General features: G+C 39.3%; 53 protein-coding genes and 1 pseudogene (2 of these 54 running past the window's edge). 5 read left to right on the top strand and 49 right to left on the bottom strand.

What is annotated here, in order from left to right; translation table 11 throughout:
- The 14 genes from BANA01_RS05810 to hprK all read right to left on the bottom strand — a co-directional run.
- Positions 1–1,071, bottom strand: the 5' portion of a protein-coding gene (locus BANA01_RS05810; RefSeq protein ID WP_063252064.1) for a tetratricopeptide repeat protein. It extends 423 nt beyond the left edge of the window; only the first 1,071 of its 1,494 coding nucleotides appear in the window; it begins with the start codon at positions 1,069–1,071; its stop codon lies off the left edge, out of view.
- A gap of 187 nt (positions 1,072–1,258) precedes the next feature.
- Positions 1,259–1,876 (bottom strand): bifunctional phosphoribosyl-AMP cyclohydrolase/phosphoribosyl-ATP diphosphatase HisIE, encoded by a 618-nt coding sequence (hisIE, locus tag BANA01_RS05805; protein WP_063252062.1) that lies wholly within the window; start codon positions 1,874–1,876, stop codon positions 1,259–1,261.
- The gene (hisF, locus tag BANA01_RS05800; protein ID WP_063252061.1) at positions 1,873–2,634 is read right to left on the bottom strand and encodes an imidazole glycerol phosphate synthase subunit HisF; all 762 of its coding nucleotides are present in this window, start codon (positions 2,632–2,634) and stop codon (positions 1,873–1,875) included. Before hisF ends, hisIE begins: the two co-directional genes overlap by 4 nt.
- Positions 2,631–3,353 carry a 1-(5-phosphoribosyl)-5-[(5-phosphoribosylamino)methylideneamino]imidazole-4-carboxamide isomerase gene (hisA, locus tag BANA01_RS05795; RefSeq protein ID WP_063252059.1) on the bottom strand — a complete coding sequence of 241 codons (723 nt, stop codon included), beginning with the start codon at positions 3,351–3,353 and terminating at the stop codon, positions 2,631–2,633. The genes hisF and hisA overlap by 4 nt, the downstream gene beginning before the upstream one ends.
- A complete protein-coding gene (hisH, locus tag BANA01_RS05790; protein ID WP_063252058.1) occupies positions 3,325–3,975 on the bottom strand; it encodes an imidazole glycerol phosphate synthase subunit HisH in 651 nt (216 codons plus the stop codon). The genes hisA and hisH overlap by 29 nt, the downstream gene beginning before the upstream one ends.
- Positions 3,976–4,563 carry an imidazoleglycerol-phosphate dehydratase HisB gene (gene hisB, locus BANA01_RS05785; RefSeq protein WP_063252057.1) on the bottom strand — a complete coding sequence of 196 codons (588 nt, stop codon included), beginning with the start codon at positions 4,561–4,563 and terminating at the stop codon, positions 3,976–3,978.
- Between the two features lie 22 nt (positions 4,564–4,585).
- Positions 4,586–5,857, bottom strand: coding sequence for a histidinol dehydrogenase (gene hisD / locus BANA01_RS05780; protein ID WP_063252056.1), 1,272 nt, complete (start codon positions 5,855–5,857; stop codon positions 4,586–4,588).
- Complete coding sequence (hisG, locus tag BANA01_RS05775; protein WP_063252055.1) at positions 5,858–6,496, bottom strand: ATP phosphoribosyltransferase; 639 nt, start codon at positions 6,494–6,496, stop codon at positions 5,858–5,860.
- A 1-nt stretch (position 6,497) separates the two neighbouring features.
- Complete coding sequence (locus BANA01_RS05770) at positions 6,498–7,661, bottom strand: ATP phosphoribosyltransferase regulatory subunit (protein WP_063252054.1); 1,164 nt, start codon at positions 7,659–7,661, stop codon at positions 6,498–6,500.
- A 176-nt stretch (positions 7,662–7,837) separates the two neighbouring features.
- The gene (locus BANA01_RS05765; protein ID WP_063252053.1) at positions 7,838–8,371 is read right to left on the bottom strand and encodes an acyltransferase; all 534 of its coding nucleotides are present in this window, start codon (positions 8,369–8,371) and stop codon (positions 7,838–7,840) included.
- 2 nt (positions 8,372–8,373) lie between these two features.
- The gene (gene ppaX / locus BANA01_RS05760) at positions 8,374–9,021 is read right to left on the bottom strand and encodes a pyrophosphatase PpaX (RefSeq protein WP_063252052.1); all 648 of its coding nucleotides are present in this window, start codon (positions 9,019–9,021) and stop codon (positions 8,374–8,376) included.
- The gene (locus BANA01_RS05755; protein ID WP_063252051.1) at positions 9,011–9,964 is read right to left on the bottom strand and encodes a nucleoside recognition domain-containing protein; all 954 of its coding nucleotides are present in this window, start codon (positions 9,962–9,964) and stop codon (positions 9,011–9,013) included. The genes ppaX and BANA01_RS05755 overlap by 11 nt, the downstream gene beginning before the upstream one ends.
- 19 nt (positions 9,965–9,983) lie before the next feature.
- Entirely contained in the window at positions 9,984–10,814 is an 831-nt protein-coding gene (gene lgt / locus BANA01_RS05750; protein ID WP_063252050.1) for a prolipoprotein diacylglyceryl transferase, read from the bottom strand.
- Positions 10,815–10,835: 21 nt separating this feature from the next.
- Complete coding sequence (hprK, locus tag BANA01_RS05745) at positions 10,836–11,768, bottom strand: HPr(Ser) kinase/phosphatase (RefSeq protein WP_063252049.1); 933 nt, start codon at positions 11,766–11,768, stop codon at positions 10,836–10,838.
- A 281-nt stretch (positions 11,769–12,049) separates the two neighbouring features.
- Here hprK and nagA point away from each other — a divergent pair, with 281 nt between their 5' ends.
- The 3 genes from nagA to BANA01_RS05730 are packed head-to-tail and all read left to right on the top strand — an operon-like array spanning position 12,050 to position 14,689.
- Entirely contained in the window at positions 12,050–13,216 is a 1,167-nt protein-coding gene (nagA, locus tag BANA01_RS05740) for an N-acetylglucosamine-6-phosphate deacetylase (RefSeq protein WP_235847070.1), read from the top strand.
- 1 nt (position 13,217) lies between these two features.
- Positions 13,218–13,943 carry a glucosamine-6-phosphate deaminase gene (gene nagB / locus BANA01_RS05735; protein ID WP_063252048.1) on the top strand — a complete coding sequence of 242 codons (726 nt, stop codon included), beginning with the start codon at positions 13,218–13,220 and terminating at the stop codon, positions 13,941–13,943.
- Between the two features lie 23 nt (positions 13,944–13,966).
- Positions 13,967–14,689 (top strand): GntR family transcriptional regulator, encoded by a 723-nt coding sequence (locus BANA01_RS05730; protein WP_063252047.1) that lies wholly within the window; start codon positions 13,967–13,969, stop codon positions 14,687–14,689.
- Positions 14,690–14,719: 30 nt separating this feature from the next.
- Here BANA01_RS05730 and BANA01_RS05725 read toward each other — a convergent pair whose 3' ends face one another.
- The 32 genes from BANA01_RS05725 to BANA01_RS05570 all read right to left on the bottom strand — a co-directional run bounded on the left by BANA01_RS05725 (position 14,720) and on the right by BANA01_RS05570 (position 51,741).
- Positions 14,720–15,079: a phage holin family protein gene (locus tag BANA01_RS05725; protein WP_063252046.1), complete on the bottom strand. Its 360-nt coding sequence runs from the start codon at positions 15,077–15,079 to the stop codon at positions 14,720–14,722.
- Between the two features lie 15 nt (positions 15,080–15,094).
- Positions 15,095–16,210, bottom strand: coding sequence for a DUF4097 family beta strand repeat-containing protein (locus BANA01_RS05720; RefSeq protein ID WP_063252045.1), 1,116 nt, complete (start codon positions 16,208–16,210; stop codon positions 15,095–15,097).
- 35 nt (positions 16,211–16,245) lie between these two features.
- Positions 16,246–16,563: a magnetosome magnetite crystal formation protein family gene (locus BANA01_RS05715; protein ID WP_063252044.1), complete on the bottom strand. Its 318-nt coding sequence runs from the start codon at positions 16,561–16,563 to the stop codon at positions 16,246–16,248.
- Positions 16,564–16,702: 139 nt separating this feature from the next.
- Complete coding sequence (gene uvrA, locus BANA01_RS05710) at positions 16,703–19,579, bottom strand: excinuclease ABC subunit UvrA (RefSeq protein WP_063252043.1); 2,877 nt, start codon at positions 19,577–19,579, stop codon at positions 16,703–16,705.
- Between the two features lie 7 nt (positions 19,580–19,586).
- The gene (gene uvrB, locus BANA01_RS05705; protein WP_063252042.1) at positions 19,587–21,566 is read right to left on the bottom strand and encodes an excinuclease ABC subunit UvrB; all 1,980 of its coding nucleotides are present in this window, start codon (positions 21,564–21,566) and stop codon (positions 19,587–19,589) included.
- Positions 21,567–21,800: 234 nt separating this feature from the next.
- Positions 21,801–22,034, bottom strand: a complete 234-nt coding sequence (locus tag BANA01_RS05700) for a DUF2198 family protein (RefSeq protein ID WP_063252041.1) — start codon at positions 22,032–22,034, stop codon at positions 21,801–21,803.
- A gap of 83 nt (positions 22,035–22,117) precedes the next feature.
- Entirely contained in the window at positions 22,118–23,059 is a 942-nt protein-coding gene (locus BANA01_RS05695) for a cation diffusion facilitator family transporter (protein WP_063252040.1), read from the bottom strand.
- A gap of 72 nt (positions 23,060–23,131) precedes the next feature.
- Positions 23,132–23,500 carry an ArsR/SmtB family transcription factor gene (locus BANA01_RS05690; RefSeq protein WP_063252039.1) on the bottom strand — a complete coding sequence of 123 codons (369 nt, stop codon included), beginning with the start codon at positions 23,498–23,500 and terminating at the stop codon, positions 23,132–23,134.
- A 171-nt stretch (positions 23,501–23,671) separates the two neighbouring features.
- Positions 23,672–24,820, bottom strand: coding sequence for a galactonate dehydratase (gene dgoD / locus BANA01_RS05685; RefSeq protein ID WP_063252038.1), 1,149 nt, complete (start codon positions 24,818–24,820; stop codon positions 23,672–23,674).
- A gap of 41 nt (positions 24,821–24,861) precedes the next feature.
- Positions 24,862–25,935: a 2-dehydro-3-deoxygalactonokinase gene (locus tag BANA01_RS05680; RefSeq protein WP_082799408.1), complete on the bottom strand. Its 1,074-nt coding sequence runs from the start codon at positions 25,933–25,935 to the stop codon at positions 24,862–24,864.
- Positions 25,907–26,551 (bottom strand): bifunctional 4-hydroxy-2-oxoglutarate aldolase/2-dehydro-3-deoxy-phosphogluconate aldolase, encoded by a 645-nt coding sequence (locus tag BANA01_RS05675; RefSeq protein ID WP_063252036.1) that lies wholly within the window; start codon positions 26,549–26,551, stop codon positions 25,907–25,909. The genes BANA01_RS05680 and BANA01_RS05675 overlap by 29 nt, the downstream gene beginning before the upstream one ends.
- A 29-nt stretch (positions 26,552–26,580) precedes the next feature.
- Positions 26,581–27,405 carry a carbohydrate ABC transporter permease gene (locus tag BANA01_RS05670; RefSeq protein WP_063252035.1) on the bottom strand — a complete coding sequence of 275 codons (825 nt, stop codon included), beginning with the start codon at positions 27,403–27,405 and terminating at the stop codon, positions 26,581–26,583.
- Positions 27,402–28,280 carry a carbohydrate ABC transporter permease gene (locus tag BANA01_RS05665; RefSeq protein WP_063252034.1) on the bottom strand — a complete coding sequence of 293 codons (879 nt, stop codon included), beginning with the start codon at positions 28,278–28,280 and terminating at the stop codon, positions 27,402–27,404. The genes BANA01_RS05670 and BANA01_RS05665 overlap by 4 nt, the downstream gene beginning before the upstream one ends.
- A gap of 122 nt (positions 28,281–28,402) precedes the next feature.
- The gene (locus BANA01_RS05660) at positions 28,403–29,728 is read right to left on the bottom strand and encodes an ABC transporter substrate-binding protein (RefSeq protein ID WP_063252033.1); all 1,326 of its coding nucleotides are present in this window, start codon (positions 29,726–29,728) and stop codon (positions 28,403–28,405) included.
- Positions 29,729–30,003: 275 nt separating this feature from the next.
- Positions 30,004–30,759, bottom strand: a complete 756-nt coding sequence (locus BANA01_RS05655) for an IclR family transcriptional regulator (protein ID WP_063252032.1) — start codon at positions 30,757–30,759, stop codon at positions 30,004–30,006.
- Between the two features lie 194 nt (positions 30,760–30,953).
- Positions 30,954–31,535: a putative ABC transporter permease gene (locus BANA01_RS05650; RefSeq protein WP_063252031.1), complete on the bottom strand. Its 582-nt coding sequence runs from the start codon at positions 31,533–31,535 to the stop codon at positions 30,954–30,956.
- Between the two features lie 139 nt (positions 31,536–31,674).
- A complete protein-coding gene (locus tag BANA01_RS05645) occupies positions 31,675–32,868 on the bottom strand; it encodes a PDZ domain-containing protein (protein WP_063252030.1) in 1,194 nt (397 codons plus the stop codon).
- A 275-nt stretch (positions 32,869–33,143) separates the two neighbouring features.
- Positions 33,144–34,598: a S41 family peptidase gene (locus tag BANA01_RS05640; RefSeq protein ID WP_063252029.1), complete on the bottom strand. Its 1,455-nt coding sequence runs from the start codon at positions 34,596–34,598 to the stop codon at positions 33,144–33,146.
- 157 nt (positions 34,599–34,755) lie between these two features.
- Entirely contained in the window at positions 34,756–36,075 is a 1,320-nt protein-coding gene (locus BANA01_RS05635; RefSeq protein WP_063252028.1) for a murein hydrolase activator EnvC family protein, read from the bottom strand.
- 98 nt (positions 36,076–36,173) lie between these two features.
- A complete protein-coding gene (gene ftsX / locus BANA01_RS05630; RefSeq protein ID WP_063252027.1) occupies positions 36,174–37,067 on the bottom strand; it encodes a permease-like cell division protein FtsX in 894 nt (297 codons plus the stop codon).
- Positions 37,057–37,743, bottom strand: a complete 687-nt coding sequence (ftsE, locus tag BANA01_RS05625) for a cell division ATP-binding protein FtsE (protein ID WP_063252026.1) — start codon at positions 37,741–37,743, stop codon at positions 37,057–37,059. Before ftsE ends, ftsX begins: the two co-directional genes overlap by 11 nt.
- 297 nt (positions 37,744–38,040) lie before the next feature.
- Positions 38,041–38,364, bottom strand: coding sequence for a cytochrome c551 (gene cccB / locus BANA01_RS05620; protein ID WP_063252025.1), 324 nt, complete (start codon positions 38,362–38,364; stop codon positions 38,041–38,043).
- Positions 38,365–38,416: 52 nt separating this feature from the next.
- Complete coding sequence (locus BANA01_RS05615; protein WP_063252024.1) at positions 38,417–39,280, bottom strand: YitT family protein; 864 nt, start codon at positions 39,278–39,280, stop codon at positions 38,417–38,419.
- Between the two features lie 218 nt (positions 39,281–39,498).
- Positions 39,499–40,600 (bottom strand): peptide chain release factor 2 gene (prfB, locus tag BANA01_RS05610; protein WP_157411729.1). Its coding sequence is split into 2 segments (ribosomal slippage): positions 39,499–40,527 and positions 40,529–40,600, totalling 1,101 coding nucleotides; the frame shifts between segments, so codons are not numbered across the junction.
- Between the two features lie 350 nt (positions 40,601–40,950).
- Entirely contained in the window at positions 40,951–42,693 is a 1,743-nt protein-coding gene (locus tag BANA01_RS05605; RefSeq protein WP_169803651.1) for a cytochrome c3 family protein, read from the bottom strand.
- Between the two features lie 267 nt (positions 42,694–42,960).
- Entirely contained in the window at positions 42,961–44,151 is a 1,191-nt protein-coding gene (locus BANA01_RS05600; RefSeq protein ID WP_063252021.1) for a cytochrome c3 family protein, read from the bottom strand.
- 314 nt (positions 44,152–44,465) lie between these two features.
- Complete coding sequence (locus BANA01_RS05595; RefSeq protein ID WP_063252020.1) at positions 44,466–45,728, bottom strand: cytochrome c3 family protein; 1,263 nt, start codon at positions 45,726–45,728, stop codon at positions 44,466–44,468.
- A 325-nt stretch (positions 45,729–46,053) separates the two neighbouring features.
- Positions 46,054–47,232 carry a cytochrome c3 family protein gene (locus tag BANA01_RS05590; protein ID WP_063252019.1) on the bottom strand — a complete coding sequence of 393 codons (1,179 nt, stop codon included), beginning with the start codon at positions 47,230–47,232 and terminating at the stop codon, positions 46,054–46,056.
- A gap of 121 nt (positions 47,233–47,353) precedes the next feature.
- Positions 47,354–48,316, bottom strand: coding sequence for a 6-bladed beta-propeller (locus BANA01_RS05585; protein ID WP_063252018.1), 963 nt, complete (start codon positions 48,314–48,316; stop codon positions 47,354–47,356).
- Between the two features lie 16 nt (positions 48,317–48,332).
- Positions 48,333–49,037, bottom strand: a complete 705-nt coding sequence (locus BANA01_RS05580; RefSeq protein ID WP_063252017.1) for a tetratricopeptide repeat protein — start codon at positions 49,035–49,037, stop codon at positions 48,333–48,335.
- 117 nt (positions 49,038–49,154) lie between these two features.
- Positions 49,155–50,318: a NapC/NirT family cytochrome c gene (locus BANA01_RS05575; RefSeq protein WP_063252016.1), complete on the bottom strand. Its 1,164-nt coding sequence runs from the start codon at positions 50,316–50,318 to the stop codon at positions 49,155–49,157.
- 25 nt (positions 50,319–50,343) lie between these two features.
- Positions 50,344–51,741, bottom strand: a complete 1,398-nt coding sequence (locus BANA01_RS05570; RefSeq protein WP_235847069.1) for a cytochrome c3 family protein — start codon at positions 51,739–51,741, stop codon at positions 50,344–50,346.
- 500 nt (positions 51,742–52,241) lie between these two features.
- On the opposite strand from BANA01_RS05570, the gene secA reads away from it, so the two are divergent.
- The gene (secA, locus tag BANA01_RS05565) at positions 52,242–54,755 is read left to right on the top strand and encodes a preprotein translocase subunit SecA (protein ID WP_063252014.1); all 2,514 of its coding nucleotides are present in this window, start codon (positions 52,242–52,244) and stop codon (positions 54,753–54,755) included.
- 39 nt (positions 54,756–54,794) lie between these two features.
- Here secA and BANA01_RS05560 read toward each other — a convergent pair whose 3' ends face one another.
- The 3 genes and pseudogenes from BANA01_RS05560 to hpf all read right to left on the bottom strand — a co-directional run bounded on the left by BANA01_RS05560 (position 54,795) and on the right by hpf (position 57,148).
- Complete coding sequence (locus BANA01_RS05560) at positions 54,795–55,196, bottom strand: cbb3-type cytochrome c oxidase subunit I (protein ID WP_063252013.1); 402 nt, start codon at positions 55,194–55,196, stop codon at positions 54,795–54,797.
- Between the two features lie 412 nt (positions 55,197–55,608).
- Positions 55,609–56,438: pseudogene (locus tag BANA01_RS05555) on the bottom strand (DUF1028 domain-containing protein).
- A 161-nt stretch (positions 56,439–56,599) separates the two neighbouring features.
- On the bottom strand, positions 56,600–57,148 hold the full coding sequence (gene hpf / locus BANA01_RS05550) for a ribosome hibernation-promoting factor, HPF/YfiA family (RefSeq protein ID WP_063252012.1): 549 nt from the start codon (positions 57,146–57,148) through the stop codon (positions 56,600–56,602).
- 252 nt (positions 57,149–57,400) lie between these two features.
- Here hpf and BANA01_RS05545 point away from each other — a divergent pair, with 252 nt between their 5' ends.
- Positions 57,401–57,671, top strand: partial view of a spore coat protein gene (locus tag BANA01_RS05545; RefSeq protein ID WP_063252011.1) — the 5' portion only. Its footprint extends 230 nt past the window's final position; only the first 271 of its 501 coding nucleotides appear in the window; the start codon lies at positions 57,401–57,403; its stop codon lies off the right edge, out of view.

Raw genomic sequence — 57,671 nt, 5'->3', positions numbered from 1 at the left:
TTCCTCCAGATAATCACTTTCTAACTTTTGAAAAATTGACCCTGAGTGATTTTCAAATCCATTTGCAATCGGCTTTTCCAAATTCCACGGTTCAAACCCTTCCTTATCAGGGGTATACTCAAGGACAACTTTCCAAATGTTTCTCGCAAAGTTTTCACGGCCTGTATAATAAGCCGAGTAGGATAGCCAATAATAAAAAGGACCGTCACCATCAAAACCGTTTTTATAAAGCTTTTTTAGCCAAAAGTATGCTGACTCAAACTCACCAATTAACGCAAAGGTTGCCCCAAGCTTAAATTGATGGTCAATGAGCATAGGCTGAATTTTCTTTAGTGAATCCATTAAAGGTGAGACAGCTTTGATTTTACCTTGGTAATGGGCAAACACTAGCCGATTACACAATGCATGCAGATTTCCAGGATTTCTTTCTAACACATCATCAAGAATGGATTCTGCTTTTTTTGTTTTACCTAAATAAAAATATGCAAGAGCTAAGTTATTATAGGCTGACCAGTACTCCGGATATGCTTCCACAACATCATTCAATAGTTCGATGGCTTTCGGAAAATAACCTGATTCCAATAAATCTCGAGCCTGCTCTTGCTTTATGATAAGATCATCCTGTTCATAAAGCTCATCTTCTAATCCCTCCGCCTCGAACGACAGAAGTTCTAGAAGGTCGTGAGTATCTTCATAAAAATCCCCGTTTGGGTCCAATTCTAAATACATATTGGCATGATGATATGCATCTTTAAAGAAACCCATATGGGCATAATTATTTGCTAAAAAATAGTGACATTCTGCCATATCTTCATCAAGATCTTCAAGGATTAAATGCAAGAGTCGATTAGAATTTTCGAACTCACCAAGTTCTGTTGAAACTATAGCAAGCTGACAGGTAATCATCGGTTCACCCGGCTCCAGCTGCATCGCCCGCTCAAGATATTTTTTAGCTTTTTTAAAGTCACGGCGATGGTATGCCTTAATACCCTTCGTGAAATAATATTCTCCAGTCGGAACAAATGACAGGATCTTTCCCTTTTGAATTCTTGCTTTCGAGTCTTTAACCATGGAGACCTCCATCTATACAATAAACTAACTTATGTAGTATACCACAACCAAAGCCCGTACGAGAAGCATTAGAACCGATTCAAACACATTGGAAGATATTCCAAATATACAAAAAACGCTGCATAAACAGCGTTTTTTGTATATTTGGTGACAGGCACCGAAGTGATTTGCACCATTTGTTTATCGTTTATCGGTTGTGTCTTTCTTCTAGGGTTTTTAGTACTTCAGTAAACGGCAAGTCTTGTTCGACCAGTAATACTTGCAGGTGGTAGAGGAGGTCGGCGGCTTCCCATTTGAGTTCTTCTTTGTCGCGGTTTTTCGCGGCGATGATGACTTCTGAGGCCTCTTCACCGACTTTTTTCAGGATCTTATCTACGCCTTTTTCAAATAGATAGGTAGTATAAGCTCCTTCTGGGCGCTCTTTTTCTCGTTCAATAATCAACTTTTCTAATGACTGCAAGATCTGGTAGTCTGCAAGACTAGAGGAAGCCCTTTCTGTAACAACACCCTCAGAGAAGCAGCTGACAGCTCCCGTATGGCAGGCAGGTCCCTTAGGCTGAACGAGCACAAGAACTGCATCCTGGTCACAGTCATATTTGACGCTAACAACAGACTGAGTGTTTCCACTTGTTGCACCTTTATGCCAAAGCTCCTGACGTGAACGGCTGTAAAACCATGTTTCGCCGGTTTCCAGCGTTTTTGTCAGAGATTCCTGATTCATATAAGCTAATGTTAATACCTCTTTTGTTTCTGCATCCTGGACGATGGCAGGTACTAGCCCTTTTTCATCAAAACGAATATTCATCGCACCGACACTCCTCTCTCTTGCAAATAACTTTTTACTTCATGAACGGAAGTTTCTTTATAGTGAAAAATGGAAGCTGCAAGCGCCGCATCGGCTTTTCCATTTACCAATGCTTCCTCAAAATGACTGGCGTTTCCTGCACCGCCTGAAGCAATTACCGGAATCGTCACGGCTTCACTTACCGCTGCAGTCAGCTTTAAATCAAAGCCATTTTTTTCGCCGTCGCTATCCATACTTGTCAGCAAAATTTCACCTGCTCCTAACTCAGCTGCTTCTTTTGCCCACTCAATTACCTTACGATCCGTTGGCGTTCTGCCGCCATGCGTATAAACACGCCATGTTCCTAGCTCTTCGTCATACTTCGCATCAATCGCGACTACGATGCATTGTGTTCCAAAAAAACCTGCTCCCTCAGAAATAAGTTCAGGATTCAATACTGCTGCTGTATTTAATGATACCTTGTCGGCTCCAGCACGGAGAATTCGTTTCATATCCTCTAAAGAATTAATCCCGCCGCCAACCGTAAAAGGAATGGCGAGCTCCGAAGCAACAGACTTAACCACTTCAACCATGGTTTTTCGTCCTTCAACAGACGCAGAAATATCAAGGAAGACGAGCTCATCCGCTCCTTGTTCGTCATAAAAACGAGCCAATTCTACAGGGTCTCCCGCATCCCGAAGTTGAACAAACTGAATTCCTTTTACGACTCTTCCTTCTTTTACGTCAAGACAAGGGATGATTCGTTTCGTCAGGGTCATTTTTTCACCTCATCTAGCGCTTCCTTCAAAGTAAAACGGTTTTCATAAAGAGCTTTTCCTACAATAGCTCCTCTAACCCCTTCTGCATTGAGAGCACGCAAATCAGCTAAGCTGCTAACTCCACCAGAGGCAATAACATTTTTTCCTGTTACCCGTGACATTTCACAAACAGCAGCTATATTTGGTCCAGATAATGTACCATCGGTAGCAATATCGGTAAAAATAAACGTCTCCGCACCGGCGTCAGCAAAGCGTTTGCTCAGTTCCACTGCTTTTACCTCTGAAGTATTCAGCCAGCCATGGGTAGCTACATAGCCATTTTTCGCATCAATCCCCACAACAATTTGCTTGCCATACTTCTGAATCATCTCAATCGCAAACTCAGGATTTGAAACAGCGATACTACCGATAATCACGCGTGTAATGCCATTTTCTAAATAATGAAGGATGTCAGCCTCAGAACGAATCCCGCCGCCAATTTGGACATTTACATTTAGCTGCTTAGCTGCTTCTATTACAAAGCGATCATTGACCCGTTTGCCATCCTTTGCCCCGTCCAGATCTACCATATGAATCCATTCTGCGCCATCTGCCGCAAAAGTTTTGGCCATATCAAAAGGTGAATCGCCATAAATCGTTTCCTTATCATAATCCCCTTGGAGGAGGCGTACGCAATTCCCGCCGCGCATATCAATCGCTGGATAAAGTGTCAGTGTCATCGTACCGTATCCTCTCTTCAACCAATTTCAAAAAATTATTCAACAGTGCCATTCCCAGCTTGCTGCTTTTTTCAGGATGAAATTGCATCCCAAATATATTATCTTTACCAACTACAGCAGAAACCCCTTCATAATAATTGGCTTTTGCCAGCAGTACTTCTGATTTTTCTGCACTTACATAGTAAGAATGAACAAAATAAACATAATCTTCTTCTAACCCTTTTATCAAAGGAGAAGTTTTTACAAATTCAAGTTTATTCCATCCCATATGAGGAACCTTATATGTCTCTCCAGCAGCATTCGAACCAGAAAAACGTCGTACATGACCGGGCAGTAAGCCGAGCCCTTTCGTAAAACCATTTTCATCACTATCTTCAAACAATAGCTGCATACCCAGGCATATCCCAAGGAGGGGTTTCCCGCTGGCCGCAAATTCTTTTATCGTATCAACCTGTAATACTTCCATTGCATCGCGAAAAGAGCCGACACCCGGAAGCAATAAGGCATCTGCACCCAGAAGCTCCTCTTTATCACCTGATATAAAATAATCTGCATTCAATCGTTCAAGGGCTTTACTGACGCTAAACAAATTGCCCATACCATAATCGACAATACCAATCATCTATAACATCCCTTTCGTTGACGGAACTCCTTTTATGCGAGGGTCTATGGTTGTAGCTTCGTCAAGCGCACGGCCAAGTGCTTTAAAAACAGCCTCAATCATATGATGCGTATTGTGTCCATAATGAACAATGACATGAAGATTCATGCGCGCCTCAAGGGCAAGCTTCCATAAAAATTCATGAACGAGCTCCGTATCAAACGTACCCACCTTAGCATTCGGGAACTCTGCCCTCATTTCAAGATGCGGCCGATTACTTAAGTCGACAACTACTTGTGCTAAAGCTTCGTCCATCGGAACAAAGGCATTTCCATAGCGTTTAATTCCTCTTTTATCACCAAGAGCTTCACGCAATGCCTGTCCTAAAACAATTCCGATATCCTCAGTAGTATGATGATCGTCTACCTCAATATCCCCTTTTGCATCCACGGTAAGGTTAAATTGTCCATGTTTCGTGAATAAGTCAAGCATGTGGCTCATGAATGGAACCCCTGTTTCGAGTTCAGACTTTCCTTCGCCATCAATATCTAGTGATAAACTGATTTGCGTTTCATTTGTTTTTCGTTCAATACTTGCGTATCTTTCCATGGAAGGGCCCCCTAGCAAATAATTATTGATTTTTTAGCCTTAATTCAACTGCACGCGCATGGGCTTCAAGACCTTCCATACGGGCAAATTTAGCGATCTTTTCTCCATTCTCTTTTAAAGCTTTTTCACTGTAGATAATCACACTTGATTTCTTTTGAAAATCATCTACATTTAAGGGACTTGAAAATCGAGCAGTCCCATTGGTTGGCAGGACATGATTAGGTCCGGCAAAATAATCACCTACTGGCTCTGAACTATAACGACCAATAAAAATAGCACCAGCGTGTCGAATTTTCCCAAGCAGCTCGATACCATTCTCGATCAAGATTTCAAGGTGTTCAGGCGCTAGCTGATTTACCGTTTCTACCGCTTCCTCAATAGAAGAAGTCACATAAATCACACCAAAATCAGCAATCGACCGGGAGGCAATTTCTTTTCGCGGCAATAAAGCCAGTTGTTTTTCAACTTCGACAGCCACCTCTTCTGCTAATGTGACCGAAGGAGTAACAAGGACACTGCAAGCACGCGGGTCGTGTTCTGCCTGTGATAACAAGTCTGCAGCGACTTCATCCGCCCTGGCAGTGTCATCGGCAATAATGGCTATTTCACTTGGTCCTGCTATCATATCGATATCAACATCGCCAAACACCTCTCGCTTAGCTAATGCCACAAAGATATTGCCTGGTCCAGTAATTTTATCAACAGCTGCGATTGACTCTGTTCCATAGGCTAAGGCACCAATCGCCTGTGCTCCGCCTACTTTATAAATTTCCTTCACTCCAGCTTCTCTTGCAGCAACTAGTACTGCAGCGGGAAGTTTCCCCTCGGTGTTTGGTGGTGAGACCATCACAATTCTGTTAACTCCAGCCACTTTTGCTGGGATGACATTCATAAGTACGGAAGAGGGATAGGCTGCTGTTCCTCCAGGGACATAAACGCCTACAGAATCAAGCGGTGTAATTTTTTGGCCGAGCATACTGCCATTTTCTTCTGTGGTCATCCATGAAGGACGCAATTGTTTTTCATGAAAACTTCTAATATTCTCAGCCGCTTCTCGAACAATAGAAATAAACTCAGAATCCACTTTCCCATATGCTTCGTTTATTTCATCTTCAGTAACTACAAATGAATTTAACTTAACTCGGTCGAATTCTTCCGTATAATCGCGTAGCGCTTTGTCGCCTGAGGACCGAATGTCCGAAATAATATTTTTAACTACCTCTAACTGTTCCGTTGTCCCCGATTCAATAGAACGTTTGATCGATACAAGGTCGTTTACTTTTACAATTTTCATCTACTTTACCTCCAAGGAGACAACAGTGCTTAACCTAGTCACTAATTCGTTTATACGTTCGTCTTTAATCCGGTAACTAACAGGATTAACGATGAGCCTGGATGTAACATCTTTAATTCTTTCATATTCAACAAGCCCATTTTCAACCAGCGTTCTCCCGGTAGAAACAATGTCAACGATTCTATCCGCTAATCCAATTAGAGGTGCAAGCTCGATTGAACCATTTAATTTAATGATCTCAACCTGCTCACCTTGTTCGCGGAAATAAGCTGCAGCGACATTAGGATATTTTGTTGCCACTTTTGGCGCCACATCGTTCATCGCTGTTCCAGGCAGGCCGGCAACTGCCAAATAGCAGGCACTGATTTGTAAATCAAGCAATTCGTATACATCTCGTTCTTCTTCCAGTAATACGTCCTTACCAGCAATACCGACATCTGCCACACCATGCTCCACGTATGTAGCCACATCCATAGGCTTTGCCAGGATGAAACGCATGTCTTCTGCCTCAACATCGAGGATTAATTTTCGCGAATCATCGAATTCAGGTGGCAGTGTATAACCTGCTTTACGTAGTAACTCTAAAGCTTCTTCAAAAATTCTTCCTTTTGGCATTGCAATGGTTAATTTTGCATTCATATTAAGCACCCCCAATTAAAAAGGTGGTATTTGCAAACTTCTTTGTAAAAGCGTCTAGATTCTTCACGCCATTAATGTCTTGCAGAACGGTTTGCTTTCCTTCTGCCTTCATGGTTTCAGCCAATTGAAAGGCTTCCTTTCGACGTTCCTGGCTGAAAAGGATACACTCTACCGTATTGCTGATCTCTTGTGAGCCCATAGCCTCTAAAAGTTTATCGAGTCTAACGGCAAAACCAGTGGCACTGGCTTTTTTTCCAAACTTCTCGATCAAACCGTAACGGCCGCCGTTTCCAATCGGAAATCCGACATTGCCAGCATAGGCCTCAAATAAAATCCCCGAATAATAGCTCATATGGCTGACAATCGTAAAATCAAATTTCACGTAGTCCTCAAGACCATAATCCTTGATCACATCCCACAGTTCCTTGAGCTGGATAAGCGATTCTTTTCCATAGCCATCTTCAACTATATCAAGAGCTTTTCCAATTATCTCCTCGCCGCCTCTTAATTCCAGCAGCTGCAGCAGTCTTTTTTTATCAATGGAGGAAAGTGAATATGAGTTTACTTGTTCACGATAACCTACAAAGTTCTTTTCATATAAAAAGCGTCTGAGCGCATTGGCACGTCCATTCGTTCCTAAGATTTGTTTAAATAATTCTTGTGCAAAGCCAATATGCCCTACTGAAACTTGAAATTGATTCAACCCTGCTTTTTTTAACGAGGAGACGAGCAAAGCGATTACCTCGCCATCGCTTGAAACAGTATCATCATTTATATATTCCACACCAATTTGTTCAAACTCGGCGGGTCTGCCGCCTTCTCGCTGCTGCGCACGGTACACATTTCCGGCATAAGCTAAACGAAGAGGAAGATCATTTTCTAACAGTCGTGAAGCTGCTACCCGAGCAATCGGCGATGTCATATCGGGCCTTAGTACGAGGGTATGCCCGTCTTTATCAAGTAATTTGAAAAGCTCCGAGTCAAGGATCGCGGAGGCTGTTCCAACGGTTTCATAGTATTCTAAAGTAGGTGTGTCAATAAATTGATATCCCCACTGTTTGATGGCGTCTTCCATCAAAGTACGTACACGGTGCTTTTTTTCATAGAGTTCGGGAAGCGTATCTCTCATGCCTAAAGGCTTTTCAAACATAAATAAACGGCTCATTTCAATCATCCTTTATTTTCAGAATCCTTTAGTTCGCTAATATGCTAATAAATTAAAGTTTACCCTTTTGGGAAATTCTCGTCAACTGAAAACTGATAATTCCGAGGTTTTTGTCATGATTCCCCTTTAGTATGTAAAAAAAAGCCAGGTACAACAACCCAGCTTCTATTATTTCCTTATTTATTTTTACTATAAATTGGGTCTTCGGCCCAACGTTTTTCAAGCTCTTCTTTTGAATAGATGACCCGCATAGGATTCCCCCCGACAAATGCACCAGCTGGAACATCTTTATGAACGAGTGTTCCAGCTGAAACGATGGCTCCGTCACCAATCGTTACCCCAGGAAGAATGGTTGAATTCGCACCTATCATCACTTCACTGCCAATATCAACAGGACCAAGACGATATTCTTTAATCAAATATTCATGAGCCAGAATCGTTGTGTTATAGCCAATGACTGTGTTCCGTCCGACACTGATTTTTTCAGGAAACATTACATCGAGCATGACCATTAACGCGAAGGATGTTTGCTCACCGACCTTAAGTCCCAAAAAGGTACGGTAAAGCCAATTTTTCATTCCTAAAAATGGAGTATAACGCGCCAATTGGATGACAATGAAATTCTTGACCACCTTCCAGAAAGGAACGGTTTTATAAACATGCCACAAGGAGTTAGCCCCTTCAACAGGGTAGCGGGTCGTATTCCTCATTTTTAATCCTCGCCAAGAATCGTTAATAAATCCGTCATGTTCTCTAACATGTAATCTGGTTCAAATTTTGCCAGGTAATCTCTTCCCTTAATTGTCCAAGAAACACCTGCTGTTTTCGTACCTGCATTTTTCCCGGCAAGCACATCGTGAAAATTATCCCCTACCATTAAAGTTTCTTCTGGCTTTGAATCTAACTTTTCAAGTGCCAAAAAGATTGGTTCGGGGTCTGGCTTCACTTTTTTCACATGATCATAAGCAATCATGACATCAAAAAACGAATCAAGTTTCATCAAGCGAAGCCCTTTAAATGCTACATCCTCACGTTTCGTTGTCACGATGGCCAGTTTATACCCTTTTTTCTTTAATGTCTCAATGGTTTCCATCACACCGACAAATTCTTTTACAAGTAAATCATGATTAGCTAAATTGTAAGTGCGGTATTCTAAGATCATTTCCTCAACACGCTCAGGGTCCATATTCTCAAAAACCTCATGAAGGGTTGGACCTAAAAATGGGAGGACATCTTCTCGCTGATATTTACCTGGATAATATTTTTCAAGTGTGTGTAAATAAGTAGAAATAATTAGCTCATTGGTATCGATTAACGTTCCATCTAAATCAAATAAAATGGTAGTAATATTATTTTTCATATGTTGGTTCTGCTCCCTTTCTGCTCATGATGCCTGACCGTTTCCATATGAATCCAACGATCAAAGTTAAGATAATGGCTACACCCAGCCGGATTAAAAAGAGCGGCCAGACCGGAATACCCAGCGGAATAAAGATAAGCGTATCCTCCACTACCGCGTGGCAGGACATCAGAAAAAGAAATGCGAGTGTTATATCCTTTTTACTCACTCCATCTTCCTCCACTGCCTGGATGACAACTCCTGCACCATAGGCAAGTCCAAACAATAAGCCTGCCGCCATAGTAGTAGAAGTATTTTCATGCATTCCAAGACTCCTAGTAATCGGTGACATTCCTTGCGAAAATTTCTTCAGCCATTGCAAATCCTTTAAGATCTGAATGACCATCATTAACGGGATAACAATCAATGCCAACTGCAGAATCCCAAGTCCCGCTTTTTCAATCGCTGCCAGTATGATTGCACCAATCCCTGAAACATGTTCCTCACTGTTTGCTTGGATAAGACCGTATTGAGCTGTCTCACTACCTCCGTGCCAAACCAGGTTAATGACGATTGCAGAGGTAAATGCAAGTCCCAGCCGCGTAACCAGGACAAGCCAAAGCTTTATACCCACCTTCAGGGCAACGCCTGATTCAACTATTAAATTATGAGAAAAAGAGAGCATAACAGCTAAAATAAAAACTTCCTTCACCGTTAAATCAAGTGTTAAAATCGCACCAATAGCAGCATAGAGGTTTAGGAAATTCCCCAAAACTAGTGGAATTGCCGCATCCCCTGACAATCCTAACAGCTTCATCATCGGCTCAATTAATTTAATCACCCATGGTAAGATAGGTGTATACTGCAGCACTGCTACAATAAGGGTTACTGGAAAAATAATTTTCCCCAGGGTCCATGTTGTCTTAATCCCCACCCGAAATCCCTTTTTTATCGAGTTAATCATTTCTCCAAAATCTCCTTCTTTAATGCGTTAATGCTTGATTATTTTTGTCTAAGTATCTGTCTTCGGCTAGATTCTTTTTTCTGCGGTAAATCAGGATGAGCACGGCAGCCAGAATCAATGCGATAGAAATGGTTTGTGCCATTCGAAGACCTCCAAGCATTAAACTATCTGTTCGTAAGCCTTCTATAAAGAAACGCCCAATAGAATACCAAATCACATAAGAAAGGAATAGCTCACCGCGGCGCAGGTTCACACGTCGGAGTAATAGTAAAAGAATAAAGCCTGCAATATTCCAAATGGATTCATATAAAAATGTTGGATGATAGTAAGCGCCATTTATATACATTTGATTAATAATAAACTCAGGCAGCTGGAGGTTTTCGAGGAAAGTTCTAGTCACTTCGCCTCCGTGCGCTTCCTGATTCATAAAGTTCCCCCACCGGCCGATGGCTTGACCTAAAATAATACTAGGTGCTGCAATATCGGCAATTTTCCAAAAAGAAATTCCGCGTTTTTTAGCAAAAACATACGTTGTTAAGACGGAGCCAATTAACGCTCCATGGATCGCAATTCCGCCATTCCAAATTTGGATGATTTGACTTGGGTGCTGAGAATAATAGCCCCATTCAAAAATAACGTAATATATTCGTGCAGAAAGGATGGCAATTGGGATCGCCCAAAGCATTAAATCGGCAAACGTATCTTTTGGGAGACCTCTCTTATCTCCTTCCCGGATTGCTAGAAACAGTGCCAATGCAAGGCCGCAACCTATAATAAGGCCATACCAATGCACTTGAATCGGTCCTAAGCTGAATGCAATCGGATCGAGCGGCTGAATAGTTGATTCCATACGATTTCTCCTTTTTGTAAATTATTCCTCGTGGTCTCCGTCTTCAATGACATCGGATAAACGTTCTGTAAATTGCTGAGCTGCATTGACTCCCATTCTTTTTAGGCGATAATTCATTGCAGCTACTTCGATAATGACAGCCAGGTTTCGCCCTGGACGAACGGGAACGGTGATTTTCGTAATTTCTGTATCAATAATTTTCATCTTTTCTTCATCTAAGCCAAGGCGGTCATATTGCTTAGCTGCTTCCCAGATTTCAAGGTTAATGACTAGTGTAATACGTTTATTGCTGCGTACAGCACCCGCGCCAAAAAGAGTCATGACATTAATAATCCCTAGTCCGCGAATTTCTAATAAATGCTCAATTAAATCTGGTGAGGTACCAACTAGCGTATCTTGGTCTTCTTGACGAATTTCAACACAATCATCCGCCACAAGCCGGTGCCCGCGTTTAACAAGCTCCAATGCAGTTTCACTTTTACCAACTCCGCTTTTTCCAGTAATTAAGACACCAATTCCATAGATATCGACTAACACTCCATGAACGGCTGTTGTTGGTGCGAGTTTACTTTCTAAAAAGTTCGTAAGACGACTTGAAAAGCGAGTCGTTTTCATGTTTGAACGCAGTACTGGAACAGATTCACGCTCAGAGGCTTCAATGAGTTCTTGGGGTATATCCAAACCTCTAGTAACGATAATCGCAGGTGTGATGTCTGTACATAAACGCTCCATCCTTGAGATACGTTCATTTTCTGGCAGTTCTGCAAAGAAGGAAAGCTCTGTTTTTCCTATTAGTTGAATTCGTTCTGCGGGGTAATATTCAAAGTACCCTGCTATTTCAATTCCAGGTCTCGAAATATCACTTGTCGTAATCGGACGATTAATTCCCTCTTCACCGCTAATCAATTCCAGTTGGAATCTTTCATAAATATCCTTTGTACGTACCTTTGGCAAAAGTTTTCCTCCTTATCCGAAAAGCTAAAATCACGCTTGGCGCAACAGCTTTACAGTTAACATGATAAAAATTTAATATAATTTCTTCTTATTTTAGCACTATTTAATTTATTTTCATAACCAAATAGAAGGCGATTCATTTTCATATATTCTTTTTTTATCGGAAAAATAAATAATAGTACGTTACACAACTGGTATAGACAACTATTCCACTTGGAGCTATAATAACCCCATAGAGGTCATACTTTGAAATGGAGATGAAGATGTTGAGCCTACTATTAATGGTTCATGGTAAAGCAGTACTAGAAAATGAAGTGGCAGAATCTATCTATGTTTTTATAGAAGATGGAAAAATTCAAGAGATCGGTCCTATTAACTCACTTCCCTCACATCTAAAAAAAGTTGAGAAAATAGAAGTACCTGAGGACAAAAGTGTGGTTCCAGGCTTTATAGACGTGCATATTCATGGTGCTGCAGGTGCAGACACGATGGATGCGACAATCGAGGCTTTACAAACAATGGCTAAAGCACTCCCTGCTGAAGGCACCACCAGCTTTTTAGCGACCACTATTACCCAAAAACATGAAAATATCGAAAACGCCTTAAAAAATGCAGCACACTATCGAAAAGGTCATAATCACTCAGGTATCGCGGATGTCCTTGGTGTTCATTTAGAGGGACCATTTATTAATAAAAAACGTGCAGGCGCACAGCCAATGGAATACATTATTGATCCAGATATTGAGCTATTTCAGAAATGGCAGCAACTTGCAGACGGCAGCATTAAATTGGTAACCGTAGCTCCTGAATTAGAGAATGGGACAAACTTTGTCCGCTATTTAAACGAAACTGGTGTGATTGCTTCTATCGGACACTCGGATGCGATTTATGAGGAAATGGAAAAAGCCGTTCAAGCGGGTGCCAAACAAGTCACACACATGTTTAATGGCATGCGCGGGATACACCACCGTGAACCAGGAGTCGCCGGGTCTGCTCTTATTTTTAAAGAACTAATGGTTGAACTGATTGCAGACGGAATTCATGTACGCCCTGAAGTAATGAAGCTTATTATCAATGCTAAAGGAACAGATGGGATGATATTGATAACAGACGCTATGAGGGCTAAATGCCTTAAAAACGGGGTCTATGATCTTGGCGGTCAAGATGTATCTGTCGCAAATGGAAAAGCACTTCTTGCTGACGGTACCCTAGCTGGCAGTATTTTAAAAATGAATGATTCTATCAAAAACATTCTGGAAGCAGCAGATATTACACTATCAGAGGCTGTTCAAATGGCCAGTATGAATCCTGCTAAACAATTAAACGTTTATGATCGAAAAGGCAGTATTTCGGTTGGAAAAGATGCGGATATCCTCATCTTATCGAATGAGTATCAAGTTGAAATGACCTTCTGTCGAGGGGAAATAGCATATAAAAAGGGGTTATGACGTGAAATTAATTCGTACAGAAAATTATGCAGAAATGAGCTTAGCGGCTGGAAAAATTATTGTAGAAAAAATACGCACTAACCCAAGCCTAACGCTAGGTTTGGCAACCGGGAGCACACCAAAAGGTCTTTATGATTATTTAATCCAGGACCACGAGAAGAACGGGACCACTTATAAACAGGTTAAATCTGTCAATCTAGATGAGTATATCGGACTGCCAGCACAGGATCCTAACAGTTACCATTATTTCATGAGACAAAATTTATTTAATCATTTGGATATCAGTGAAGATCATACACATATTCCAAATGGTTCTGCTCGTGATTTAGAACAAGAATGCCTACGTTATGAACAGCTTATAAGAGAGCTTGGAGGGGTTGACCTCCAAATTTTAGGGATTGGACAAAATGGACATATAGGTTTTAATGAACCAGGTACATCCTTTTCAAGCCGGACACATATCGTCACATTAGCTGAAAATACGAGAGAGGCAAATTCTAGATTTTTCAACTCTCTTGAAGAAGTTCCTACACATGCTATAACGATGGGCATTGCTTCTATATTAGGAAGCAAGGAAATTCTACTGCTAGTATCAGGAGAAAATAAAGCTGAAGCATTACTCAAGTTCATGAATGGAGAAATAAGCGAAGATTTCCCAGCTTCTGCCTTAAAGCACCATGAAAATGTCACTGTTATCGCAGATAGAGATGCGTTAAAATATATCTAGTACTTTTCGCAAGGAGTGTTTAGATGATAAATAAAAATTCACCGGTTCCCATCTATCATCAACTAGAAGAGTACATTAAACAACAAATCGAGAATGGTATTTTACTGGAAGATGCTGTCATTCCTTCGGAAAGGGAATTTGCAGAAAAGTTTCAAATAAGTCGCATGACTGTCAGACAAGCCATCAACAATTTAGTCTCGGAAGGTTATCTAACAAGACAAAAAGGCAGAGGAACATTTGTAAATAAGAAAAAGGTGGAACAAGAACTCCAGGGAATGACAAGTTTTACTGAGGATATGCTATCAAGGGGAATGAGCCCAAGCAGCACTCTTTTATCTTTTCAAATTATTCCAGTTGATAAAAAAACTGCTCTTAACCTTAGAATAAATGAAAATGACTCTGTTTATAAAATTAAGCGAATCCGTTTAGCCGATGGCACCCCAATGGCACTGGAAACGGCCTATATTCCAGTTTCGCTTGTTCCCGGGCTGACAGAGGCAAACAGTAATCTATCTCTATATCAATACATCGAAGAACATCTCTCTCTCTCGATTAGTGAAGCGAGGCAAGAAATTGAAGCTTCTATTGCGAGTAGTCGTGACGCCGAAACACTGGGCATTACTCTTGGTGATCCAATCCTCTTGATTGAGCGAATATCTTATTTACAAAATGAAGTTCCTTTTGAGTTGGTTAAATCTACTTTTAGGGCCGACCGGTATCGCTTTGTTCATACGATGAAACGTTAAAAAAGCAAATGGCCCTGCCATTTGCTTCTTTTATTTCTCTTTTGAGGATTTAAGTATGGTTTTATTCAGTACGAGCGTGACTATCGACATGATCACCGCAGCCAGCAGCGCCATTCCAAATCCAGCGATTTCAAACGAATCACCCATTAAGTAATCAGTTATTTCGAGGGTGATCGCATTAATAACAAACAGAAAAAATCCCAATGTTAAAACTGTTGCCGGTAAGGTTAAAATAACTAGAATTGGGCGGACGATAATATTGATAATCGAAAGTAAGAAGCTTGCACTAATGGCAGCCGCAAAGCCTTCCAGAACAAAGCTCTCAGAAAAATAGCCCGCTATGGCCATGAACAATACTGCATTTATTAAAATTCCAATCAACCATTTCATTTCTCAAGTCTCCTATTAAATGTTTACATCATCGGATTTATGAAGAGTAATCGATCCAGTTTTTGTATCGGCAAATATCTTTAACATGCGGTCAGGATGGTTAACGGATTGAAAACGCAGCATTTTCTGAATCATTTCACTCTTTTCCTCAAGAACCTGAATTCCGTCTAGTTTAATATTGAAGCCGCCAAGATTTGTTTTTAACTCACCGCTGGCAGCAACCCCATCAGGAATAAACAAATCAACCCCGCCCGTAGTCGCTTTAGCCGCAATAAGTTCACACCGATTTCCGGTAAGGTTATAGGTCGTATTCCCATTTAATGTCTGTGTTTCGACCTTTCTAAAATCGCCATCCAGCTTAATTGCACCGTTAATCGTCTCAGCCTCTAGATGATCAATCGCGCTCGTTTGTAATGTAATATGGCCATTGGCTGTTTCGACTTCGGCTTTTTTTCCATTTAAGCGTGATAGTTCAATTTTTCCGTTGGCCGTTTTCATACGAAGATCACTAATCGTTAATTCTTCTCCTGAAATGGGACCATTAAACATCCTAACGCGAACCCGTTCATATTCTGCCTGTGGAACATAAACTACCGCATCTACCTTCATCCATTTTTGCTGTGTCATGAACCGCAGCTTTTGACCATCTATCGCAAACATAACATCTTTTAAAAAGTTTTCCCGGGCTTGGTCGGCGTTTTCTACACGGTACACTTTTGCCTGACACTCAATCCTGACATCGTTTTGGTCCCAAGGAACAAGTTTAATGGATCCATTGGCGAGATCAATATCCATTTCACGTAAGTATACATCGCCCTGATGAAAGATGTGTGAAATTTCCACAGACTGACCGAAATTTAAATCAAAATCAAAATCCTTAATTTTTTTCAAAGCTGTGTCGACAAAGTCAAAAATCTTTTCCTTTGTAGAATGACCTTTGCCTTGCGACCACTCTTCCTTTTTTGCCTCTTCAAATTTAAATGAAGTTGAAATCTCTTGAGCCATTTGTTCCTGCTTTTGCTCCATCGTTTGACCATCTTTTTCAAGCTCTTCTAATAACGTTAAAGCTTCGTCAACATTCAGCTTTCTTTCTTCCACCATTTTTAGAATCCTTTTACGTTCATCCTTCATCATAAACCACCCCAATAAATATATTCTATAAAATCCTATTCCATCATCAGAGCTTTTACGCCTTTTATCACATTCCAGATAGTGACAATTAGACTAATGAGAACCATTATTCCGGCTGTAACGAGTGTAAATACAGGAATTCCTTCATTGTTAATGGTATTTAAATCACTAAATAGAGCGAATAGTAGCAGCGGTACTGGAATCAGTGGAATTAAGTGAGATACGAATGCTTTTTTCGCATGACTCTTTGTTACACCATCCCCAGATGCAAACATGACAACAAGTGGAAAAAGAATCCCTGCAAAGAAAATACTAAAGTAACATAATCCTGAAAGAACTTTTCTTGTATCCATCCTTCATCACTCCCCTTACTCGATATTTACGTCTGGGGAATGTGAAAGTTTCGTTTACCTGCAAAAAATATTCCTAAAAATGGGAGGAATAAATCCGTAAAACATGAATGATTGTTAAAAAAAGCTAAAACTCAAAGTTTTAGCTCTTTCCGATTGCTTCTTTTTCCTGTATTTGTTCCTTCATTCGCTGCCGGTCACGCTCTAGAATTGGTTTTAAGTATCTCCCAGTATAAGATTCAGGCACCTCAGCGACCTTTTCTGGTGTTCCTGTAGCGACAATGGTACCACCTTTGTCTCCACCTTCTGGGCCAAGATCAATGATATAATCAGTTGCTTTTATCACATCTAAATTGTGCTCAATAACGAGTACGGTATCACCATTTTCAACGAGACGCTGAAGGACAACTAATAACCTAGAAATATCGTCGACATGTAGTCCTGTTGTTGGTTCGTCCAAAATGTAAAAAGATTTACCGTTTGAACGTTTATGGAGCTCCGAAGCCAGCTTTACACGCTGTGCTTCCCCGCCGGATAGAGTTGTAGCCGGCTGCCCCAGTGTAATGTAACCTAAACCTACGTCTTTAATCGTTTGCAGTTTTCTACTGATTTTAGGAACATTCTCAAAAAATTCTACTGCAGCTTCGACAGTCATATCAAGAATTTCAGAGATATTCTTTCCTTTATACTTCACTTCCAGTGTTTCACGATTATAACGTCTGCCTTGGCATACTTCACATGGTACATAAACGTCAGGCAGGAAATGCATTTCGATTTTAATAATTCCATCGCCACGGCAAGCTTCGCACCGTCCGCCCTTCACATTAAAGCTAAAGCGTCCTTTTTTATAGCCGCGGACCTTCGCTTCGTTCGTTGTCGCAAACAAATCACGGATATCATCAAATACTCCCGTGTACGTTGCTGGGTTAGAACGAGGTGTTCTGCCAATTGGAGATTGGTCAATGTCGATTACCTTATCTAAATGCTCCATACCCAAGATATCCTTATGCTCACCCGGCTTCGTTTTAGCGCGGTTAAGCTTTTGTGATAGCGTTTTAAGGAGAATCTCATTGATTAATGTACTTTTCCCAGATCCTGAAACACCCGTCACAGCGATAAACATCCCGAGAGGAATCTTGACATTAACATTTCGCAAATTGTTCTCGGCAGCACCCTTTATCTCGATATATCTTCCATCTGCCTTACGACGATCAATTGGCAGTGGAATAAACTTTTTACCCGATAGATACTGGCCGGTTAACGAATTAGGGTCCTCCATTACTTCTCTTGGTGAACCAGCAGAAATGATTTGCCCGCCGTGCACCCCAGCGCCTGGTCCGATATCAATTAAATAATCTGCGGCAAGCATGGTGTCCTCATCGTGTTCAACAACAATCAGAGTGTTACCGATATCCCGCATGTTTTGAAGTGTCCCGATTAATCGGTCATTATCACGCTGATGAAGTCCGATTGAAGGTTCATCTAAAATATATAGAACTCCTGTCAACTTAGACCCGATCTGGGTTGCCAGGCGAATCCGTTGTGCTTCTCCGCCGGAGAGTGTCCCAGCGGCACGTCCTAGACTCAAGTAATCAAGTCCTACATTCATAAGGAAGCCGAGACGCTCGTTTATTTCGTTTAAAATCAGCTTGGCTATTTGGTGTTCTTTCTCAGTTAAAGTCAGTTCACCAAAGAAGTGGTGTGCTTCTTCTATTGATAACCCTGTTACATGTGAAATATGGCGCCCAGAAATCAGCACGGCTAAGGTTTCTCTCTTTAACCGATGACCTTTACAGACTTGGCATGGCTGCTCCCCCATATATTTCTCCATTTGCTCCCGAATCCAATCAGAGCTAGTTTCTTTATAACGGCGTTCTACATTCCGTATGACACCCTCAAATTCGATATGACCTTCCCGCGTCTGACCAAAATCGTTTTCATAGCGGAAATAGATTTTGTCCCCATTGGAGCCATAAAGGACTTTATCGATGAGATGTTTAGGAATATCTTTAAACGGCATGTCCATATCTATGCCATAATGATTGCAAACTGCTTCAAGCAGCTGCGGATAATATTGCGAGCTAGTTGGCTCCCATGGAGCAATGGCATGCTGTTTCAATGTAAGTTCTTTATTCGGAATAACAAGGTCTACATCTACCTCTAGCTTTGAACCAAGACCATCACACTCTGTACATGCACCAAAAGGGCTATTGAACGAAAACATTCGCGGTTCTAATTCACCGATTGAAAAACCACAATGTGGACAGGCATGGTTTTCACTGAAAAGAAGTTCCTCTTCCCCAATTACATCAACAATTACTTTTCCCTCTCCAAGCCGTAAGGCGGTTTCAAGAGAGTCAGCAATCCTCGCAGTAATCCCTTCTTTCACGACAATACGATCAATGACAACTTCAATGGAATGCTTTTTGTTCTTATCTAGAACAATTTCATCACCAAGATCAAGCATTTCACCGTTAACACGAACACGAACGAACCCTTGTTTTTTTATATCTTCCAAAACTTTAACATGCATTCCTTTTCGTCCCGAAACGACTGGTGCAAGAATTTGCATTTTTGTCCGCTCAGGATACTCCATGATTCGGTCTACCATTTGTTCAATTGTTTGTGAAGAGATTTCGATATGATGGATTGGACAAGTTGGTCTGCCTACTCGGGCAAAAAGTAATCGCAAATAATCATAAATTTCCGTCACCGTCCCTACTGTTGAACGGGGGTTCCGGCTTGTTGTTTTCTGATCGATTGAAATCGCCGGAGATAATCCTTCTATGGAATCAACATCAGGCTTATCCATCTGGCCTAAGAATTGTCTTGCATATGCCGACAGTGATTCTACGTAGCGGCGCTGCCCTTCTGCGTAAATCGTATCAAAAGCAAGTGAGGACTTTCCAGAACCAGAAAGTCCCGTTAAAACAACAAGCTTATCTCTCGGAATGGTGACATCAATATTTTTTAAGTTATGGGCTCTGGCGCCTTTAACAATCAATTTATCCATCGCCATGGTTACGTCATCCTTCCGCTTTTAACTCTAATAATAAATCACGAAGCTCAGCAGCACGTTCAAAGTTAAGCGCCTTTGCTTCTTCTTTCATTTCTTTTTCCATAGTGGCAATCAGCTTATCTTTTTCTTTCTTAGACATTTTCCCGAAAGATGCTGCTGGTTTATAATCTTCCTGCTCTTCGGCAGCATGAGTCGCACGAATTGCCTCGCGAATTCCTTTTTGAATCGTCATAGGCGTAATACCGTGCTTTTTATTGTATTCTTCTTGGATTTTACGGCGCTCTCTAGTTACGTTTATCGCTATTTCCATCGAATTTGTCATTTTATCTGCATACAGGATGACATGCCCATTGGCATTCCGGGCTGCTCGGCCGATGGTTTGAATTAATGAACGTTCCGAACGAAGAAAGCCTTCTTTATCAGCATCGAGGATCGTAATAAGCGAGACCTCTGGGATATCCAGTCCTTCTCTGAGCAGGTTAATCCCGACAAGGACATCATACTTGCCAAGCCGCAGCTCACGAATAATTTCAATCCGCTCAAGTGTTTTTACTTCTGAATGTAAATACTGGACTTTAATTCCTATCTCTTTTAAATAGTCCGTTAAGTCCTCAGACATTTTCTTTGTCAGCGTCGTAATAAGCACCCGTTCATTTTTCTTGATTCGCTCCTGGATTTCACCAATGAGGTCATCTATTTGCCCTTCAATTGGACGTACCTCGATGGTTGGATCTAGTAATCCAGTTGGCCGAATGATTTGTTGAATCATTTCCGGGGTATGCTCAAGCTCAAATGGACCCGGGGTTGCCGAGACAAAGATGGCATTGTGAATATGTTTCTCAAATTCATCAAAGGTCAAAGGCCGGTTATCAAGCGCTGATGGCAGACGAAAGCCGTGGTCAACAAGCACCTGTTTCCGAGCCCTATCACCATTGAACATACCCCTTACTTGCGGCAGGGTAACATGTGATTCATCCACGACCAAAAGAAAATCTTCCGGAAAATAATCGAGAAGCGTATACGGTGTTGAACCAGCAGGTCTCAATGTCAGATGACGTGAGTAGTTTTCAATCCCTGAACAAAAGCCCATCTCACGCATCATTTCAAGATCATAACGTGTTCTTTGTTCGATGCGCTGTGCTTCAAGCAATTTATTATCTTCACGAAGCTCTTCTAGGCGTTCTTCAAGTTCTTTTTCAATGTTCTCGATGGCGACTCTCATTTTTTCTTCTCTAGTAACGAAGTGGGAGGCAGGAAAGATAGCGATATGTTCACGTTCCCCGATAATTTCCCCCGTTAAGGCATCAACCTCACGAATTCGATCTACTTCATCTCCAAAAAATTCTACACGAACACAATGTTCATCGCGTGACACAGGGAATATTTCTACTACATCCCCCCGAACTCGGAACGTACCACGTTTAAAATCAATATCATTTCTTTCATACTGAATATCGACCAAACGGTGTAACAGCTGATTACGCTCAATCTCCATCCCCGTCCTTAGTGACAGCACCATTTCCCGGTATTCTTCAGGTGAACCGAGACCATATATACATGATACACTGGCGATGATAATCACATCTTTCCGCTCAAATAAGGCGGATGTTGCGGAGTGCCGAAGTTTATCAATTTCATCATTAATACTGGCGTCTTTTTCAATAAATGTATCTGTTGATGGCACATAAGCTTCTGGTTGAAAGTAATCGTAGTAACTAACAAAATACTCAACTGCATTATTTGGGAAAAATTCCTTAAACTCACTATATAACTGACCGGCTAACGTTTTATTATGAGCGATAACAAGTGTCGGCTTATTTACTTCTTTTATGACGTTTGAAACAGTAAACGTCTTACCTGTTCCAGTAGCACCAAGTAATGTCTGATAGCGTTTGTTATCCTTTATTCCTTGAACTAACTGTCGAATTGCCTCAGGCTGATCGCCTTGAGGTGAGTATTTTGAAACTAATTCAAATTGATCCTTCACTGATTTTCCTCCCGATAAAAAATCATCTTCTAGCAAGAAAAACGTGCAAGTTGACCGGGATGGTGCTAGAAAATGTATCCTGAAATTCTAATAGTATCATTCTAACACAATTCCTCCAAAACAAACCACTAATATGCGAACGAACATTCGATTTCCCCTATAGAATTTTTATTTTACCTGCAAAAACAAAAAAGCCTGTCATTATATTGACAGACTTACCACTAAGATGAGTGATTATGTTCTTTTAAAAACTCGTGTTTTCATTTTCGCAGCCAGCCAGAACCCAGCTGTAAGTGAAAAAGCATCGACCACAATGAGCGGGAATGTATTCGTATAGCCTTTATAAACAGAAGCAGCAATGAGTCCAACGGTTAAGGCAAGGGCAATCAGCCGGTTGTATGTGACCCGTGTAAATAGCAATACGAGTAAACCAGGCAATATAAGTGCAGATACATATTCAATAGCCAATGGGTCCACCTCATTCAAACATTTCTGTTACTATATTTTAGAAATTAATTCACAAAATTGCAACAAAAAATATATTTACTTTTCTAGTTACATGTCCCATGTGGGCTAGGGCAGCCAATTTCAGCCTTTTCAACTTGAATCGTACTATGCTCAATATGAAATTCATCATGAAGAATTTTTTGTGACTTAGCAAGTATTTCGTCATGGATTGCTCCATCTAAAATGGTAATATGGCAGCTCAATACCGGATATCCGGAAGTAATCGTCCAAATGTGTAAATCATGGACTTCCTTTACCAATGGGATTTTCCTAAGTGCCTCTTTGACCTGTTGGATATCAATTTGTGTCGGTGCACCCTCCATTAGGATATGGAAGGAATCTCTTGTAACACGGAAACCACTTATAATAATTAATACGGCTACAATGACACTGGCTATTGGATCGGCAATCGTCCAGCCAAAAAACATAATCAGCAAAGCCGCTACAATCGCTCCGACTGATCCCAGCATATCTCCCAGCACGTGTAAAAAGGCACTACGTACATTGAGATTATCGTCCTTGTCGCCACTCATTAAGATCCATGCAGCGATAATATTTACCACTAATCCGGTTATGGAAATCATTAACATTCCTGTACTTTGGACCTCAGGAGGAGCAAAGAAACGATCAAATGCTTCATAAAATATATATAAGGAAATGATAATGAGAGTTATTCCATTTAGTGCCGCAGCAATAATTTCAAAACGCTTGTATCCATATGTTTTTTCCTGTGAAACCTGTTTTTCCCCAAGCTTAATGGCGAAAAAGCTAAGACCTAACGCAGCTGCGTCACTTAGCATATGTCCGGCGTCAGATAATAAAGCCAAGCTGTTGGTTAAAATTCCCCCTATGACTTCTACCACCATAAAGGCGGCAATCAAAATAAATGAACTTAATAATGCTTTTTTATTACTTGTATGTGAATGACTGTGTCCATGACCATGTGAGTGCCCATGAGAATGTCCATGGTGGTGATGATGTCCCATAAATATCTCTCCCAACTAAAGTTGTCTATTAGTTTTTTCTTATCTTTTTTCTGTGATACGTTTTTCAATCAATTAGTCTCGACCTGCCACTTCGTGTTGATGTTCGAAGGCAATGTGAATAAGCTGTTTCACATGATTATCATCAAGAGAATAATAGACTAGCTTTCCTTCTTTCCGATATTTGGCAAGTCCAAGGCTTTTTAAGTGACGCAAATGATGGGAGGCTGTTGCTGTTGTAGCACCGACAATATTAGCCACATCACATACACATAGTTCATCTTCAAGTGTGAGCGCGTAGGCAATTTTCATTCGCGTTTCGTCAGACAACGCTTTAAATATCTTGGTTACCTCAAAAATATTGCTTTTTTCAACTAGTGGCTGCAGTTTTGTGGTTTTATGATCATCAATGCAAGTTACCTCGCAAATATCTCGTTCCTTCACTTCATCACCTCATACATTCAAATCTTTATTTGATTATATGATATTCAAGTCGATATTTGAATGTCAACATTTTTTGTTTTATTATTATTTTTGTAATAACAATCCATTAAAATAGCAAAAACCAGCTTGAAATCAAATCCAGCTGGTTTCTTGTAACATAACATCACCTTACTACCATTCGGCAATGCTTCCATCCTTATGGCGCCAAACTGGATTTCTCCAGTTATGGCTGATCTCTGCTTGTTTTCTTACAAATTCTTCATTGATTTCAATTCCTAATCCAGGACCCTGTGGGATGCTGACAAAGCCATCTTTATATTCAAACACGGATTTATCGACGATATAATCCAGCAAATCACTTCCTTGGTTGTAATGGATACCTAAACTTTGCTCTTGAATAAAGGCATTATGTGCTGTCGCATCCACTTGCAAACAGGCCGCAAGCGCAATAGGTCCTAATGGACAATGAGGTGCAAGGGCGACATCATATGCTTCGGCCATCGAGGCAATTTTTTTACATTCAGTTATGCCGCCGGCATGGGATAGGTCTGGCTGAATAATATCAACATAACCATCCGCAAGTATTGATTTAAAATCCCAGCGTGAAAACATCCGCTCTCCAGTTGCAATCGGAATGGATGTATGTTGGGCAACTTCTCGTAAGGCTTCATTATTTTCAGCTAGCACCGGTTCTTCTATAAACATTGGCCGGAACTGCTCTAGTTCCTTAGCCAGAATCTTCGCCATTGGTTTATGGACCCGACCGTGAAAATCAATCCCGATTCCTACATACTGCCCGACCGCTTCACGAACGGCAGCAATTCGTTCTAGCGCTTGATCAATTTTTTCGTACGAATCAATATACTGCAGTTCTTCCGTTCCATTCATTTTTACAGCGGTAAAGCCCACATCGACAATCCTTTTTGCAGCTTCCCCAACATCAGATGGACGGTCGCCGCCAATCCAAGAATACACTTTAATCGAATCCCTGCAAGCACCACCCAGCAACTGATAAACAGGGGCATTAAAATATTTTCCTTTAATATCCCAAAGCGCCTGATCAATCCCCGCAATTGCACTCATAATGATTGGGCCGCCTCGATAAAATCCGGAACGATACATCATGTTCCAATGATCTTCAATTCTCAATGGATCCTTGCCAATTAAAGATTCCATTAATTCCTCAACACAAGCCTTAACAGTGGATGCCTTTCCTTCAATTACCGGTTCACCCCAGCCAACGATTCCTTCATCCGTTTCTATTTTTAAAAATAACCAACGCGGCGGAACCTGGAAAAGCTCATAACTGCGAATTTTCATCTAATACACTCCCTTTAAAATCCTTCTATTACAACATGTTGTCATTCTGTAAAACTCAAATGTTGACAATTTGATAAAATCTCAGTTGCTCCAAATACGAGTGAATATTCTACCTGCTGATCCTCAGCCTCAATAATTTTCCACTTATGATTCATATACCTTAACAAATGAGTAAAGGCCTTTCGTAATGGGTTTGAACCTCCGACAATCAGCCAATCTATCTCGTCGATTTCTTCCGCCGATTGAGAAAGAGCCAGCAGATCATAATAGATAACAGATCCGGCAAAATAATTTGCCCGCTGATTTTCATCCAACTCAGAAAATAAATCCAGTAAGCGAATATGATAAAAACTCCTTGTTAGCCCATGCTGTTTCGCCGCTTCATAACCGTATTCAAGCATTTTATGGTCGATTTTCCCAATCAAGCGTGAATCCAATGAATCTGAAAGAATGGTCTCCTTTTGGATAGCTTGCAGGGTTTCCCCTCCTAGTGTCGATAAACAAGACAACAAATCCTTATTTTCATCCACAGCCACAAATTTTGTATGAGAGCCGGGAAGAACGATCATTCCTTTACCTTTCACATCAAACTGTTTGAGCAAACCAAAGGACTCTACTTCTTCTCCGCGCAAAACATCAAAATTGTTAATGGCGGCAGCCAAATCCTTATCATCTGTAGAATTTACTTTGTTTCTCATCCCTGGAATAAATACACAAGGAATTTGTAGAAATTCTTCAAGCTTTGTCACTTTTGCTGACTTTGCAAAGTCAGCCATTCCTGCAGGGCTGAGGATATGTGGGACTTCAAAAATGCCTAAATTGGAAGTAATCATCCCAGAAGCAGCCATGTACTCAATATCAGTGGCTCTTAATTGATTTCTAGTTAATAATCTCTCCAGTCCCTGTTTTAAATGGGCTTTTAAATTGGTATTGCTGCCTGATATGGCGGTGTCCCGTACACCAATTCGAATTTTTTCGGTGTCGAGGACTTCACAAGTTGTTTTGTCGTATAGCCTTAATCTAGAATTCGTCGTCCCAGAATCAATCAGGATTACCTTCACATTGACCACCGCTTTTCTCATCAATTCAATTTTGTGATTGAACTTTATTGACAATTTCTACGAAGCTAGCTGCCCGTCTTTCAATTTCTGCAAAATCACCTTTTTGTACTAGTTTTTCATCTACCAGCGAACTGCCAATTCCCAAAGCAGTCGCTCCTGCCTTTAAAAATAAATCTGCATTCTCTAATGAAATTCCCCCGACAGCAATTGTTTCGACAAAGGGTAATGGTCCCTCTAAGTCAGTCAAATACTTAGGACCCAACTGGCGAATCGGGAAGATCTTTACCATTTGTGCACCGTATTCATAAGCTGTTAACACCTCAGTCGGAGTCATGACTCCCGGTATGATCGGCACATTATATCGATTCGCTGTTTCAACGGTTTCCTTTTTCAAGGTTGGGGTAAGGAGGAATCCTGCTCCAGACATAATCGCCAATCTAGCAGTCTCTGAATCTAATACGGTTCCTGCCCCAATTAGCAACTCTGGATACATTTCTTTTATCCGTTCAATGCCACTAAGAGCCCCAGGGGTATTCATCGTGATTTCTATAGCACGAATGCCTCCCTGATAAAGACTTCTAACTGTATCTTCTAACCCCTCTAACGAGTGGCTACGTATAATTGCCACCAGTTTCTCTCTTTTTATTTCCTCTAATGACGAGGTGCTCATTCCACTTCATCTCCTATTAACTGTGTGAGTTATCCTTTTACACTGCCTCCCGTTAGCCCAGCAATAATATATTTTTGGGCAAAGAGCGCCAATATAAGTACCGGTGCTGTGATAATTACGGAAGCGGCCATTAGACCACCCCAATTTATCTCTGAATAGGAGATAAAATTAAAGACAGCAATCGGTAATGTCTTGGTATTGTCACCTGCAAGAATCAATGAAAACATAAAGTTATTCCAAGAAAAAATAAACGCTAAGATGGATGATGTCACAATTCCCGGTCCCGAGATTGGTAGCATCACTCGTACAAATGCAGATGGGATGGAACATCCATCAACACGGGCAGACTCCTCAAGTTCGTGCGGCAGTCCTTCAAAAAAAGGTATCATAACCCAAATAATAAACGGCATTGTCACAAGCATGTGACTGAGAATTAAGGATGTATAAGTATCGATTAATTGTAATTTCGAGAAAATAATAAACCAGGGTATAAGGAAAGAGATACCAGGGACAATTCTAGCAACAAGTATTAAAAGCCCGAGCCCCTCCTGCTTGTATTTTGCAATCGAATACGCTGCCGGTAATCCTAGAATAAGTCCAAAAACGGTAGCTCCTACTCCAACGATAAAGCTGTTCCAAATAAATGAAAGAAAAGAATATTCATTAAATACACTTATGTAATTACTAAAATTAGCGGTAATTTCAAATAGTTTTGAAGTATCCAGTATCTGTACTTGCGTTTTAAATGACGCAAGGAGCATCCATAGGAACGGTAATAAAAACAAAAACAGGGATAAGTAGACGCCAGCATGAGTAAGGATAGATTTAATGGCACTTGGTTTATTTCCACTCATAAGTTAACCCCCGCTCTTTTCCGTAAAAGTATCGTAAAAATGCTGATGGAAAGGACAATAATGAAGAATACCATTAACAAGGCTGATGCCTGACCAATTTTAAAATATTGAAAACCTAAAACGTAACCATAAATATTAATTGTCTGGGACGAAGTACCAGGTCCACCCTGGGTTGTCGCGTAAATTATATCGAACGTTTTTAACGCATCAATCATTCTTAAGAGTACGGCCGAATAAAGTGTCGGCTTCAATAAAGGAAGTGTAATTTTAGTAAAGGATTGCCATGTATTTGCTCCATCAATCATGGCAGCCTCATAAGGATCCTTTGGCAAAGATACGAGACCAGCCAATACAATTAAAGCAATCATTGGTGTCCATTCCCAAACATCAATAAATATTAACGAAGGCATCACGAGATTCTGCGATGTTAACCATTCCTGACCTGGGAGACCTATTTTCTCTAAGAAAACATTCGCGATTCCGATATTAGGTTCGTAGATAAGAACCCATATTAATCCCACTGCAACAGGTGTCGCAACCATTGGCAATAGAAACAATGTTTTTACCAGGCCTTTTCCGACAATATTTTGATTCATTAATATGGCAAGCCCAACACCCAATACCGTTTCAACAGTAACTGCCACAATGGTAAAATAAAACATAAGTTTCAACGATTTAATAAATAGTTCATCTTGAAATAACTCGAGATAATTTTGAAAAGCTACCCATAACGGCGGGGTAATATTCGACATACTCCATTCATGAAAACTTAGCCAGAATGTATATCCTACGGGCGCGACCATCATTAGTGCTACAAAGATCACAGCAGGCATGGTAAAAACCCACTTGATGTTACGATCAATCCAATTTGTCATACTTTCTGCTCCTCCTTACCAATGATAATTGCCTATAAAACAAACGGCTTTCCGAGAGCATCCAGCAGTCAAACCTAGATTGCTAACCGAAAGCCGTTTCCAATTAGGTAATATCAGTATTATTATTTCTCGCTGTCAAGAATCTTTTGGAATTCTCCATCTGCTTTTTCTGCAGCTTCTTTGACGTCTTTCCCTTCAATTCCTGCTAAGATGACATCACCAATCACGTCACGTGCAGCACCTACATTAATAAGAACAGGACGATCGTAAGGGACTGCCTCAGCTTCACCATTCGCTCCAATTGCTTCTGCTAAATCTTTCGGGAATTTCGCCGTTCCTTCTGGAGAATTCCAGACAGAAATACGTGCACCTGGGTTACCTTCAGCTTGAAGCTTTAATACCATTTCTTTACTTTCAACCCATTTAATAAATTCCCATGCCGCATCCTTCTTTTCGGAATTAGCTCCGATACCAAGTGCCCACGAAGTGATGTTATAAGGCTTTGTTCCCTCAGGTCCGGCAGGGAATGGTGCAAATCCAACTTTATCTGCTACCTGTGATTTGGCAGGATCTGTTGCGTTCGTAAATAAAGATGATGCATCAGTATAGAATGCTGCTTGTCCTTGGGTGAACACTGCCATTGCTTCTGGCCAGCTCATGTTTAACGTACCTTTAGGACCGTATTTATTTAGCATGTTTCCGTAGTATTTAAATGCTTCAATTGCTTCAGGCGATGTAATAGTTGACTTGCCATCCTTCATGAAATCGCCGCCGAAAGCATACAAGTAGCTTGAGAACTGTGTAACTGCTGCAGCACGCTTACCACGGGAAACAAACCCGGATACCCCATTTGCTGGATCATGTAATTTCTTTGCCGCAGCTTCAAGTTCTTCAAGAGTTTTTGGAACTTCTAGTCCAGCCTTTTCTAGAAGATCCTTACGATAGTATAAAACCTCTGTTTCCGTTACTAGCGGAAGTCCATAAAACTTATCTCCATCCTTAACACTTCCAAGGGAAGAAGGAATAAAGTCGTCTGTGTAGCCTTTCTCACTACCGACATAGCTGCTCATATCAGCAAAGTATCCACTCTTGTTGTACATTTTTCCGTCTTGAAGCGGACGGAACATTACAACATCAATACCCTTTGAGTTAGAAGCAAACTCAACGGATGTTTTTTGTGTTAGCTGATCTTCAAAGTAGCTGTCAATCTTAACCTTGATTCCCGTCTCTTTCTCGAATGCAGGTAATTCCTTTTTAATAGACTCTGTCCATGGATGATTAGCAGCCACCACGCGAATTTCCTGTACTTTTTTCTCTGTTTTATCTGCTGATTTAGAATCAGATGATGTAGAGGATTCTCCACTACATCCCACGAGCGCAGAACTAATCCCTACAGCTAATGCTAGATATCCAGCTGTTTTTTTAAAACCCACCAAACTTTTTTTCATAATCTTCCCCCTATTTCTAAAATAAGAATAATTACAAAATGTGATAACGCTTTCATTATATGGTAAATTTTTTTGTTGCAAATATCTAATTTAGAAGAGTTTTTTGTAATTTAGCGCTATCAACAATATGTTAAATGGTTTTGAAAACCATATAATGACTATATTATAGTTTTTTAAGTTAGGCATATCCTTTGCTGTCTATGTATCTACTATAAATTATTTAATGAATATCGAGGGTAAGTGATATACCCCCTCTTTCAATAAAAATGCTCTTATTAATTCGTATATCTGTATCCAATACAGAATGATATTTTACTAGCGGTATCGAGCAACTTCGCCACAATCATTTCTTTTTGCTTAAGCATCCGTTCTTTTGGTCCTGCTACACTTATCGCGGCCTGAATGGTGTTTTCTACCCCATAGACAGGAGCTGCAAGACAATAGAGTCCGTCTTCATTTTCTTCATCATCAATGGAGTAGCCCAGATCAGCAAACCATTCTAACTGCTGCAATAGAGCTTCCTTTGTCGTGATAGTTTTTTCCGTGATGGGCTCAAGTCTTAACCTGCTTAGGATTTCACTTTTCCTATTTTCTGGAAGAAAGGTTAAAAAAGCCTTACCCAAACCAGTACAATATAGAGGCTTACTTTTTCCCGGCTCAGCAGTGGTACGTATGGAACGATTACTATTTATTTTTGCTATATACGCCAGTTCAGACTTTTCTAGAATTGCCATGAAAACAGTTTCTTGGACCTCCTCCATCAATTCTTTTAGAAAAGGAGTCCCTTGCACAGAAAGATCAAATGATTCCTTAGCTGCACTGCCAAGCTGTATTAATTTTGGTCCAAGCTTATATCTTCTAGTATTATCAGCAGTCAGATAACTGTTCGTGTAAAGCGTCTCAATCAAACCAGAAGTACTGCTTTGAGGAAAGGATAGCATGTTACTAATTTCTTTTATCGTTAATCCTTTTGGATGATGGGCAAGTAAATCAAAAACCATTAAGACACGTTCAGCAGATTTTACCGACAAATTCTCACCCCCTCAACAAATCACATACGTGATTTAAAATCGCATATATGATTTATGTATTAATAATACTATACAGCAAATATTCTTTCAATAATTTTTTTTAATATTAAGACAAGAGGTATAATGACGTTCTTTTCTTTAAACATTAAAAACTCCTTCACTTAAGATGAAGGAGTTTTGGTTCATTTTTGAGATTATTGAATAGGATTGGTTGATTCCGCCTCAACAAGCGCTTGTGAAGAATGTCTTCTAATGGATAAAGTCAATTCAGCAATAAAATATAAAATAATCGCTGGCCATATCCATGTCCACCACATTTCTACGGCTCCAAAAAGAGAAACAATGACAGGATGAACCCACTTTAAACAGGCGAAGGATAACAGAATCCAGCATAGAGAAAATGGCAGACAAATATGTCCGTGTATTTGCATGGGCATATTCGAATAGTCCCACCATTGACGTCGAAAAAACTTTTGAAGTAAAGCCCCACTTATATACTCTATCAAGGTTGGAATGAAAAAACATAGCAAAAGGACAATGCCCCAATTTGTTTCAGGACCTATTAAATACACCAAGATGACAGGGGCAAAACCATACATCGGCTTAAAGGGTCCATAAAAAAAATTTGGTTTTAAAAATTTATGTTTCGTAAAGTAATTATAGCTATTTTCTAACAGCCATCCAAACAATGAATATATTGAGAAATAAAATACAATGGCAGAGACTGCCTCAAAGTTAAAAGTTGTAGGAGTGTAAAAATCTAAGAAACTAATCATATGGCTACACCACCTTTCTTGGATAGGAACTTCCCACTTTTAGGTTTAGCTAGGAAACCTCCAAATATACGAAATAAGGCACTTAGAATCTTATTTTAGATAAAAAAAGCCAAAGGAAAATTTCCTATGGCTTCGTTCTTTATCCTATTTTTTCATCATATTTTTTCTGATCTTGTACAAAAAGAACACCTAACTCGTAATGATCACCTTCATACAAAGCGCGTTGAACGAAACGAATCTCGCCATTTATATCTAAAACCTCTAGCTTACAATGGGCTCGATTTTTTTGCAGTGCTTCATAAAAAATTTGTTCATCACGGATCGTAACACCATTTACTTTTGAAATTATTTCTCCTACTTGAATTCCCATTTTATCAGCAGGTGATTCGGGAATGACCCCGATAATCATTAAGCCTTTGTTTTTCTTAGAAAAATAAAATGGTAAATTGTCATCCTTCAATCGCTGCATTAACGAAATAAGTTCGCGGCTAATTATCGCTAAGGCTGCCACTACAATCGAGATTAGCGGATACCAATAACCGATAACAGACAAGATTAATGTTAGGATACCCAATGTTATTACTTTACGACCATGCAGCTGAATCGATTGTTTTGGGAGCATACCTTGGATTTGCTGGCTGAAACCGACAGCAAACGGAACAAGGAGCAGCGAGTAGGACTCCGCACCAATCTGAAAAACAGGCCACCACTCGAATGGCAGCGTCAAAACATCCCCTGGGATTAATAGAAACACGGGCAGCATCCAGAGTCGTTTCACTTCATGAGCACCAACATTCTGCCCTCGCCTGCTTTTTACAAGTTTGGGAGAGGATCCTTCACTTGCATTTCTAGTAATAAGAATCCCTTCAGATATTAATAAGAGTGCTAACAAGATCACAACAGAAGGGTAAACCTTCTCGTCAATACCTTGAAATGCACCTTTAAAGAATGAAACATTCCAGCCATATTCAGCAAATAAAATAACTCCGAAAAAAGCCGCACCCACGGTGTAGACTGGCGACATTAACCGAATATTAGTTGTTAAACTCCATAATAGCGTAAAGACGGCGATCAGAAGGATGGCTGCAAATGGAACGCTAAGACCAGCGGTAATTGTGACTATGGATAGCACAAGACCCAAAATTAAACCTAATGGGAACAACTGTCGAAGTTCAAAATAAGCATCAAAGGTTCTGGTATGGAAATTTTTTCGCTCTCGTTTTACCCTTGAAACTCCCAGAATTCCAGAAAGGAAAATGAGATAGTAAAAAACAGGATGAAGGAAGAGTTTTCCTGTTCCCTTTAACAGCTCAAGAAGCCATAATTGCACCAAATTTTGCCACCTGCCTCTATCATAAATTCTATCAATCTAGTTCTATTGATTATTTTACCAAAATAGTGGGATAAAACCTATTGCTAGTTTCTTGAAAAAATAAAAAAGTGTCGAAATATCTAGTAAAAAGGAGGCACATCTATTCCATTTATCGTGATTAATTGTTAATTCTTTGTTATTCAACATTATTTCCAAGGAAATTCTCGACATATTCTACTAGTTCCTCGTTTTTTTGTCGAAAAGAAAAACAGAGACATATGTCTCTGTTCACTTCTTTATTTTGAGATTAATCTCAAAGCTGTTTGCAGTTGGATATCGTTTTTCTCTTTTTTCATTTCTTTTATTGCCTCTTCCTCAAGCTTAGCAGCTGTTTTAGCGTCAATTTTACCAGTTGACTGCAGATTATGATTTTGTTGGAAGGCTCTAACAGCAGTACTGGTTTCGGAACTAAAATATCCATCTGTACGACCTGGAGAAAACCCTAACCCCTCTAATATTTCTTGTGCATTTTTGACCTGCTCATTGTTCATATCCTCTTTAAGAGGTTCTTTCACTTTAAGCGGATGTGTATCAAAAATCTTTGGTTGTTTGACTTCAACATCCGGTTTAATCCCTTTTTTGTGAATCCAGTTCCCATCAGGTGTCAGCCATTTATATAAAGTCAGCTTAATATTACTGCCATCTCCCATCGGAACAGCCTGTTGTACCGTTCCCTTACCAAAAGTTGTTTCTCCGATCAATTGGTAACCAGCCGCCTCTTTTAAGGCTCCGGCTAATATTTCTGACGCTGACGCACTTCCTTTGTTAATGAGGACAGCTACAGGATATTCTTTTTTCTCTGTCAGAGTTGAGAAGTGCCGTTCCTTTTCCCCGCTTCTCTCTTCAATTTGGATGAATGGTTTTTCTTTGGTAACAAATTCTTTTAAGATATCCTCAACACTTATGAGTAATCCACCAGGATTTCCACGAACATCTATGACCAAGCCTTCAATATCTTTTTTCTCTATACGATTTAATTCTTTTTTAAAATCAGCAGCCGTCTCCTGGGAGAACGAGGTAATTTCAATATATCCGATATCTTTCCCACTTTGTTTTTTCACAGAGGCATGAATGGTCTCAAGTGGAATTTCATCACGAGTGACTTCTATCAAAAGAGGTTCCTTTAACCCCTTTCGTTCGATCTCCAGCTTTACCTTTGTCCCCTTTTTACCACGTATTTTTAACGTAGCCTTATTGAGGTCAAGACCTTCAACACTTTCGCCGTCTACTTTCAATATCTCATCATTTGGCTTTAGCCCTGCCTTTTCCGCTGGGGAATTTTTAAAAGGTGAAACAATGACAATTTTCCCATCTACCATCCCCACTTCTGCTCCAATGCCTTCAAAGGAGGATTCTAAAGTTTGACTGAATTGCTTCGCTGTTTCTTTATTCATATAAACCGAATAGGGATCATCTAAGACGGTGAGCATCCCTTGAATAGCTCCCTCTACTAGGGTATCACTATCTACCCTTTCAACATAACGGCTCAAGATTAATTCATAGGCCTGATTAACCTTTGCAAGGTCCTCAAGATCTGCCTGACCTGTTACAGCTGTTTCCGTTTTCGTTATTGTTTGTTCAAGGGCTGTGTTGCCGTCTGTTTGATCATACCATTGCATTCCTGCATATGTGCCCGCCGCTCCTGTAAGAAGCGACCCTACCATCATTAGGGCAATCCATTTTCTATTCATCTTGTTCCCCCTCATGTGCAGCATCTAGTGACTAACATTATAAAAAAGTGTCTGATTCCTGCCCGTTTATTAACTATTATGTGGGGGATGGACGAGTTATGCCTTAAAAGTCCTATTCAAAAAGAAAAGGAAGAAGCGTGGCTTCTCCCTTTTCCTTCTATGGCATTGGTACAATTCCGACTGGATTAATTGCGTTACTCTTGCTTGCATTCCATTGCCCTCTATGGAGCTCAAAGTGCAAATGTTTTCCTGTGGAATCGCCGGTGTTACCCATAATTCCAATTTGCTGGCCTTTTTTCACAACTGCACCTGAGCTGACAGTACGTGCTTCCATATGAGCAGAAACCGTCGTATATGTTTGTCCATTAACAGAATGGGCAATAAAAACAACATTCCCATAACTGCTAGAATAGTAGGATTGGATAACAACACCATCAGCAGCAGCCCAAATTGGTACATTTGCAGCACGATTAGCTATATCTATACCATAGTGGAAGGTGCCCCATCTAGGCTCAAAACCTGATGTAAAGGTTCCATTCGCCGGTAATGTGAATGCCCCGCTTGAGACAGGTGCCGTTGTTTGCGGCGGGGTACTAGCCCCTCCACCGTTACCTGATCCAGAGTTATTATTATTTGCAGCAGCTGAGGCAGCTGCCGCTGCTGCTGCTGCGGCGGCCTCAGCTGCTGCCGCTGCCGCTTCTTCTTGACGTTTCTGTTCAAGTGCAATTGCCTTTTGGATAGCAGCTGATTGGGCTGCAAGTAATTGCGCCTCTTCCTGAAGTTCCATTTTGTGCTCATGAATTTCTTCTTCTTGTTTTTCTAGAGAAGCCAATAACTGATCTTTTTCAGCTCTTTGTGCATTCAATTGTTTGTTCATTTTTTCTAAATCATCTAGTATCGATTGGACATTCGCAAGCTCCTGTTCAACCTTGGCTTGGTTCACTTCCAAACTCTTTTTATCTGCTTCATGCTGCTTTAAAATATCCTGATCTGCCTGCATTATTGTCGCCACCGCACTAGCACGGTCAATAAAATCACTAAAGTTATGTGAACCCATTAATACATCAAGATAACTAACCATTCCACCTGTTTCTTGATAGTTACGGGCGCGCTCCTTCAAAAGCTCATTTCGCTTTTCAATTCTCTCTTTCGTCACTCTTATTTCTTCTTGAAGTCTAGCAATTTCTGCCTTTGTTTTTTCCAATTCAGCTGTTTTCTCACTAATTTTCTTGTGTGTGTCACCTATTGCAAGATCAAGACGTGTCATTTCTTCTTTTACATTAGACTGTTGTTTATTTAAACTATTAATCTGTTGATCGGCATCATTTATAGTAGATGATAGATCAGATTTTTCTTTTTCAATTTTATTTTGTTGATCCTTTAAACTTGAAATGGAAGCAGCTTCAGCGAATCCTCCAAAAAAACTGCTGAACCCGATCGTTCCTGCAACTGCTAAAGATAGTACTTGTTTTTTCAAAGTCCAATTTCTCCTTCCCATTTATCGTTATGTATGAGTGAATCCATAACAGTAATCAGGAAGGACATTTTTCCACTGCCCTTCCTGAAAAAATCATTTTAAACCTTTAAGAACTTTCTTACTGACATTACACTTCCCCAGACACCAATCAAGGCGCCCATTAAAATAAGAATTCCCGATACTTGGTAAATAAACGGATTATATGGAAGAATTTGAATAAAGTTCCCCACTAACTTTGGTGCTAAATATTCATAAGCGTTATAGTAGGCAATTGCTATTAAGATAATTGGCAGGATAGCCCCCAGTACACCAAGCCATAATCCTTCTAGGAAGAATGGCCACCTAATAAAATTATTTGTTGCTCCTACCAGTCTCATAATCTTAATTTCTCTTCGTCTGGCAATGATGGTAATTTTAATTGTATTAGATATAAGGAAAACTGCAGTAAAAAATAGTCCTGCAATAAGAACGATTCCTACGTTTCGACTAGCTTCTATGAAGTTGAATAATTTTTCTACTGTTCCCTTACCATAAACCGCTTTTGTCACATACTCTAGCTTTTCTATCGCTTTCGCTGCTTGCATTGTATCTTGTGGATTTTTCGTTTTTACGATAAATACATCGTTAAGTGGATTGTCTTGTTCAAATAGTTTAAAAGCTTGGCCATCCTCACCCATGCTCCTAATTAATTCTTCAAGTTCCTGTTCCTTGGATGAAAACTTTACACTTTGTACTTCTGATATATTTTCAATCTGACTCTGTAACTTTTGCTGATCCTCTGCATTTGCCGCAACGTCGATGTGAACGCGAATTTGCACGTCCTCTTCTATGGTTTGCGCCACTTTATTAAGATTCATCATAATAACGAAAAAGACACCGACTAAAATGAGCGTAACGGTTACAGCACTTACAGAAGCGAACGTCATCCAGCCATTTCTGCCAATACTTTTAAAACTTTCACGCGCATGACGGCCAAGAGTTCTAATTTTCATAACCGTAATCACCTCTTTGTTCATCACGTGCGATTTTTCCTGCCTCAATGGCAATTACACGATGTTTAATTGTGTTGACGATTTCCCTGTTATGCGTTGCCATGACGATTGTCGTACCCCTGTTATTAATTTCTTCGAAGATATTCATGATTTCCCACGATGTTTCCGGGTCAAGGTTACCTGTAGGTTCGTCTGCTATGACAATCTTAGGAGAGTTAACGATGGAGCGCGCAATCGAAACACGTTGCTGCTCCCCTCCTGATAACTCTGTCGGGAGCATTCTTGCTTTATGCTTAAGGTTAACGAGATCAAGGACTTCCATTACACGCTTCTTAATAAACTTGGGCTGAGCTTCAATTACCTCCAGAGCAAAGGCTACATTCTCATAAACCGTTTTTGTTGGTAATAGTTTAAAATCTTGAAAGACAACACCAAGATTGCGTCGGAAAATCGGAACTTTGTTGTTCTTTATTTTCGCAACATTAACACCATTCATTGTAATGGTACCAGAGGTCGGCACTTCCTCACGATACATCATTTTAATGAAGGTAGATTTCCCTGCACCACTCGGGCCAACCACATAAACAAATTCACCTTGGTTAATCCGAACATCTATACCATTTATCGCAGTAACCCCATTTGGGTATTTTTTAAACACATCTTGCATTTCTATCATTTAGATCACCTTTATCAGTTAGTTTCGAAACTATTTGCTTTTCGACAATAACCTCTTATTTTCTTGCACAAAAACAAAATCCTGGACAAAATACTGCAGGATCTAACATGATTTCATTATAACACTCAACTGAGGTAAAAAAAGCGGTAAAATTATTACAGTTTCTTTTCAATCCCTACATAAATTGTTATTTATATCCTATATTTTTCGACAAAATTTAACAATATCTTTATAAAGTAACATAGATTCACAAAAATAAAAAACGTTCTGCAAAAATCACAGAACGTTTTATGTAAATTACTTTTTAGAAGCCAGCCAATCAGCAACTTGGTCTAAATCTTCGCCTTCAATTAGGCCAGCTGGCATTCCGCCATTTGTACCATTCTTAATAATTCCGGCGATTTCATCTTTTGATTTGCTTGCACCTACTGCTGTTAGATCAGGTCCCATACCGCCTTTTAGGTCACCGCCATGACAGCTTGAGCATTTTTGTGAATAAATTTTTTCAGCATCCCCTGCTCCGGCGGTGTCGCCACCAGACTCGTCATCTCCGCCGCCACAAGCAGCAAGCCCCAAAACCAAAGCTGTTCCCAATACCATTTTTAGTAGCTTTTTCTTCATTGCTACTCCCCCCTTCAGAAAAAATTACCATACAAGAAATAGTATAGCAGTATTACGCCCTTTTGAAACCTTCTCCCAACACTTCAGAAGCATCCATAACGACGACAAATGCAGATGGGTCAAGGGATTTAACCAATTGTTTCAATTTTGTGAACTCCCGCTGATTGACCACACACATTAGGACGGGGCGTTCATTATCTGTAAAACCACCATAGGCAGATAGTTTTGTCACACCCCGATCAATTTTATTCAAAATCCCTTCTCGTACTTCTTCCTGCTTGTTCGTAATAATCATGGCTGTTTTTGAGCGGCCGAAACCAACCTGAACTAGGTCAATCGTTTTACTTGTTACATATAAGGCAATCAATGCATACAATCCTCGTTCAATATCAAACACGAGGGCTGCCGAGAAGACAATGAGTCCATCAATCAGAACGACACTCGTGCCAAGAGTAAGGCCGGTGTACTTTGTAATAATTTGAGCAGCTAAATCGGTACCACCGGTTGAGCCATTTCCCCTGAAGACAATACCAAGTCCGAGACCTACTACAATCCCGCCAAATAGTGCTCCAAGCAAGGCATCATTGGTCCACGGGTCAACATTTTTTGTTAAGAAAACAACAAAAGGTAAAAAAATAGTTCCCACGAGTGTTTTTACTCCAAATTGCTTTCCTAGTAAAACAACTCCTGCTATGAACAATGGAATATTAAAAGCCCATTGTACATATGCCGGCTCCCAGCCGACTACACTTAATAAAATCGTACTAATGCCGCTTACGCCTCCCGAGGCTATTTGATTTGGCAGGAGAAATACATTAAAGGCGAGCGCAATAATTGCGGATCCTACTAAAACGTTTATGTATTCTAGAGCACTTGCAAATTTCGGTGCAGTCTGATTGTTTCTTCTTTTATTCATAGTGCAATTCCCCTCTATATTACCATTTTGCTATAACTTTCTTTCTCAATCGAAGTGAGTATAGCATGGCAATTATTTGCTGTAAATGGCATTCAGATAACGCATTAAAGGGTTAAATATTCTATAGTATTTGTTATTATAAGAATTTAATGAAGGAATAATTACTATTACAAAAATAATGCCTCTGCCACTATGATGGCAAAGGCTAATCGTTTTTATTATAAAATTCTTGAACGCAGGTAAGCATCAATAAATGGATCTAAGTCCCCATCCATAACTCCCTGAACGTTTCCGCTTTCGGTATTTGTACGGTGATCTTTAACCATAGAATAAGGATGGAAAACATATGAACGAATTTGGCTTCCCCACCCAATTTCCTTTTGTTCACCACGGATTTCGAGTAACTCTTTTTCCTGCTGTTCAATTTCTCGTTGATAAAGCTTGGCTTTCAGCATTTTCATTGCTGATTCACGGTTTTTAATCTGCGAACGTTCGGATTGGCACGTAACCACAACCCCCGTTGGTGTGTGGGTAATCCTCACAGCGGAATCAGTTGTATTGATATGCTGTCCACCAGCACCACTGGCACGATAGGTATCTATTTTAAGATCTTCTGTACGGATATCGATTTGAATTTCATCATTAAATTCCGGCATGACTTCACACGATACAAACGATGTATGGCGGCGTCCTGAAGCGTCAAACGGTGAAATCCGCACTAATCTGTGAACACCTTTTTCCGCTTTTAAATAACCGTATGCGTTATGTCCCCTTATGGCCAAGGTTACACTTTTAATCCCTGCTTCATCGCCTGGAAGATAATCAAGCGTCTCCACCTTAAAGCCCTTTTTCTCCGCCCACCGCGTATACATACGCAGCAGCATAGATCCCCAGTCTTGTGACTCGGTTCCACCTGCACCCGGGTGCAATTCTAAGATTGCGTTGTGTTTATCGTACTCTTCACTTAGCAGCAGCTGAAGTTCAAAATCATTAAGTCTTGAAGTCAAGGTTGTTAATTCTTCTTCAAGCTCGGACTGTAATTCCGCATCGCTTTCTTCTTTGACAAGCTCGTAGCTCACTTCTAAATTCTCAAACGTTTCAAACATCTGGGTAAACTCATTTACTTGATCCTTTAGTGCATTAGCTTCACTTATAACAGTTTGAGCTGCATGCTGGTCATTCCAGAAATCAGGATGAAGCATTTGATCATCAAGTTCAGCTATACGTGCTTCTTTATTTTCAAGGTCAAAGAGACCCCCTAAAGTCCGCTAAACGTTTAGCTGTTTTTTCAAGTTCATTTCGAATTTCTGCTAATTCCATTTTCTTCACCTCTATAAAAATTACGGTCAGTTTCTAGCTTATGACATAGCCCGTTCGTTTGTTCCTTATCTATTATAGACTGTTTATAGGGGAAATTTCAAAAATCAAATATATAATGAAGGATTGTCACGAGAACAAACGATTTATCCTGTGGATAATATCACATACCAAGAACTACTAGGAGCGAATTTTCAGAATTTTATGTTGATAAGTAAGGATATCGGCAAGTTTTAACGAAATTTTCACAAAACATTATCCACATATCTACATACTTATTCGATTTATCAACAGGTTAAGTAATAGTTTTTTATCAAAAAATATAAAAAACGAGAGGCTTTGTCCTCTCGTCTTTATGGTATAGTTACATGAATTCCCCTTTTAGGTGCATGCGCTGATTCAATAAAAGATTGTGAAGTACCACCGTGACAAGATGCACAACTTTGTTTATCTTCCGTTTGATGTCCAGAAATCTGCTCCCCAACTGCATTTTTATCTTTAAATGTACTTGCTTTACCAAAAATGGCAGTTGAATTGTTATGACACTTCAAACAGAAATTACGCTCATCTAGTGCATCCCAATTTACACTTTTTGATTCAAAAAGTAATTTAGGGTCCTCTATTTTAACATTTCCTAGATTGGTTCTTAACATCTTAATATTACTTGAACCGTGCGTTTCATGACATTCTGCACATGGAAACTGTCCATTTAACTTACTACCGCTGTCACTAGTAGCTGTAATATTGTGGCCTGATTGACTAGTAAATGTTTCATTTTGATAATACTGTTGAATATTTGCATTTTCATCCTTGTTATGACAAGTAAAACATAACGAAAAATCATTTACTTGTCCGGTTGCTGTACTAGCTTTTTTATAAGTTGTATGCAGGCTGTTAGGGTTTTCTTTTGTCCCTGGGTTATGTGGATCATGGCAGCTTGTGCAAGAAACATCTGGAACTTGATTATGTTTATTTGTAGCATAATTACTTTCCAATTCTGGTGTGCCATTCGTTCCGTCATGACATGCCATACATAAATTATTCGTTCCTGAGACAGTTCCATATTTACCGCCTTCAAGAATTTGGCTAGTAGCGTTATGTGTACTGTGGCAGAAGGAGCATGTATTGGTCACTACAGAATAAGGTCCATGAATATAGTCTTTCTCCCTATCCACGTTCCCTTTATCAGCATCAAATTGATAATTTTCATAATTGTTACTGACAGTAGTAAATTTTAGCAATCTAGGAATAAGTTCATTAGGGTTTAGATAAACATAATAAGCTTTACTTGGGTCAAGATTTTCTTTTTCAGGTGTAAATATATATATATAAGAAGTGATTCCACCAGGAAGGGCAAATGTTTTAACTAACTTCTCCTTCCCTGTGCTATCTCCAAAAAATGTTATCAAAGGTTGTGTTGGATTAAATGGCAACACACTTCTAATATCAAGCAATATTTGAGAATCCAATGGTACCCTTGTCATATCATCTGCTGGTAGGTAGTTGTTAGGAACTTTGTCAGGATTATACTCACCTTCTGCTCCTCTAGGAATTAGAAACATATTTGACATATAAGGACGCTGGCCAATTTCACCTGCAGTAAGGGAGTTTACTTCCGGTGTAACCACCATTAATTGACTTTCTGTCTTTTCCACAGAAGTTTGAGTAAGTGATGTCTTACTTGTATTAGTTGTCTGTTCAGCAGTTTCAGAGAGTTCAACAGTAAATGTTTGTGCTGAAGTACTACTAAGTCCATCCCCATCAGTAACAATAAAGGTAACATTGTGAACTCCTTCACTAAAATCTTTCAAATAAGAAAATGTAGCAAATTGATCATTAGGTGTTAGCGTCAATTGTCCTCCATTGGTAATATCAATGGCTTGATCAGAATCTGTTGTATGCTCAAAAACCTTTATTAAAAGCTTGTCTGGAGGAGATAAATCATCTGAAATTTTTCCAGTGAATTCAACCTTTGAATTAGTAAATACTGATTCTCCACTAGGAGACATGATTGTTATTTCTGGTACACCCGTTGCTGAAAATACACGTGTTTCAGGTGAATAGGAAAGGAAGGAACCAAATATCACGCTCCACATGACAATACATGAAATTAATTTTCGTTCGAAGTTCATCCTCTTCACGGTATTCATCCTTTTCTATTGCTTACATAATATAAGCTTTTTTATTTAATTTAATTATATCAACTGAATTAACATTAATTATCGGAGTTAAGTTAACGTTTTTTGACATTTCATATACCTGGTGCAATAATAAAACAAGGTAACAATAGTGATATTGCCACCTTGTTTTATATGGTATTTCGTTAGGCTAACAAATAGTAGGGCTATTTGTTAGCTTTTTTATTACTTAATTAAAGATTTACCTGAATAATCTCCACCAGGAACTAGGTAATTTTTATAATCCGTAGTATTCGGATAATTGGTGGTACCTGGAGTATTTGCAATTTGGTGTGTAGATTGGTGGCATGCCCAACATACAGCCATATTAGTAAATCTCTTTAATGAAGATCCTTTATCACTTACTTCTTTCATGTAAGCCTTAGCTTGATCCTCAGTCCAGTCTTTTCCGCCTTGATCAACTGGCTTTTGTAAGTCAGCAATTGTTTTACCAGCAGTGTCTCGTAATAAGTTAATATCAGTACCATGAGCAAAGTGACATGCTGTACAGCTTCTACCTGCTTTAGTGCTGCTTGTTGTATGTGTATATAAGTCATGACCATCTGCTGTTTTAGCATCTCTAGGGCCATTTTCTCTATTTTTTAGGTAGTCATCATGGCAGGCTGCACAGAATTCTGAGTAATTCAATTTGTAATCATACATTTTTTCTTTTGTTACATCTGCAGTTGCTGCATTATAAATACCATTTGATTTGTAAATTTTTAATCCAGAAAGTGTTGCACTATTATTAATAGCTTGTAATTCAGGAGTAGAATTGTCTTCTATTAAATTAAGTTTAATAGCTTTATTTCCTACAGCAAGCGGAGTTTTCTCAATTGTTTCAGCATACCCAACGATTGTTACTTTGTAAGTATTAGCATATGTTTTACCTGCAACTGTTTCCTTTAATAAACGGTCATTAGCTGAACCGTGTGGATTATGACAGCTTGAGCATTCAAAAGTGGCAGTCGATGTATTCTTTAATGCACCAGGAGCTGCTTTTACTGCTAAGTCTGAATCAACGTCGTGCATAGAAGCACTCATTTCATGAGAATCAATTACACCAGCTTCGCTAGCTTTAGTAACGTCATAGAAACCCATTGTACCGTCATGGCATGACATACAAAGTTCTTTTTCTCCGCTCCTCATTAACAACATTTCATCTTCCCCGTTGTGCGTACTATGACAGTTTGCACAAGAGTTTGTGTTGTTTTGGAAATTACCATGTGTTTTATGTGTATTAGTATTTCCTGAGTTATCCACAGTTCCAACATTAGATGGTAGTTTGTAGACTTCTTCTGCAGAAGCAAAAGTAGCAAACATGCCTACTAAAATAAGCATTAGTAAAGCTGAAAAGCCAATTTTTAACTTTCTCATTTCTAAAAACCTCCCAAATTTCTTTCTCTCTTTTTCTCTCTTTTTCTCTCTTTTTATATGGTTATAAAAATGTATGTAGGCTTTCTTTTTTCACCACCCCCTTAAAGGTGCGATTCATCACTTAACTATCTAATACTTTTACTCTATCTTTTCAAAAAACGCACCAGCGGGAGGAGGTTGATCGTTTTTTGCTATTATTCGAATCTAATAGGGTTCCAAAAACAATGATTTAGTATTTTTCGAATCCGTTTATAACTAATCAAAACAAGGTAACAACAACAACTAAGTTGTTACCTTGTCTTTTTGATCAGTTCTTAGTTACCATATTTGGCATCATAAGCTTCAATTATGTGTTGAAGTTCCTCAGCAAATGCAGGATCGTAAGTTGCAGTTCTCCAGTTAGTCGTTCCATCCCATCCAGGTTGTGAACCATCTGGTGCAGTATATTTGTAAAGTGGAGTATCAGGTGCACCAGCTGCATTTTTGCCAGCTGCATCTGGTCCGCCTAAGCTTTCACCATCACCTGCGTGACATGAGAAACATACAGACATATTAGTAAATTTCTTGAGGGCAGTTCCTTTTACACTTACATCCTTGATGTAGCTTTCGGCTTTATCAGCAGCGATAACTCCATCTGCAACTAACTCAGCAGCTGTTCTTCCTGATGAGTCCATCAAAGTCGTGTTATCAGTTCCGTGGGCGTAGTGACAAGAAGCACAGTTTCTACCGCCTTTATGGCTGTTTGTAGTATGAGTGTAAACTCCTTCTTCTTTACCGCCATTGTCAAGATTTGGCTTCTTAGCTGTTCTTGATGCTAAATAATTGTCATGACATACTGAACAGAAATTACTGTAGTTCATTCTGTCTCTAGCTCCATCTGGACCCATGGATGTTGTAATTTTCAATCCAGAAAGACCTGTTGCATTGTTTATTTCTGCAAAAGCTGGATCTTCTTTTAATACAAGCTTAATGGCTTGTTGTCCCGTAGGAATCACAGTTGATTTAGTAAAGCTCGGTCCATGAGATGATCCCATTTTACCTGTAACATCGTAAGCATAAGATTTACCCATTACAGTTTCATTCAATAAACGGTCATTTGCTGAACCGTGTGGGTTATGACAGCTTGAACACTCTAATTCAGCAGTAGAAGTATTAACGGCAGCACCAGGTGCACTTCCAATTGCCAAGTTAGAATTCACATTGTGCATAGTGGCATCTTCATGTGAAGTATTAAATACTCCAGCACCGCTGGCTTCTTTAACGTTATAGAAACCCATTGTTCCGTCATGGCAGGACATACAGAGTTCGTATTCTCCAGCTTTCATTAACAACATTTCGTCTTCCCCGTTGTGCGTACTATGACAGTTAGCACAAGAGTTAGTGTTATTTTGGAAATTACCGTGGGTCTTGTGTGTATTTTGGTTACCAAAGTTATCAATATCCCCAACATTTATACCAGGTGCTGGGTTAGTTGATGTAGGTGTAAATGGCGGTTCTTCTGCAGCTGCAAAAGTAGCAAACATACCTACTAAAACAAGCAGTAACAAAGCAGAAAAGCTAATTTTTAACTTGCTCATTTCTAAAAACCTCCCAAATTTCTTCTCTCTCTTTTTCTTTTTTTATCTGACTGAGAAACTACTATAAATATATTTCTTTTAGTCACCACCTCCTTAAAGGAAAAATCAAATCATATAATGATTTACACTAGCGGTTCAAAAAAGACTATATAATCAAAAATCAACCATTGGGAGGTAAAACTGGTTGGTTTTTGTCCTATTCAAATTTAAATAATTAATGATAGTATTTAAAGCTATCACCTGTTCAATTACTGCTTAGAAAAAGATAGCAAACAATTGTTGCTACCTTAATCTAAGAGATTAATTAAAAATTCAGCTGTTAGGATTATTTAATAAATTGTCTTCCAAGCATTTGGTTTGACCCATTTAAGAATTGTGGATCGATTTGGCCTTTTGCAATGTTAGGTCCGTGACAAGCAAAACAAACTGCCATGTTTGTAAATTTCTTTAATGATGAGCCTTTTTCACTTATGTCTGTCATGTATTTTTCAGCTTTTTCTTGAGTTGGGAATAAAGCATTGCCTTCAGCATCTTTTAGCTGTAGTAAATCAGTAACAGTTCTTCCAGCTGCATCCCTCATAGTAGTCGCATCGGTACCGTGCGCATAGTGACATGCTGCGCAACTTCTACCTTGGCTAGCACTATTGGTTGTGTGTGTATACGTATCATGTGTGTGGGTTGCTGTAATTGGTGAACCTGTGCTTGGTTTACCAGGGATAGGATTAGTAGATGAACCAACATTTCTCTTTGCAAAATAATCATCATGACAAGCGCCACAAAATTGAGAATAGTAAATTTTATCGTTTACAGTATTGTAGCCAGCTAATCCCTTTGGACCATTGGATTTTGTAATTTTCAATCCGCCAGTACCTGTTAGTGCGTTAATTTCAACAAAAGCAGGATCATCCGTTAATTCAAGAGTAATAGTCTTTGTTCCTGTTGGGACAGGAGTAGGTACTCCTCCTACTGAAGAAGTAGCAAAAACTTTACCGGCAACAGTTTCATTTAATAAGCGGTCATTAGCAGAACCGTGTGGGTTATGACAGCTTGAACATTCTAATTCAGCAGTGTCGCCTGACTTACTTGCAAATTTACCAGGAGCACTTCCAACTGTTAAATCTGAATCAACATTGTGCATAGAAGAACTTAAGTGAGAATCATCAAAAGTTCCTGCACCACTTGGAGCAGTTACATCATAAAAGCCCATTGTTCCATCATGGCAAGACATACAAAGTTCGTATTCTCCATCTTTCATTAACAACATTTCATCTTCCCCGTTGTGCGTACTATGACAGTTTGCACAAGAGTTAGTATTGTTTTGGAAATTACCATGTGTTCTATGTGTACTTTGTTTACCGAAGTTATCAATATCGCCAACATGAATGCCAGGTCCTGGGTTAGTAGAAGTAGGAGGCACTCCATCTTCCGCAAACGCCACCGCACTGAACATGCTTAACAAAAGAAGCATAAAAAGCGCTGAAAATCCTAATTTCACCTTGCTCATTTCTTAAAACCTCCCTAGTTTCTCTTTCTCTTTTACTCTCTCTTTATACTTTTTAGTTTTACTTGGTGCTGAAAGGTGAATACTTTCTTCCTGGTATCACCTCCTTTAAAAGGTAGGAGATTTAATAGAAAACTGATACTCTTTGATTAATTGTATCTGTCACGAATAATGTATCTCTATCGTCAATAAACAGACCATTCGGAAGGTAAAGTTTGTCATTTTCAGTTCCCATTCCACCTAATTCAAATAATGGTTTTCCATCCTTGTCAAAAGCTGAAATATTATGTGCAAGATTATTTACTACATAAACATTTCCCTTTGAATCGACAGCGACTCCTCTTGGATTTAAGAAGGTAGACGCGCCTTTTCCATCTTCTGATCCATTTATAATTTTGATGAACTTTCCATCTTTATCAAAAATTTCAACTCTATTATTCCCTGAATCTGTAACATAAATTTGATCATCATCATCTACCGTCACTGCATTTGGTGCAATAAATTTTCCTTCGTCAGCACCAGGACCGCCAATTTCCATTACTTTCTTTCCATCTAGATTAAAGACATATACTTTATTTGCTTTGATATCAGTAACATATAGCTTATTTTTGAATATGCGTAACCCTCCAGGTGATTTGAGGGCTTTTTCCTTATCATCAAAATATTTAATAAACTTGCCTTTTGAATCAAATATAGAAATATTTGCATTGTATAGGTCGGCTACATAAATATTTCCTTCCTTATCCCCTGCAATTCCATATGGAAATTTAAATTCTCCTTCTTTTGTACCTTCTTTTCCAAATTTCAAAACAGGTGTACCGGATTGGTCAAATACCTGCACCTGCTTATTACTTGTGTCACTAACATAAATTAATTCATCAATTTTGGTAACATCCATTGGTTTAGAAAGAGGTTGGTTGAAATCCCCATATAAAGCATTGGTAAAAACCGGCGTTCCGCCTTGGTCCACTTTTGCAACTATTGGTTTTATTTTTGATTCTAAGTTAAAGAAATAGATTGCTGCAAAAAAGGCAACGGAAAGTGCCACAATACTACTCATTAATAAATAAACATTTCTCTTTTTCAAGTGTGGTCAACTCCTTCTATTTGTTGTCTTTGCCAGCAATTCTCTCTAATGCTTCAGAAGCAGGTTTATATAGTGGATCATAGCTTAAAGACTCTTTGAAAAATTTTTCAGCCTCTTTATAATTGCCTTGATCTTCTTCTACTCTGCCAATTTCCGTGATAACATCAGTGTTTGTTTTATTTAACGTAAGAGCTTCTCTAAGCGACTCTGTCGCTTCTTTATACATATCTAATTCACGATAAACCATACCCAGCAATAAATGTGCTTTGAAATTCTTTGGTCCTAATTCGACTGCTTTTTGTGCCTGCTTTAGGGCATCGTTGAATCTTTCTTCATCGATATATACAAGTCCTAGGTTAAAATAGGCACCAAAATATTTCTTATCGAGATCCGTAGCTATTTTCATTTGTTTAATAGCTTCTTCGTTATCACCTGTTACAAAATAGGTGTAACCTAAATTTACTCGGTGCTCTGGATTATTAGGTTCTGCGTCTACTAAATTTTTATAGTAATCTAGTTGTTCCTCAATTCTCTCTTGGTCTTTACTAGACCATAAATATTGATCACTTATATAATAGCCTCCGCCTACACATACGATTAAAGTAGAAGCAATGAGGATAAAAGCTTGTAATTTTGTAAAATACTTATTCTTTTGCTTTAACTTTTCCGTTCTTTCGCTCTTTTCTGGTTCTGGATTGATTGGCAGCTCTTTAGCCTCCATATATATCCACCTCGTATTTCTTAGTTTTTTCTGCTTTGCCTTTGATAAATTAGATGGAAATTCGAAAATCATAAAGCACCATATCAAAGGAAAATATTATTTGGATAGATAATTTAGTTACTCCTTATGACATGTTGTGCAGCTTTTTTGGGCATGACACTTGTAGCATGTCTCAGAAGGTCTCTTAACACCCTCCAACGAAATAGGATGGTTCACCTTCCAATTTTGTTTTTGACTATGTTTGCTAGGATGACATGATGAGCATTTGACTTGATTTTCACCAGGTGTGCTTGACTTTTTCACATCATGGCACGCTTTACATGATTCTTGATTCTTGTTTGCAACAGACCCGTGTTCACCAAAAAAGTTGCTATCATGGCTTGTTGGTCGTTTATTATGGCAATCCTGGCAAAAGGTATTATCTCTTGCATAATCATAATGGTTCTTTTGAGCTCCTAGTGGTTGTTTTTCATTAAGGAAACTGGTAACAACAGAAACCTCATCATAACCTTCTACTTTTTTTGTAGACATGTCTTTATGACACAGGTGACATTTTTCTAAATCTTCTGCTGCTTGCTTTCCATGTGTGGCTGTTTTAAAATCTGCTTTTTCATGACTCTTTGGTACCATTCCAGTTGAATGGCAGGCAGAGCATTCTGTTGTTACTTTACGAGCTTTATGACAGTCAATACATGTGTCCATATCCGGACTGGTGAATTTCAAATCAGACATTGCTAGTGCACCTGTTTTACTGTCCCATTTTGCATAATCGGTTTGGTAAGTCATTTTTCGGTCTGCTATTTCTCCATGCGCTACCCCGTTATGACATTGAATACACTCAATTTCTTTGTTTTTATGTTTGTCATGGGGAATAATAATATCTCCCGAAACAGTAAATTCTCGCTGAAGAACATTGTGACACTTTTCACATGCGCTATCTGGTATTTCTTTTGGCATTCGAATTGGGGCTGCACTTTCGTTATAATTTTTCTTAACAGCCTTTACGATTAAATCGGCTTTATCCTTTGCTGTCTGCTTAATCCCTGGTTCATTATGACAATTAACACAATCTATTTCACTATGCGAAGAAGCCTTCCACGTATAGTATTCAGGTTTCATCTCATGACATGATGAACAGAATGTTGAACTAGATGTTGCTTCTAGCCCAAACGCTCCAAGAGCAAAAAAAAGGGCTAGAAACAACACTGTTAGAGTCATAATCTTATATAATCTTATCCGTGAACGGGGAGGGGCCGACAGCTGTTCTTTTTCTTCATTCATAAAAGCGTCCCTCCAGAATATTATTCTAGTTTTTCACATCATCTTTAAAGCCAGTTCTATGGCAATATTGACAATAAACATCTGTTGGTGCTTTTACATCTTTGGAGCCAGCTTTTGGTTCTTCACGGTCGTGACAGACAAAGCATTCTGCTTTTTGATCTGCTGTTACCGCTCTGCTAGCATGAGAAGTCAAATATTGATCACTTTCTCCATGGCTTTCAGGACGTTCTGTATGACACGCACTACAGAACTTATTAATTCTAGCTTGTTCTCTTACAACTGTAATATTCGGTTGATATTTATGGTCTTTCTGTCCTTCCTCAGCCTCTGCCATTTTTAATAGTGAGACAAGGTCTTCTTTCGGTATATCTCTAAACCATTTTGAATCCTGATGACAGTCCACGCATTGATCAAGTTGATTTAATGCAGTGCCGCCGTGATTTTGGTTCCAATCAGTAACTTTGTGATTTTCCGGAATTTTTACTTGCTCATGGCAAGTTTCACATGCCATTGAAATCTTAACGTCCTTTTGTTGTTTCCCTAGTGCTTCTAAAATAATTTTTTGTGTTTTTTCGTCATGCTTCGCAACTGCTTCTTTTGCTTCTTCTTCAGTATTAACCTCATGTTTTACTGCATTTGATGTTTCCTTAGCTGCTTCTTCAAGATGCTCCGGATTTGGCGGTACAAGATACGCTACATCTTTCCAAGGCTTTTCACCGTTGTTTACTTTATCGTGACAATCAATACATGTTCCCATATTAGGAGCCAAGTATTTCTTTTCCATCATTTGCTGTGCAACTTCTTCTGTCCAGTGGCCGCGAACTTCCTCAGTGTTGATACCACGAGCAGCAATTTTTGCGTGTGCTATACCTGCGTGACAGCTGATACAAGGGACGCCTTCTTCAATATGTCCTTTATGATTTACAATTAGATCACCTGAAGCTGATACAAGTCGATTCTTAGAGTGACATTGAAGACAGTTTTCATCAGACACTGCCTCATGCTCGGTTTGAACGATTTGTTCAGGTATACCCATTACGTGATGATAGACTTCTTTTAATGAAATGACTTTGTGTGTCATCATGTTTACGAATCCAGGTTTTATGTGACACTGTACACAGGAGATCTCACTATGTGAGCTTGCTGTAAATGTAGTATATTCTGGAGCCATTTCATGACAGCTAGAACAGAATGATGGAGAGTTGGTGAATGATATAACTCCGTATCCTCCCCCAAAAATGACAACAGACCCTATTAGGGCGACGAATAATGCTTTCCATCTTGTAACTGGATCTTTCCAGTCTATGTTTCTTAATTTCTGCCAAAGTCTACGAAAAAGTCCAGGCTTCTTTTTACTCTCTCTAGATTCGGGTTTCTCTTTATCTTTCTTCCCCCAAAAAGCCACTTGACTCACCCTTCCCATTTTTAATTTTTATCTCTCTATATTTATCTAAGTTTAACCTCTCTATTGGTAGTATCTAACATTGTAAAAGTATTTTCCAATGTACAATTTGTGAATAATTTTTCACACTATCACCATGTGACTTTTTTACTAATAACAACATATAAACGTTGATAAGTTAGGTTTTATTTAACATTACAATCAAGTTGTAAACCTCCGCTTCGTTTTATATTTACTCAAAAACATGTATATTAATTCATCATTTACTCTCCTTCATCCAGAAACTCGAATTGAATTTGCATACAAAAATTTGACAAAATTGAAATAAGCAATTTTTAATTAAACGGTGGACCTCAAAGATTCACTTTTGTAAATATGGCTAAAACGGTAACAATGTTGTCACTCTATTATGGAAGTGGTAAGATATAAAGGATATTTAACGATACTTTTGATAGGATTATTGGGAATATAAAGCGAATTTATTAAATATGAAAATCAGACATAAAGGAGCGTTTCATCATATGATGGGGATTTTAAATAAAGTATTTGACCTTAATAAACGCGAGCTGAAAAGACTGGACAAAATGGCAAACCAAATTGATGCACTTGCCCAAGAAACAGAAAGATTAAGTGATGACCAGCTCCGTGAAAAAACAGAAGAGTTTAAGCTTCGCTATCAAAAAGGTGAAACACTTGACGATCTGCTAGTAGAAGCCTTTGCAGTGGTTCGTGAAGGAGCACGCAGGGTACTTGGATTATATCCATACCGTGTCCAATTAATGGGGGGAATTTCTCTCCATGAAGGAAATATTTCTGAGATGAAGACCGGGGAAGGTAAAACCTTAACTGCTACCATGCCTGTTTACTTAAATGCTATCTCTGGAAAAGGTGTTCATGTTATTACCGTCAACGAATACTTGGCTAGCCGTGACGCGAATGAAATGGGACAATTATATCAATTTCTGGGACTAACAGTTGGATTAAATTTAAACAGCATGTCGAAGGAAGAAAAACAAGAAGCATATGCCTGTGATATTACCTACGGTACAAACAATGAGTTTGGCTTCGATTATTTACGGGATAACATGGTCCTTTATAAGGAACAAAAAGTACAGCGTCCTCTGTTCTATGCAGTCATTGACGAAGTTGACTCGATCTTAATTGATGAAGCACGTACACCGTTAATTATCTCCGGTTCTGCTCAAAAGTCAGCTGTACTCTATATTCAAGCAAATGCATTTGTTCGAACACTGACAAAAGATCAAGATTTTACCTATGACGAAAAAACAAAAGGCGTCATGCTTACGGAAGATGGTATCAACAAAGCAGAGCGGGCTTTCGGGATAGAAAATCTATTTGATATTTCACATGTAACCTTAAACCATCATATCAACCAAGCTTTGAAGGCAAATGTCAGCATGCATTTAGATGTTGATTATGTTGTTCAAGATGGTGAAATTGTCATCGTTGACCAGTTTACGGGACGCTTAATGAAAGGCCGTCGCTATAGTGAAGGTTTGCATCAGGCCATTGAAGCAAAAGAAGGGCTGGAAGTTCAAAACGAAAGTATGACCATGGCGACGATTACCTTCCAAAACTACTTCCGTATGTATGAAAAGCTAGCTGGTATGACTGGTACAGCGAAAACGGAAGAGGAAGAATTCCGTAATATTTATAATATGAACGTTGTTGTGATTCCTACCAATAGACCTATTGCCCGTGATGACCGCCCAGACTTAATTTATGCTTCCATGGACGGCAAGTTCCGTGCCGTTGTTGAGGATATCGCTGAGCGCAATAAAAAGGGACAGCCAGTACTTGTGGGTACAGTGGCCATTGAAACATCTGAGCTTATTTCTAAATATTTATTAAAAAAAGGAATCAAACATAATGTCTTAAACGCGAAAAACCATGAGCGTGAAGCGGAAATTATTGCTGAAGCCGGTCATAAAGGTTCTGTTACAATTGCAACAAACATGGCTGGACGTGGTACAGATATCAAACTTGGAGAAGGTGTTATTGAGTTAGGAGGTCTTGCGGTAATCGGTACTGAGCGTCATGAAAGCCGAAGGATCGATAACCAGCTTCGTGGACGTTCCGGTCGTCAAGGAGACCCTGGGGTAACTCAGTTCTACTTATCAATGGAAGATGAACTAATGCGCCGCTTCGGTTCTGACAACATGAAAGCCATGATGGAGCGCCTTGGAATGGATGATACACAGCCTATTCAAAGTAAAATGGTTTCAAGAGCAGTTGAATCTGCACAAAAACGTGTAGAGGGCAATAACTTCGACGCTCGTAAACAGCTTTTACAATATGATGACGTTCTTCGCCAACAGCGTGAAATTATCTATACACAGCGTGACGAAGTTTTAGAATCTGAAAACCTGCGTGAAATTGTTGAAAAAATGATTCTCTCAACCATCCAGCGAAATGTTGAAGCACATGCGAATAAGCATGAGGATGAAGAAGAATGGAACCTTCAGGGGATTATCGATTACGTAAATGCTAACCTGCTTCATGAGGGTGACATTACTGTCGAACAATTAAAAGGTAAAGATCCAAAGGAAATGGCCGAAGCGATTTTCGCAAAGGTGAAAGAACGTTACGACGAAAAAGAACAAATCCTTTCACCAGAGCAAATGCGCGAATTTGAAAAAGTTGTTACTCTTCGTGCTGTTGATAGCAAGTGGATTGACCATATCGACCAAATGGATCAGCTTCGCCAAGGTATACACCTTCGTGCTTACGGACAAATCGACCCTCTTCGTGAATACCAGCATGAAGGCTTTGCAATGTTTGAGGCAATGGTTCTCTCTATTGAAGAAGAGGCTTCAATGTATATTATGAAGGCAGAAATTCGCAACAACCTTGAGCGTCAAGAGGTTGCAAAAGGACAGGCTGTGAATCCGAAAGAAGACGGAGAAGCTGTTAAAAAGAAACCAAAAGTAAACCAATTGGACATCGGCCGCAATGATCCATGCTACTGCGGCAGCGGAAAGAAATATAAAAACTGCCATGGTGCAGGCAAATAAAAACAATCGAGGGACAGCAATTTGCTGTCCCTCTTTCATTTATAGAGATACGTTTTTATCAGAATCGTAATTTGAGTCTTTTCCAACATATTTAAATACATTGACCATAAATAAGATAACGCCAATTACCACTGCCAATGAACCAATGATGGTTGGTAAAAGAGCTGCGGAAACACCTAATATTTGGAGCGCAATCCCTCCTAGCATTACAGGAACCCCAATATTGTGTAACCAGAATTGTGTTTTAGCAAGCTTTGAATTTGCAGCATTTGGATAAAAGTGATAAATAATTCCGAACAATGCCATGGTTACCCAGCCCAGTAAATTAACATGTGCGTGAACAGATGTGAATCGAAAATCATGAATAATTCCCATAATAAGACCGGCCAGCACCCCAATGGTAAAATAAACACTTGCCACTTTTAAATAAGTTTTCCCCACTTTGTACCTACCCCCTTAGATTTAAATCCACAACTATTATACTATATTTCAATAAATTAACAATATTACCATTATATAAATAGTATTATTGAAATAAAGGCTCTGTGAAAATTAAATGTTTATTTTGTGTGTGTGGAAAATAAGCGGAGAATTTCCGTTTAAATTGGGAAATAGCGCTATTACCTTAAAAATAAGCGAAGTTACTCCGCTTATTGTATCCAATTCCTTGATTTTGACTTATTTAAAGCAGTTAACCGGAATATCTCCGCTTATATCTGCCTCTTTGCTTCCTTTATATATAATAGCCGGAATTTCTCCGCCTATTAATTCTCACCCCTTCACGAAAATCACTAATAAATAAAAACAGAGCCAAAATAAAACCTCCTAAAGTGAATTAGGAGGAGAAAAAGCTTTATGATTTTTTCATAAACTCAAGAACTTCTAAATCAATGAACCCTGAACTCTGTTCTCTCATTTCAAAGTTTTCGGTATGAATATAGGCTGTTAGGGCTTTGAAAATCTCCTCATCGCTTGGTGATTCATTGTTTAAATAGGACAACCCATTCAAATGATGAATTAACTCATTTTTAATTTCTCCTTCAATTGCTGTGATTCGCTCAGGCTTTGATGGTGCAAAATACAATTGCTGAAGCTGATAAATTCGTATTAATTCTTTAATTGGGTCTGGATGATCATCCACCCTTAAATCAATATAACGGTCATTAAAGCCTCCGTAACCGCCTTTATCTTTCACAATATACAGTGCAGCAGACTGTTTTCCTCTGCTGTCGCCTCCAGCTTCCTGCCCAGCATCTAATGCAGCCAGGAGTCTTTCTGCAAGTGGTCCATTGGTTTCAGTGAATACTTGTCCCATGGCTTGTACGGTTTCTTCATCTACTAAAATATTCCCTTGGGCTGCAAAGTGGGTGCCTGTCATCCCTCCTGCCCAATCGTAACACTCTTTTCCTGTAAATGTCGCTGGGTTTCCAGAAGCGTCAATCAGCCCAACCTGACGCATTTCTTTTTCTGGGTCATCAGCTAACAGCAGTTCGAGCGTTTCTTGGGCTGTTTTCCCCTGCTCCATTAATTCAAGGGCTTTTTGTTGGCATAAGATTGAGTTGCTACTGCCCCTGCACTCGCCCTTGCCCAAGGCACCACTACACCTACACCTAAAAATTTAGATTGAACGGCGATTCCCCATTCTTTTTCGATTGGATCAAAGCCTACGATTGAAAACGTCATTAGTAAAGCCTCCTGTAATAAGCAAAATTTTTTTATAGTCCAGCATAGTAATGTGCTAATTCCGTCATGATACTCTATATTCTAATTATATAAAATATTAGAATAATAGGACATCAAAAAAACGCAGCTCCAATTGCTCGGAACTGCGCCTATCGATCTAATTAGTGTGTTTCAATTAAGCCGTAACGGCCATCTTTACGCTTATAAACTACGTTTGTACGGTTTGTCTCAGAATTGTTGAATACATAGAAGCTGTGTCCTAATAGATTCATTTGAAGAATCGCTTCTTCACTATCCATTGGTTTTAAATCAAAGCGCTTAGTACGGACAAGCTCTAAGTCTTCTTCATCGTGATCTACAACTTCAGTATTTTCAGAAGTTGCAAACGTAATCGGGAAATCACCTTTTTCACGGAATTTACGATTTACCTTTGTTTTATGCTTGCGAATTTGTCGCTCAAGCTTATCTGAGATTAGGTCAATACCTGCATACATATCTACATTTGTTTCTTCTGCTCGAAGAACTAAATTTGGAAGCGGGATGGTAACCTCTACTTTTGATGTTTTATCTTGATTGAATCGTAAATTCACATTTACCTTTGCTTCAGGTGCCTCTGTGAAATATCGTTCCAATTTGGAAATCTTCTTTTCAACGTAATCTCTAATTGCTGGAGTTACCTCAATGTTTTCACCACGAACGTTATAATTCATTTGTGGATTCCTCCTTTATATTCCTATGTATTACATTTCTATTTTACCCTTTGATTATCCTGCTAAATCAGAATTAAAATTTTGTCGAAATTTTGACAAAAACACTGGGAAAATAGTGACAACCAATCTACAACAGATATATACCCTTTTTTAGAGATCCTACACCTTTAGTCTATTATGATCAGGGACAATTTACCACTTTTATGACTTAGGAATAATGTAGTGAGATGTAAAACGACTGGAGGAGTATGTATGGAACAACAAGATAGAAAGACCCTCGCATGGCATGAAACATTAGAACTTCACGAACTGGTAGCATTTCAATCTGTGGGCTTAATGAAGTTAAAATTATCGTATCGAAAGGTTCCAGACCAAGAATTAAAAGAAATCTATAATAAATGCATTCACGAGCTTGAACATAACATTAATGAACTTTTAAAGTTTTATCCTTCCGCTCAAGGTTACCCAGGCAGGGATGAAGACGATGACTATCGTGAGGATGTAGGTTTTTATGCAGGTGACC

The organism is Neobacillus niacini NBRC 15566 (assembly GCF_001591505.1).
Classification (GTDB): Bacteria; Bacillota; Bacilli; order Bacillales; family Cytobacillaceae; genus Neobacillus; species Neobacillus niacini.
Note: the sequence above shows the minus strand (reverse complement) of the source record. Positions and strands in the feature narration are given on the sequence as shown.

Bases quoted from the DNA above. Each gene is read 5' to 3' on its own strand.
- hisIE (WP_063252062.1), bottom strand. From the start codon at position 1,876: ATGAATATTCGTTTTGATGAAAAAGGGCTAGTACCTGCCATCGTCCAG.
- hisF (WP_063252061.1), bottom strand. From the start codon at position 2,634: ATGACCCTGACGAAACGAATCATCCCTTGTCTTGACGTAAAAGAAGGA.
- hisA (WP_063252059.1), bottom strand. From the start codon at position 3,353: ATGACACTGACACTTTATCCAGCGATTGATATGCGCGGCGGGAATTGC.
- hisH (WP_063252058.1), bottom strand. From the start codon at position 3,975: ATGATTGGTATTGTCGATTATGGTATGGGCAATTTGTTTAGCGTCAGT.
- hisB (WP_063252057.1), bottom strand. From the start codon at position 4,563: ATGGAAAGATACGCAAGTATTGAACGAAAAACAAATGAAACGCAAATC.
- hisD (WP_063252056.1), bottom strand. From the start codon at position 5,857: ATGAAAATTGTAAAAGTAAACGACCTTGTATCGATCAAACGTTCTATT.
- hisG (WP_063252055.1), bottom strand. From the start codon at position 6,496: ATGAATGCAAAATTAACCATTGCAATGCCAAAAGGAAGAATTTTTGAA.
- BANA01_RS05770 (WP_063252054.1), bottom strand. From the start codon at position 7,661: ATGAGCCGTTTATTTATGTTTGAAAAGCCTTTAGGCATGAGAGATACG.
- BANA01_RS05765 (WP_063252053.1), bottom strand. From the start codon at position 8,371: ATGAGGAATACGACCCGCTACCCTGTTGAAGGGGCTAACTCCTTGTGG.
- ppaX (WP_063252052.1), bottom strand. From the start codon at position 9,021: ATGAAAAATAATATTACTACCATTTTATTTGATTTAGATGGAACGTTA.
- BANA01_RS05755 (WP_063252051.1), bottom strand. From the start codon at position 9,964: ATGATTAACTCGATAAAAAAGGGATTTCGGGTGGGGATTAAGACAACA.
- lgt (WP_063252050.1), bottom strand. From the start codon at position 10,814: ATGGAATCAACTATTCAGCCGCTCGATCCGATTGCATTCAGCTTAGGA.
- nagA (WP_235847070.1), top strand. From the start codon at position 12,050: ATGGTTCATGGTAAAGCAGTACTAGAAAATGAAGTGGCAGAATCTATC.
- BANA01_RS05730 (WP_063252047.1), top strand. From the start codon at position 13,967: ATGATAAATAAAAATTCACCGGTTCCCATCTATCATCAACTAGAAGAG.
- BANA01_RS05725 (WP_063252046.1), bottom strand. From the start codon at position 15,079: ATGAAATGGTTGATTGGAATTTTAATAAATGCAGTATTGTTCATGGCC.
- BANA01_RS05720 (WP_063252045.1), bottom strand. From the start codon at position 16,210: ATGAAGGATGAACGTAAAAGGATTCTAAAAATGGTGGAAGAAAGAAAG.
- BANA01_RS05715 (WP_063252044.1), bottom strand. From the start codon at position 16,563: ATGGATACAAGAAAAGTTCTTTCAGGATTATGTTACTTTAGTATTTTC.
- uvrA (WP_063252043.1), bottom strand. From the start codon at position 19,579: ATGGCGATGGATAAATTGATTGTTAAAGGCGCCAGAGCCCATAACTTA.
- BANA01_RS05695 (WP_063252040.1), bottom strand. From the start codon at position 23,059: ATGGGACATCATCACCACCATGGACATTCTCATGGGCACTCACATGGT.
- dgoD (WP_063252038.1), bottom strand. From the start codon at position 24,820: ATGAAAATTCGCAGTTATGAGCTTTTCCAGGTTCCGCCGCGTTGGTTA.
- BANA01_RS05675 (WP_063252036.1), bottom strand. From the start codon at position 26,551: ATGAGCACCTCGTCATTAGAGGAAATAAAAAGAGAGAAACTGGTGGCA.
- BANA01_RS05670 (WP_063252035.1), bottom strand. From the start codon at position 27,405: ATGAGTGGAAATAAACCAAGTGCCATTAAATCTATCCTTACTCATGCT.
- BANA01_RS05665 (WP_063252034.1), bottom strand. From the start codon at position 28,280: ATGACAAATTGGATTGATCGTAACATCAAGTGGGTTTTTACCATGCCT.
- BANA01_RS05660 (WP_063252033.1), bottom strand. From the start codon at position 29,728: ATGAAAAAAAGTTTGGTGGGTTTTAAAAAAACAGCTGGATATCTAGCA.
- BANA01_RS05650 (WP_063252031.1), bottom strand. From the start codon at position 31,535: ATGATTAGTTTCTTAGATTTTTACACTCCTACAACTTTTAACTTTGAG.
- BANA01_RS05640 (WP_063252029.1), bottom strand. From the start codon at position 34,598: ATGAATAGAAAATGGATTGCCCTAATGATGGTAGGGTCGCTTCTTACA.
- ftsX (WP_063252027.1), bottom strand. From the start codon at position 37,067: ATGAAAATTAGAACTCTTGGCCGTCATGCGCGTGAAAGTTTTAAAAGT.
- ftsE (WP_063252026.1), bottom strand. From the start codon at position 37,743: ATGATAGAAATGCAAGATGTGTTTAAAAAATACCCAAATGGGGTTACT.
- cccB (WP_063252025.1), bottom strand. From the start codon at position 38,364: ATGAAGAAAAAGCTACTAAAAATGGTATTGGGAACAGCTTTGGTTTTG.
- BANA01_RS05615 (WP_063252024.1), bottom strand. From the start codon at position 39,280: ATGAATAAAAGAAGAAACAATCAGACTGCACCGAAATTTGCAAGTGCT.
- BANA01_RS05605 (WP_169803651.1), bottom strand. From the start codon at position 42,693: ATGTGGAGCGTGATATTTGGTTCCTTCCTTTCCTATTCACCTGAAACA.
- BANA01_RS05600 (WP_063252021.1), bottom strand. From the start codon at position 44,151: ATGAGAAAGTTAAAAATTGGCTTTTCAGCTTTACTAATGCTTATTTTA.
- BANA01_RS05595 (WP_063252020.1), bottom strand. From the start codon at position 45,728: ATGAGCAAGTTAAAAATTAGCTTTTCTGCTTTGTTACTGCTTGTTTTA.
- BANA01_RS05590 (WP_063252019.1), bottom strand. From the start codon at position 47,232: ATGAGCAAGGTGAAATTAGGATTTTCAGCGCTTTTTATGCTTCTTTTG.
- BANA01_RS05580 (WP_063252017.1), bottom strand. From the start codon at position 49,037: ATGGAGGCTAAAGAGCTGCCAATCAATCCAGAACCAGAAAAGAGCGAA.
- BANA01_RS05575 (WP_063252016.1), bottom strand. From the start codon at position 50,318: ATGAATGAAGAAAAAGAACAGCTGTCGGCCCCTCCCCGTTCACGGATA.
- BANA01_RS05570 (WP_235847069.1), bottom strand. From the start codon at position 51,741: ATGGGAAGGGTGAGTCAAGTGGCTTTTTGGGGGAAGAAAGATAAAGAG.
- secA (WP_063252014.1), top strand. From the start codon at position 52,242: ATGATGGGGATTTTAAATAAAGTATTTGACCTTAATAAACGCGAGCTG.
- hpf (WP_063252012.1), bottom strand. From the start codon at position 57,148: ATGAATTATAACGTTCGTGGTGAAAACATTGAGGTAACTCCAGCAATT.